General features: G+C 38.8%; 46 protein-coding genes and 1 rRNA gene (1 of these 47 running past the window's edge). 18 read left to right on the top strand and 29 right to left on the bottom strand.

From position 1 onward, the window contains the following. Both ACP6L2_RS00235 and ACP6L2_RS00230 read right to left on the bottom strand, forming a co-directional pair. Window positions 1–443: the 5' end (the start) of a 3-keto-disaccharide hydrolase gene (locus tag ACP6L2_RS00235; RefSeq protein WP_440507267.1), read on the bottom strand. The gene continues 556 nt to the left of window position 1, outside the view; the window shows 443 of its 999 coding nt (coding positions 1–443); the start codon lies at window positions 441–443; its stop codon lies beyond the left edge, outside the window. Window positions 444–466: 23 nt separating this feature from the next. Further along, the gene (locus ACP6L2_RS00230; RefSeq protein WP_440507265.1) at window positions 467–1,882 is read right to left on the bottom strand and encodes a Gfo/Idh/MocA family oxidoreductase; all 1,416 of its coding nucleotides are present in this window, start codon (window positions 1,880–1,882) and stop codon (window positions 467–469) included. Between the two features lie 116 nt (window positions 1,883–1,998). Between ACP6L2_RS00230 and ACP6L2_RS00225 the strand changes: the two genes are divergently transcribed. Continuing rightward, window positions 1,999–3,399 (top strand): 3-keto-disaccharide hydrolase, encoded by a 1,401-nt coding sequence (locus tag ACP6L2_RS00225; RefSeq protein ID WP_440507263.1) that lies wholly within the window; start codon window positions 1,999–2,001, stop codon window positions 3,397–3,399. Between the two features lie 57 nt (window positions 3,400–3,456). Here the strand turns inward: ACP6L2_RS00225 and ACP6L2_RS00220 are convergent, their stop codons facing one another. The 5 genes from ACP6L2_RS00220 to alaS all read right to left on the bottom strand — a co-directional run bounded on the left by ACP6L2_RS00220 (window position 3,457) and on the right by alaS (window position 12,113). Beyond that, the gene (locus tag ACP6L2_RS00220; RefSeq protein ID WP_440507261.1) at window positions 3,457–5,610 is read right to left on the bottom strand and encodes a DUF4954 family protein; all 2,154 of its coding nucleotides are present in this window, start codon (window positions 5,608–5,610) and stop codon (window positions 3,457–3,459) included. Window positions 5,611–5,617: 7 nt separating this feature from the next. After that, a complete protein-coding gene (gene glmS / locus ACP6L2_RS00215) occupies window positions 5,618–7,459 on the bottom strand; it encodes a glutamine--fructose-6-phosphate transaminase (isomerizing) (protein WP_440507259.1) in 1,842 nt (613 codons plus the stop codon). A gap of 130 nt (window positions 7,460–7,589) precedes the next feature. Beyond that, the gene (locus ACP6L2_RS00210; RefSeq protein WP_344674508.1) at window positions 7,590–8,282 is read right to left on the bottom strand and encodes a response regulator transcription factor; all 693 of its coding nucleotides are present in this window, start codon (window positions 8,280–8,282) and stop codon (window positions 7,590–7,592) included. Window positions 8,283–8,388: 106 nt separating this feature from the next. Next, window positions 8,389–9,492 carry a redoxin domain-containing protein gene (locus tag ACP6L2_RS00205; protein ID WP_440507257.1) on the bottom strand — a complete coding sequence of 368 codons (1,104 nt, stop codon included), beginning with the start codon at window positions 9,490–9,492 and terminating at the stop codon, window positions 8,389–8,391. A gap of 5 nt (window positions 9,493–9,497) precedes the next feature. Next, entirely contained in the window at window positions 9,498–12,113 is a 2,616-nt protein-coding gene (alaS, locus tag ACP6L2_RS00200) for an alanine--tRNA ligase (RefSeq protein ID WP_440507255.1), read from the bottom strand. Window positions 12,114–12,403: 290 nt separating this feature from the next. Here alaS and ACP6L2_RS00195 point away from each other — a divergent pair, with 290 nt between their 5' ends. From ACP6L2_RS00195 to ACP6L2_RS00185, 3 genes are all read left to right on the top strand, one after another. After that, complete coding sequence (locus ACP6L2_RS00195) at window positions 12,404–13,243, top strand: universal stress protein (protein ID WP_440507253.1); 840 nt, start codon at window positions 12,404–12,406, stop codon at window positions 13,241–13,243. Between the two features lie 14 nt (window positions 13,244–13,257). Further along, window positions 13,258–14,118: a universal stress protein gene (locus tag ACP6L2_RS00190; protein WP_344674512.1), complete on the top strand. Its 861-nt coding sequence runs from the start codon at window positions 13,258–13,260 to the stop codon at window positions 14,116–14,118. Window positions 14,119–14,214: 96 nt separating this feature from the next. Continuing rightward, the gene (locus ACP6L2_RS00185) at window positions 14,215–15,543 is read left to right on the top strand and encodes an OmpA family protein (protein WP_440507250.1); all 1,329 of its coding nucleotides are present in this window, start codon (window positions 14,215–14,217) and stop codon (window positions 15,541–15,543) included. A 77-nt stretch (window positions 15,544–15,620) separates the two neighbouring features. On the opposite strand, the gene ACP6L2_RS00180 is transcribed toward ACP6L2_RS00185, so the two are convergent. The 3 genes from ACP6L2_RS00180 to ACP6L2_RS00170 all read right to left on the bottom strand — a co-directional run bounded on the left by ACP6L2_RS00180 (window position 15,621) and on the right by ACP6L2_RS00170 (window position 17,785). Continuing rightward, window positions 15,621–15,992, bottom strand: coding sequence for a VOC family protein (locus ACP6L2_RS00180; protein WP_440507248.1), 372 nt, complete (start codon window positions 15,990–15,992; stop codon window positions 15,621–15,623). 3 nt (window positions 15,993–15,995) lie between these two features. Beyond that, window positions 15,996–16,181: an RNA-binding protein gene (locus ACP6L2_RS00175; RefSeq protein ID WP_440507246.1), complete on the bottom strand. Its 186-nt coding sequence runs from the start codon at window positions 16,179–16,181 to the stop codon at window positions 15,996–15,998. Window positions 16,182–16,297: 116 nt separating this feature from the next. Beyond that, entirely contained in the window at window positions 16,298–17,785 is a 1,488-nt protein-coding gene (locus ACP6L2_RS00170) for an amino acid permease (RefSeq protein ID WP_440507244.1), read from the bottom strand. 484 nt (window positions 17,786–18,269) lie between these two features. Here ACP6L2_RS00170 and ACP6L2_RS00165 point away from each other — a divergent pair, with 484 nt between their 5' ends. Beyond that, window positions 18,270–20,066 (top strand): DEAD/DEAH box helicase, encoded by a 1,797-nt coding sequence (locus tag ACP6L2_RS00165; protein ID WP_440507242.1) that lies wholly within the window; start codon window positions 18,270–18,272, stop codon window positions 20,064–20,066. Window positions 20,067–20,189: 123 nt separating this feature from the next. Here ACP6L2_RS00165 and ACP6L2_RS00160 read toward each other — a convergent pair whose 3' ends face one another. The 6 genes from ACP6L2_RS00160 to ACP6L2_RS00135 form a co-directional block, all read right to left on the bottom strand. Next, on the bottom strand, window positions 20,190–20,747 hold the full coding sequence (locus tag ACP6L2_RS00160; protein WP_440507240.1) for an HPP family protein: 558 nt from the start codon (window positions 20,745–20,747) through the stop codon (window positions 20,190–20,192). Between the two features lie 58 nt (window positions 20,748–20,805). Further along, the gene (gene rlmB, locus ACP6L2_RS00155) at window positions 20,806–21,594 is read right to left on the bottom strand and encodes a 23S rRNA (guanosine(2251)-2'-O)-methyltransferase RlmB (RefSeq protein WP_344674519.1); all 789 of its coding nucleotides are present in this window, start codon (window positions 21,592–21,594) and stop codon (window positions 20,806–20,808) included. A gap of 80 nt (window positions 21,595–21,674) precedes the next feature. After that, complete coding sequence (locus tag ACP6L2_RS00150; RefSeq protein WP_440507237.1) at window positions 21,675–23,510, bottom strand: DNA polymerase III subunit gamma/tau; 1,836 nt, start codon at window positions 23,508–23,510, stop codon at window positions 21,675–21,677. Between the two features lie 140 nt (window positions 23,511–23,650). Continuing rightward, window positions 23,651–24,379 (bottom strand): aquaporin Z, encoded by a 729-nt coding sequence (aqpZ, locus tag ACP6L2_RS00145; RefSeq protein ID WP_440507236.1) that lies wholly within the window; start codon window positions 24,377–24,379, stop codon window positions 23,651–23,653. A gap of 584 nt (window positions 24,380–24,963) precedes the next feature. Then, the gene (locus ACP6L2_RS00140; protein ID WP_440507234.1) at window positions 24,964–25,464 is read right to left on the bottom strand and encodes a hypothetical protein; all 501 of its coding nucleotides are present in this window, start codon (window positions 25,462–25,464) and stop codon (window positions 24,964–24,966) included. 136 nt (window positions 25,465–25,600) lie between these two features. Next, window positions 25,601–26,248, bottom strand: coding sequence for a C40 family peptidase (locus tag ACP6L2_RS00135; RefSeq protein WP_440507232.1), 648 nt, complete (start codon window positions 26,246–26,248; stop codon window positions 25,601–25,603). Window positions 26,249–26,421: 173 nt separating this feature from the next. On the opposite strand from ACP6L2_RS00135, the gene ACP6L2_RS00130 reads away from it, so the two are divergent. The 3 genes from ACP6L2_RS00130 (at window position 26,422) to ACP6L2_RS00120 (ending at window position 30,806) form a co-directional block, all read left to right on the top strand. Further along, entirely contained in the window at window positions 26,422–27,318 is an 897-nt protein-coding gene (locus ACP6L2_RS00130; protein WP_440507230.1) for an EamA family transporter, read from the top strand. A gap of 98 nt (window positions 27,319–27,416) precedes the next feature. Next, entirely contained in the window at window positions 27,417–29,681 is a 2,265-nt protein-coding gene (locus ACP6L2_RS00125) for an inorganic phosphate transporter (RefSeq protein ID WP_440507228.1), read from the top strand. 732 nt (window positions 29,682–30,413) lie between these two features. Further along, window positions 30,414–30,806: a VOC family protein gene (locus ACP6L2_RS00120; RefSeq protein WP_440507226.1), complete on the top strand. Its 393-nt coding sequence runs from the start codon at window positions 30,414–30,416 to the stop codon at window positions 30,804–30,806. Window positions 30,807–30,810: 4 nt separating this feature from the next. Here the strand turns inward: ACP6L2_RS00120 and mtaB are convergent, their stop codons facing one another. Further along, on the bottom strand, window positions 30,811–32,130 hold the full coding sequence (gene mtaB, locus ACP6L2_RS00115; RefSeq protein ID WP_440507224.1) for a tRNA (N(6)-L-threonylcarbamoyladenosine(37)-C(2))-methylthiotransferase MtaB: 1,320 nt from the start codon (window positions 32,128–32,130) through the stop codon (window positions 30,811–30,813). Window positions 32,131–32,246: 116 nt separating this feature from the next. On the opposite strand from mtaB, the gene ACP6L2_RS00110 reads away from it, so the two are divergent. From ACP6L2_RS00110 to ACP6L2_RS00100, 3 genes are read left to right on the top strand one after another with little or no spacing between them, the layout of a single operon-like run. Continuing rightward, window positions 32,247–33,068: a thymidylate synthase gene (locus tag ACP6L2_RS00110; RefSeq protein WP_440507222.1), complete on the top strand. Its 822-nt coding sequence runs from the start codon at window positions 32,247–32,249 to the stop codon at window positions 33,066–33,068. Between the two features lie 29 nt (window positions 33,069–33,097). Next, on the top strand, window positions 33,098–33,601 hold the full coding sequence (locus ACP6L2_RS00105) for a dihydrofolate reductase (RefSeq protein ID WP_440507220.1): 504 nt from the start codon (window positions 33,098–33,100) through the stop codon (window positions 33,599–33,601). Window positions 33,602–33,653: 52 nt separating this feature from the next. After that, window positions 33,654–35,396: a M61 family metallopeptidase gene (locus ACP6L2_RS00100; protein ID WP_440507218.1), complete on the top strand. Its 1,743-nt coding sequence runs from the start codon at window positions 33,654–33,656 to the stop codon at window positions 35,394–35,396. A gap of 77 nt (window positions 35,397–35,473) precedes the next feature. On the opposite strand, the gene ACP6L2_RS00095 is transcribed toward ACP6L2_RS00100, so the two are convergent. Next, window positions 35,474–35,980: a hypothetical protein gene (locus ACP6L2_RS00095; protein ID WP_440507216.1), complete on the bottom strand. Its 507-nt coding sequence runs from the start codon at window positions 35,978–35,980 to the stop codon at window positions 35,474–35,476. A 181-nt stretch (window positions 35,981–36,161) separates the two neighbouring features. On the opposite strand from ACP6L2_RS00095, the gene ACP6L2_RS00090 reads away from it, so the two are divergent. The 3 genes from ACP6L2_RS00090 to ACP6L2_RS00080 are packed head-to-tail and all read left to right on the top strand — an operon-like array spanning window position 36,162 to window position 39,744. Continuing rightward, window positions 36,162–37,922: an AMP-dependent synthetase/ligase gene (locus tag ACP6L2_RS00090; protein ID WP_440507214.1), complete on the top strand. Its 1,761-nt coding sequence runs from the start codon at window positions 36,162–36,164 to the stop codon at window positions 37,920–37,922. Further along, window positions 37,922–38,905, top strand: a complete 984-nt coding sequence (locus ACP6L2_RS00085) for a YihY/virulence factor BrkB family protein (RefSeq protein WP_440507212.1) — start codon at window positions 37,922–37,924, stop codon at window positions 38,903–38,905. The genes ACP6L2_RS00090 and ACP6L2_RS00085 overlap by 1 nt, the downstream gene beginning before the upstream one ends. After that, a complete protein-coding gene (locus tag ACP6L2_RS00080) occupies window positions 38,905–39,744 on the top strand; it encodes a DMT family transporter (RefSeq protein WP_440507210.1) in 840 nt (279 codons plus the stop codon). The genes ACP6L2_RS00085 and ACP6L2_RS00080 overlap by 1 nt, the downstream gene beginning before the upstream one ends. Window positions 39,745–40,072: 328 nt before the next feature. Here the strand turns inward: ACP6L2_RS00080 and ACP6L2_RS00075 are convergent, their stop codons facing one another. The 8 genes from ACP6L2_RS00075 to ccoN form a co-directional block, all read right to left on the bottom strand. Beyond that, on the bottom strand, window positions 40,073–42,781 hold the full coding sequence (locus tag ACP6L2_RS00075) for a carboxypeptidase-like regulatory domain-containing protein (RefSeq protein ID WP_440507208.1): 2,709 nt from the start codon (window positions 42,779–42,781) through the stop codon (window positions 40,073–40,075). Between the two features lie 84 nt (window positions 42,782–42,865). Further along, window positions 42,866–44,335 carry a cardiolipin synthase gene (gene cls, locus ACP6L2_RS00070; protein WP_440507206.1) on the bottom strand — a complete coding sequence of 490 codons (1,470 nt, stop codon included), beginning with the start codon at window positions 44,333–44,335 and terminating at the stop codon, window positions 42,866–42,868. Window positions 44,336–44,440: 105 nt separating this feature from the next. Beyond that, the gene (locus ACP6L2_RS00065) at window positions 44,441–45,136 is read right to left on the bottom strand and encodes a sulfite exporter TauE/SafE family protein (RefSeq protein ID WP_440507205.1); all 696 of its coding nucleotides are present in this window, start codon (window positions 45,134–45,136) and stop codon (window positions 44,441–44,443) included. A 1-nt stretch (window position 45,137) separates the two neighbouring features. Then, a complete protein-coding gene (locus ACP6L2_RS00060; protein WP_440507203.1) occupies window positions 45,138–45,563 on the bottom strand; it encodes a FixH family protein in 426 nt (141 codons plus the stop codon). A gap of 5 nt (window positions 45,564–45,568) precedes the next feature. Continuing rightward, a complete protein-coding gene (ccoG, locus tag ACP6L2_RS00055) occupies window positions 45,569–46,966 on the bottom strand; it encodes a cytochrome c oxidase accessory protein CcoG (protein WP_440507201.1) in 1,398 nt (465 codons plus the stop codon). A 26-nt stretch (window positions 46,967–46,992) separates the two neighbouring features. Next, a complete protein-coding gene (locus ACP6L2_RS00050) occupies window positions 46,993–47,901 on the bottom strand; it encodes a cbb3-type cytochrome c oxidase N-terminal domain-containing protein (protein ID WP_440507199.1) in 909 nt (302 codons plus the stop codon). A gap of 2 nt (window positions 47,902–47,903) precedes the next feature. Then, a complete protein-coding gene (locus tag ACP6L2_RS00045; protein ID WP_344674541.1) occupies window positions 47,904–48,095 on the bottom strand; it encodes a hypothetical protein in 192 nt (63 codons plus the stop codon). Between the two features lie 22 nt (window positions 48,096–48,117). Further along, window positions 48,118–50,262, bottom strand: a complete 2,145-nt coding sequence (ccoN, locus tag ACP6L2_RS00040) for a cytochrome-c oxidase, cbb3-type subunit I (protein WP_440507198.1) — start codon at window positions 50,260–50,262, stop codon at window positions 48,118–48,120. A gap of 469 nt (window positions 50,263–50,731) precedes the next feature. Between ccoN and ACP6L2_RS00035 the strand changes: the two genes are divergently transcribed. Next, on the top strand, window positions 50,732–52,336 hold the full coding sequence (locus tag ACP6L2_RS00035; protein WP_440507196.1) for a glycoside hydrolase family 31 protein: 1,605 nt from the start codon (window positions 50,732–50,734) through the stop codon (window positions 52,334–52,336). 136 nt (window positions 52,337–52,472) lie between these two features. Here the strand turns inward: ACP6L2_RS00035 and ACP6L2_RS00030 are convergent, their stop codons facing one another. Beyond that, complete coding sequence (locus ACP6L2_RS00030; protein ID WP_440507194.1) at window positions 52,473–53,087, bottom strand: lytic transglycosylase domain-containing protein; 615 nt, start codon at window positions 53,085–53,087, stop codon at window positions 52,473–52,475. A 365-nt stretch (window positions 53,088–53,452) separates the two neighbouring features. Here ACP6L2_RS00030 and ACP6L2_RS00025 point away from each other — a divergent pair, with 365 nt between their 5' ends. The 3 genes from ACP6L2_RS00025 (at window position 53,453) to ACP6L2_RS00015 (ending at window position 56,206) form a co-directional block, all read left to right on the top strand. Continuing rightward, complete coding sequence (locus tag ACP6L2_RS00025) at window positions 53,453–54,958, top strand: pseudouridine synthase (RefSeq protein ID WP_440507193.1); 1,506 nt, start codon at window positions 53,453–53,455, stop codon at window positions 54,956–54,958. A 71-nt stretch (window positions 54,959–55,029) separates the two neighbouring features. Then, the gene (locus ACP6L2_RS00020; protein ID WP_440507191.1) at window positions 55,030–55,497 is read left to right on the top strand and encodes a hypothetical protein; all 468 of its coding nucleotides are present in this window, start codon (window positions 55,030–55,032) and stop codon (window positions 55,495–55,497) included. A 94-nt stretch (window positions 55,498–55,591) separates the two neighbouring features. After that, window positions 55,592–56,206 carry an FMN-binding negative transcriptional regulator gene (locus ACP6L2_RS00015; protein WP_440507189.1) on the top strand — a complete coding sequence of 205 codons (615 nt, stop codon included), beginning with the start codon at window positions 55,592–55,594 and terminating at the stop codon, window positions 56,204–56,206. Between the two features lie 20 nt (window positions 56,207–56,226). Here ACP6L2_RS00015 and ACP6L2_RS00010 read toward each other — a convergent pair whose 3' ends face one another. Next, window positions 56,227–57,186 (bottom strand): TIGR01212 family radical SAM protein, encoded by a 960-nt coding sequence (locus ACP6L2_RS00010; RefSeq protein ID WP_440507187.1) that lies wholly within the window; start codon window positions 57,184–57,186, stop codon window positions 56,227–56,229. 382 nt (window positions 57,187–57,568) lie between these two features. Then, window positions 57,569–57,671, bottom strand: a 5S ribosomal RNA gene (gene rrf / locus ACP6L2_RS00005); the annotation flags it as partial.

The following is a 57,671-nucleotide window of genomic DNA, read 5'->3' as shown; positions in this document are numbered from 1 at the left end:
GGTGCTTTTACACCTGTGAAGCTGTATTTCTCACCATTGTTTGACGTGATCGTTCCTTTTAAATCAGCACCTGCCAATTCACCTTCGATCACAAAATCGCCATCTCCACCTTCCCATTGCGGAGGGATGGCAAAAGAGAATTTTCCATTCACTAGTTTGATATGGGAAATCGGGCGGCTACTACCACTATCCCCTACCCAGTAACCAACTAAAGTGGAGAAACCCGATAATTTAATTTCAATCCAAGATGGAACTTGTGCTCCTCCCTTATCAACCGTTAAATCCCAACGGCCTAAGAGATCCTTCGATTCTTCTGGGATAGTTTGGGATGCCGGATTGTGTTCTACTTCATCTTTCTTTTCTTGCGTGCCTGAGGTACAAGAAGTCAGGGTCATCCCTAACAATCCTGTAAATGCTAAGCCATAAGCAAATTGTTTAATCATTTTTCTTTTTTATTGAGGGTTATTTAAACTACATAATATTGTTCCCAGCCTTTTTTAGGTGGTGGCCCCATCAAGAGGGCATTGGCAAATTTATCATTGACAATCTCCTTCCTTTGTGGATCAAATTGAAACTTGGTATTCATGCGCTGCGCAATAACGCCGAGACAGAAGACTTGGCTTAAAGGTCCAGCAATATGGAATGGAGAACGTGTTTTTTCCTGCCCCATACAAGCTTTTAAGAAGTTAGCAAAGTGATTGGAGCTGGATTTAGGGATTTCCGGCAATTTATTAGCCATATCCTTTGCTTTCTCTTCTGGAATGATACTGAGGGTGCTTCCATGCGATCCACCTTTAAAGGTCATATCCTTTCCATAAATGATCTTTCCAGGATTCAATTTAGCAGGCTCTAAGGCACCCGTACTTGGTGGCGGTATATTCGGATCCAATCCTGAAATGCCGTAGCCAGGAGGGATCGGAGGCAGGTTATCCAGGCCGTCATACCACATGATATCTACAGCAGGCATTCGTTTCCGTTTCGGGAAGCTAAAACGCAAGGTACTTGACATCGGAAAGAAGAAGGAGTTATGCCCTATTAATTTCTCTGCGGATACTTCGGTAGGCAATCCCAATTCTAAGAATTCATGCGCCGTATCGAGGATATGAGCTCCCCAATCGCCTAAAGCTCCCATTCCGAAATCATACCAACAGCGCCATTGCCCATTGATGAAATCTTTATTATAATTATGACCTAAAGTCTGCATTTGCCATAAATCCCAATCGAGGGTATTAGGAATATTTTCAGCAACAGGAAAATTCTTCATGTTGATATCCCAACCATGCCAGCGTCTCGGCATATTCATGTGACCAACTATCTGCGTGACATCCTTAATGATGCCGGCATCCTTCCATACTTTAAATTGGAAATAGTTGGCCTCAGAATGCCCTTGATTTCCCATTTGGGTAGCGAGTTTAGGATTTTTCTTTGCCTTAGCCATCATCAATTCAATTTCTTGAAATGTTCTCGCCATAGGTTTTTCTACATAAACATGTTTACCTAAATCCATCGCCATCATACAGATTGGGAAATGCGAAAAATCCGGAACCCCGACAGATACTGCGTCAATCTGATTACCCATTTTGTCGAACATGACACGGAAGTCTTGAAAACGCGGTACATCTGGAAACTTTTCCAAAATAGCTAGCGTATGCTTAGCTCCCATATCGACATCGCAGAGGGCAACAATATTGCAGAGTCCGGTTTTATGAAATTCCAAGAGAATCTCTGCAGCCCGATTTCCTATTCCAACAGCCGCCAAATTCACTCGCTCATTAGGCTTTGCCATCAAGATGCTTCCAAAGCTGCTATTGGCTAAGCTGATAGCTCCACCAGCAAGAACGGATTTCTTGATAAAACTGCGTCGAGAGAAATGATGATTCATGGCAAGGATTGTAAAGGTTTATGTTAAATCATTTGATTATCTCTTAAAATTAAAAAAAAATCCTAATTTAAGGCAGCAATTGACAACTTTGTCCATAAACCTGTTACATTAACATCATGTTCAAAATAACCAAGAGACGTAATTTCCTGAAGCGATCAGCCTTATTTCTGGCACTTTCCAGTATAGCACTTAGCAGTCATGCGCAATCTGAGACAGCATCTACTATGGAATTTCCATTTAACGGAAAAGACCTAAGTGGATGGAAAACTGTAGGCGGGAATGCACCATTTTATATCGAAGAAAACAGTATTGTTGGCGTCATGACCAAGAATACAGCCAATACCTTTTTGGTTACCGAAAAGGAATACGGCGACTTTATTTTGCAACTAGAGGTTAAGCTAGATGGCACAACGACCAATTCCGGCATACAAACTCGCAGCCATATTGATCCGAAAGGAAATAATGGAAAAGGAAGGGTCTATGGTAGGCAAGTGGATATTGATCCTACCCCACGAGCTTGGACTGGTGGGATCTATGATGAAGGCCGTAGAGAATGGCTTTACCCCTTAGATTTAAACCCGGCTGCTAAGACAGCATATAAACCCGGAGAATTTAACGATATCATAATTCAAGTTATTGGTAATGAAACCCGAACTTGGGTGAATGGAATCCCTACTTCCTATGTTATTGACAGTTTAGACAAGACTGGATTCATTGCACTACAAGTTCATAGTATACCAGATAGTCTAGATGGGAAAAGGGTGTTTTTTAGGAACCTTTCGATTAGTACTAATCCCAAATTCCCAAGGGACTTCCCTAAGGATATCTACATTGTCAACACCAATGCGAACGATCTATCGAAGGCTGAAAAAGCCGCAGGATATTCTCTTTTATTCAATGGAAAAGATACGAAAGGCTGGCGGAGTGCACGTGGCAAGAAGTTTCCTGAGAAAGGTTGGAGTATTCAAAATGGCATGTTCTCTGTTCAGAAATCCGATGGTGGAGAGTCGACCAATGGCGGTGATATCGTCACCAAAAAACAATATAAGGCATTTGACCTCTCTTTTGAATTTAAATTGAGCCCTGGTGCTAACTCCGGTGTGAAATACTTTGTCACCTTAGATGAAAAAACAAAAGGTTCAGCTATTGGACCGGAATACCAAATACTAGACGATGCTTTGCACCCGGATGCTAAGCTTGGTAAGGATGGAAACCGAACGTTGGCTTCCCTATATGATTTGATTACTTCTGACAGAAATCCTAGACCGCGCAGACCAATTGGACAATGGAATCGTGGTAGAATTGTTGTCGAGCCAAATAATAAGGTAACTTATTACTTGAATGGATTTAAGATGTTGGAATTTGTAAGGGGATCGGAGGAATTCCGCAAACTAGTGGCAGGAAGTAAGTATAAGGATTGGAAAAATTTTGGAGAGGCAAAACAAGGCCATATTCTATTGCAAGATCACGGCGATGCTGTTTCCTTTCGAAGCATAAAGATTAAGGAATTAAAATAAGCGAAAATAAAAAACGGGCTGCCCACATTATGGACAGCCCGTTTTCTTTGTTAGTTCTTATAGAACGGCTTTGATTTCGTCTACCGCCTTTTTGAATTTCTCCAATTCAGAAGCCTGTAAGTTGATAAAGCTATTATCCTCTAGCCTACCTACTACTTCATCCATTTCAGCACGGTTTTCATAAACCATCATTCGGAAAGGATTTTCATAATCCTTGCTTCTGGTTTTATAAATCTCTTGACAGATCCATTCTTTGGTTTCCAATGCCTCGTTCAAGATATCCATCCAAAAACCCTTATGCCATGCTGATGCAGAAACACCAGTAATCTCCACTAAGGAAGCTAATGCATGGTTTGTTTTATCTTGCAGATACCCTGCACTAATGCCATGATAACGCTGATGTATGCTGGACCAGGAATAAAGTTTTTTGGATTTAATATCATCAAGTAACTGATTCACTTGTGTTTTAGGAACTAATTGGGATCCAATATTTTCAAATTCTTCTCGACCTACCTGATTTGAAGCAAATGCATCTATAGTTTCTTTCAATTTATCCGCAGGAATATGCTCTAGTACTTGACAGGCAGCGTAATAGCGAATTAATTTACGGAACAAACTGTGGGCCTCTCGAGCTTTTGTCAAGATGACTTTTCGTTTGGAAAACTCCGTATTCAAAAGCGTAATCTCCATATCCGCTGCACCTTTACCATTAAGCCATTCTAAGGCATCACCTCCAGATAATGCTCTGGAAACTGCCTCTTCAATCTCTTGAAGTGAATAAAAAAGCTCATTCACAGTATCAGGAGCTAAGATATCGTATTCAAAATATTGGTTTTTGAAGCTACGCTTATCCCGACTGATGAATTTATTGGTATTGCGCATCAAGGCGTACATATTGTACATGAACCAATAGCCTGGAACAATGACTACCTGATTGTTCGCCACATCGTTACTGACAAGGGAGAAAGGGATCCTAACATCCAACTCATGGAGGAAGTCACCTTTTACGATCAAGGTATAGGATGCAAAACGAGAGTTATGTTTCAAGCTGACACATAAGCCTGGCCAGAATCCGCGACCTGCAATAATTTCTCCGTCTGCAGCACGTGAGTTATGATTAGACCCAACAGTCGCACCAGCAGCCATATTGCTTTGCCCTTTGATCAAAGAAGCACATAAAAATGAGTTATTATGATGTTGCTCATGGGCTGGGAATATCAAAGAGTTCAAGACTTCACAGCAGGAAATGGTGGAGTTATCCCCTAAAAAGGAGTTGATTAATCGTGCTCCATATTTCAATTGAGAATAGGATGATAAAATAAAACGTACTGCTTTAACCCCGTAAAATACTCGACAGCCATAGCCAATAATTCCGTTTACCAATTCACAACCTTCCCCAATTTGGGTGTAAGCTTCAGAAGTAGAATTGATGGTTAAATTCTTAAGTTTGCTGATCCCTTTGATATAGGCATCTGAACCAATCTTAACGTTCTTGAATATCTGGGAATTTTTAATGACCGTTCGATCACCAATTTCACTATAGTATCCGCGTGTGGTACTGAACCCGGCATTGGTAATATCCCAAAAGCGTTGTTGAAGCTCCTTATCCTGTCTATTTCTTGTCCACAAGTACACATCAGCAGCCTGCATGCCATCAAATGGCAATACCGATCTACCTCCATTTTCATTACATAATTCCAGATAGATGCGGCTATAGTCCTGATCACCTTCCTTTAGGATTCCATTTCCAAATTTCGCATTGGAACTGGTCTCCATTTCATTCACATTCAGTAAAATAACCTCATTGCCTACGATAAAGTGTGCAATGTAGCGGACTTGATGCAAGGCCACACAATCGCCTAAATCGCAGGAAATAATTTGTGAATTATAAATACCTACTGGTAGACGTATATCTCTGTACTCGAGGTAAACTTCTTCCATGTCGCCAATACGCACTAAGCCAAAGAATTTATTGCGCTTGATCTGCTTGGGTAAGAATTTGTCGGTAACTAATACATCTTGCCAATTACTCGACTCATTACCATTCATTTCCAAGATTCTGATTTCCTCCTTCGTCAGGTTTCGGTAATCCTTCTTATTTTTTTGTTGCTCAAAACGCAAGTAGTACTCGTCCTTACCTTCCGGTAAAAATTCTTTGGGGATAAAGTCGTATCCAATACGGCTTAATGGAACTTTATTAATATAACCCATAGTCCCCCTATTCCACGGTAACCGATTTTGCCAAATTCCTAGGCTTATCTACATCCAAACCACGGTAAACACCGATATAGTAGGATAGCAATTGTAATGGAACCACAGTCAATAATGGTGCGATTACCTCATCAACATTAGGCACACGCATAACATCATTCGATATACTAGGGGTAATTTCATCACCTTCAGAAACAACAGAAATAACCATACCTTTTCTGGCTTTGATTTCCTGAATATTGCTGACGATTTTTTCATGGTAGGCATCTTTACTAGCAATGAATACCACTGGCAATTGATCATCAACCAATGCAATCGGTCCATGCTTCATCTCAGCTGCTGGATATCCTTCGGCATGGATGTAAGAGATTTCCTTTAATTTTAAGGCACCTTCTAAGGCCGTAGGGAAATTATATCCACGACCAAGGAACAACATATCATGTGCATCCTTATACTTGTATGCAATGGCTTTGATGTTGTCCACTTCATTATCCAAAACCCATTGTACTTTCTCTGGGATCTGATTCAGTTCATGGCATAGATTCACAAATCTTTCTTCGGAAATCGTGCCTTTTTCTTTAGCTACTTTCAACGCTATCATCATCAATACAGCCAATTGTGCTGTATAAGCTTTGGTACTTGCCACACCAATTTCAGGACCTGCATGGGTATAACATCCAGCATGTGAAATACGTGCGATAGAAGAACCTACTACATTGACAATACCGAAAATAGTTGCTCCTTGTTCCTTAGCGCGCTCTAATGCCACTAGGGTATCGGCAGTTTCACCACTTTGAGAAATCGCAAAAATGACATCATCGGAGTCAATGATTGGATTACGGTATCTGAATTCTGAAGCGTATTCCACTTCCACATTAATTCGGCAAAGCTCTTCAATAACATATTCAGCCACAAGACCTGCATGCCAGCTGGTTCCACAAGCCACAATAATAACTCGGCGAGCAGCCATTAATTTATCCTTTATATCGTCTATTCCACTTAGGATAATCTGTGCTTCATTGGCCATAAGGCGACCACGTAAGGAGTCGGCAATGGTAATAGGCTGTTCGAAGATTTCCTTCAACATGAAATGGTCATAGCCTCCCTTTTCAATAGCAGCCAATTCTAAGTCAAGTTTTTGAACGAAAGGAGTCAATTGCTCATTACCCAGGTTTTTCAAGATTAATTGATCTGGTGTAACTATAGCAAGTTCATAGTCATTAATATAAACGACCTCTTTGGTATAAGCCAACATAGGTGAAGCATCAGAACCCAAGAAATGTTCGTTGTTTCCAATACCAATAACCAATGGACTACCCTTTCTAGCAGCGATGATCATATCGGGTTGATCGGCATGAACGAGCAAAATGACGTAGGCACCCGTAACACGTTTCAGTGCAATACGAATAGCTTCTTCGAGCGAGCAATCGTTATTAAATTGAATATCTTCAATAAAGTTTAGTAGGACTTCGGAGTCGGTATCTGAATGGAATTCATAACCATCTTTTAGTAATTCATTTTTAAGTTGGGCGTAGTTCTCAATGATTCCATTATGGATCATGGCTAATTTTCCAGATTTGGAAACATGGGGGTGTGCATTTCGATCAGATGGTTCTCCGTGGGTTGCCCAACGCGTGTGACCAATTCCAGTGGTGCCAGCCGTGGATTGATCTCCGATAAATTCTTCTAGTGCGGCTACTTTTCCAGCCTTCTTATACACCTTTACCGCATCGCCTGTTTGCAGAGCAACGCCTGCGCTATCGTATCCGCGGTATTCTAATTTTTTTAAGCCATCAATTACAATTGGATAAGCTTGCCGTGTTCCGGTATAACCGACGATTCCACACATAATTTTCTCGTTTAAATTTAAGTTTTATATATAATTCGTGTCAAAGATATAAAAATTTTACACGCAATCGTTTGCGGCAATAGCAAAAGAAAAACCGAACTGGGTTCGGTTTCCTTTAACATAATAAATATTAATCAAGTTCAAACTTGTAACCAACACCTTTTACGGTGGCTACATAGCCATCTCCTATCTTTTCTCGAAGTTTACGGATGTGTACATCGATAGTGCGATTCGTCACGACTACAGAGTCTTCCCAAATAGCTTTGAGGATCTGCTCACGTGTAAATACCTTATTCGGTTTTGAAGCCAATAAATAAAGTAATTCAAATTCTTTCTTGGCCAATACATGTCTTTCTTGACCGCGGAATACTAAAAATGAATCTCTGTCAATTACTAAATCAGAGATTTCTAATTTGTCTACTACATGCTCATCAATAGCTTCACCTGCATTTCTACGCAAGATGGCATTGATACGGCTCATTAAAGCACGTGGCTTAATAGGCTTAGCGATATAATCATCTGCCCCAACATGGAAACCTGCAATCTCCGAATACTCTTCGCTTCTTGCCGTTAAAAACACCATGAAAGTTTGTTTGAATTCTGGTAAGGAACGCATGATTCTACATGCTTCTATGCCATCCATCTCCGGCATCATGACATCAAGGATAATTAAATCTGGATAAACCTCTTTTGCAATCCGAACGCCTTCTTTCCCATTGGAGGCCGTAAATACCTGATAGCCTTCTTTTGTAAGGTTGTAGGAAATGAGTTCAACGATGTCCGATTCATCATCCACTACCAGGATTTTCTGCTTATTAGCCATATAACACTAACTTTTTTTGCTAAGATATGTACTTAATCATAAAATAAAGTTAACCAAATGTTATGAAATTGTTAAGCCTTAAAATAAACTTAACAATTCGCTCTTATTAATTTAAGGTTTTTGTCAAAAATTCTTCTAATGACTTTCCTCTTAAATTCTTGGCAATAATATTTCCTTGAGCATCAACTATATAGGAAGCAGGAATACCTTTAATGGAGTAATCAATGATCAATGGGGAGCTCCAAGCCTTCAGGTCGGAGATGTTAGTCCATGTTAATTTATCGTCTTCAATGGCACGCATCCAAGACCCTGGGTTATCATCCAAGGACACGCCTAACACGGTGAAATTCTTGTCTTTAAATGCTGCAAATTGCTTCACAATGTTCGGGTTCTCCTCTCTACAAGGCATACACCATGATGCCCAAAAGTCGACTAAAACAATCTTGCCTTTATAATCGGATAATTTCACTGTTTTATTATCGGGCGTGTAACCAATGATTTCAGGTGCCGGTTGCCCAACAGCTAGTTTCTTCAGTTTATCTACCTCAACACGGAAATCATTTACATAACGGTTATCAGGGAATTGATCTTTGATCTTATCGGAATAAGCAATCAACTGCGCTTCAGCCATCTCTGGATCTAAAGTAGTCATAGCATAAAACCCGGAAAGATCATTGTTCTTGTTCGCAAATGCGACAGCCTTATGCGTATAATCTTTGAAATATGGTTCAAACTGCATTAACATGGCTGAACGAAGATTTTGAACATCATTTGTACCCATGTCAGCGGTAGCTTTCGTAAAGACCTGTTGTAGGGAGTCACGCACGAAATCTATTCTGGATTTCAGGGGAGCAAATTCTTTTAGTTTTTGAGTAAGCTCGGAACCTTCAACTACATAATTGTCGGGATTTTGCAAATCCACATTAAAAATCAATTCCTTACCAGGTTCGAGAATAATCGGGTAACGATTATTCCCGACCTGTAAAGTTAAAAGACGTTCCTGTGTAGTAGGACGCTCAAATTTAAAACGATTACCATCGGCTATAAAAGTTGAATCTAATTTACGGTCACCCTCGTAAAAGCTTACCACTTTTACATTTCCTGGATTTTGGATTTCACCACTGACACGGATAGTATCGTTATTGGAACAGCTCCATAAGCTCAGGAGCAAGGCTCCGAATAAACTACTTTTTACAGCAAACTTCATCATGATTCTTATTTTAAAAATTCTTTGGCTCTAGATACAGCTTTGTCTAATCCTTGTACATCTTTTCCACCAGCTGTGGCGAAGAAAGGTTGACCACCTCCCCCACCTTGGATGTCCTTAGCAAGATCGCGAACGATATTGCCGGCATGGTAGCCACGCTCTTTCGCCAAATCATCGGAGATCATTACGGTTAAGCTTGGTTTTCCGTCAATATTAGCCCCTAATACTAAAAACAAGTTATTCACAGCGCCCTTTAAAGCATAGGCTAAAGTTTTTACAGCATCTGCGTTAGGTAGATCTACTGTCGTGGCAAGGAAGTGAATATCGCCTATTTTTTCCATCTTGGATTCCAAATCAGCCATTAAGCCTTTGGATTTCTCCTTAATGTAATTTTCAATTTCTTTTTTCAAGGATTGATTTTCATCGATAACCTTCGTCAATGCAGAGACAAAGTCTTTAGGGTTATTTAACAGATCCTTGAAGTTATTCATCAACTCAAAATATTCACGGATAACCTGTGCAGCACGAGTACCGGTAATGGCTTCAATACGACGAACACCTGCAGCAACTGCTGACTCTGACATGATTTTGAAGAATCCAATCTCGCCTGTACCACTTACGTGTGTACCACCACATAATTCCTTTGAATAGTTATCATCAAAAGTAATCACACGTACATGATCACCATATTTTTCGCCAAATAATGCGGTCACACCCGATTCAATCGCCTTTTGATATGGAACATTTCGCTCCTCTTTTAAAGCAATGTTTTCACGAATCTTCGCATTAACGATATCCTCAATTTGCTTGATCTCTTCATAAGTCAATTTAGCGAAGTGTGAAAAGTCAAAACGTAAGACATCAGCTGAAACTAAAGATCCTTTTTGATTGACATGATCACCCAATACCTGCTTCAAAGCAGCATGTAAAAGGTGTGTCGCCGAGTGATTAGCTTCCGTATCTTTACGCTTAGCCACATTAACAACAGCTTCAAACTCGCCGTCTAAGGTCGTTGGTAATTGATTCGTAAAGTGAATAAATAATCCATTCTCTTTCTTGGTATCCACGATACTGATCTTCTCATTGGAATCTAACGAACGGATATAACCTGTATCTCCGACTTGACCTCCACCTTCAGCATAGAAAGGAGTTTCTGCCAATACCAATTGGTATTGTTCTTTTCCTTTAGCAGCAACCTTACGGTATTTTAAAATGCTTGTCTGTGCTGTTAATTGATCATAACCTACAAATTGGCTTTCCTCATCCGCATTAACCACAACCCAGTCTCCCGTATCAATAGCAGTAGCGGCGCGAGATCTTTCCTTTTGAGCCAATAAAGCATTCTGGAACCCATCCATATCCACAACTAAACCTTTTTCTCGAGCAAGCAATTCTGTCAAGTCGATTGGGAATCCAAATGTATCGAACAATTCAAAAGCAAAATTTCCATCAATAGCTGTATTCTGTTCGATGTAGTTTTCGAATCGTTGAATACCAGCAGTCAATGTTCTTAAGAAAGAAACTTCTTCCTCTAAGATTACTTTCTCTACGAAATCTTGTTGTTGGTAAAGTTCATCAAAAACACCTTTGAATTGTTCCGCTAAAACAGGAACAAGCTCATGAATAAATGGGTTTTTGAAGTTTAAGAAGGTGTAAGCATAACGAACCGCACGTCTTAAGATACGACGAATTACATAACCTGCTTTATTATTAGATGGCAATTGACCATCGGCAATAGCAAAGCTTACTGCACGGATATGATCCGATAAAACGCGCATAGCGATATCGGTTTTCTCGTCTGCACCATAAGCGATACCCGATTTCTCTGAAATAAATTGAATTAAAGGTTGGAAAACATCTGTATCGTAATTGGATGTTTTATGCTGAATACAACGCACCAAACGTTCAAATCCCATTCCCGTATCGACATGTTTTGCCGGTAGTGGTTTTAAGCTACCATCTTTTAGACGGTTAAACTGCATAAATACCAAGTTCCAGATTTCGATAACCTGCGGATCATCAGCATTCACTAATTGAGCACCAGACACCTGAGCACGCTCTGCATCGGGACGCATATCGTAATGGATCTCTGAACAAGGACCACAAGGACCTGTATCACCCATTTCCCAGAAATTATCTTTCTTATTACCTAGTAGAATTCGATCTTCAGCAATCCACTCTTTCCAAAAGTCGAAAGCTTCAGTATCCTTCGCTAGACCCTCAGACTCATCACCTTCAAAGATGGTCACATATAAACGATCTTTATCTAATTTATATACCTCTGTTAAAAGCTCCCAGGCCCATTGAATAGCTTCTTTCTTAAAATAATCGCCAAAAGACCAGTTCCCCAACATCTCAAATAAGGTGTGGTGGTAGGTATCAATCCCTACTTCTTCCAAGTCGTTATGCTTTCCAGAAACTCTTAAACAACGTTGTGTATCGGCAATTCTAGGAAATTTAATCGGGGCTTCGCCTAAAAATAAGTCTTTGAATTGATTCATCCCTGCATTGGTAAACATGAGGGTAGGGTCGTTTTTCACAACTACTGGTGCAGAAGGAACGATTTGATGTCCCTTACTTTGAAAATATTCTAAAAAAGCCTGACGAATTTCTCTACTGGTCATTGATGTGCTGTATAAATTTGAACGCAAAACTACTTAAAAATCATTAATTATATAAATCTGACGCCTCAATTCAGGGCATCTGTGCCTATTTCGGCTTAATTTCCTAAAATTTGACTTCCAATTGATCGTGTAAGGAATAATTAAGGCATTCCATCAGCACATTTTTATTGGAAATAAAGGAACAAAGTTTCATTAATATAGTAGCGATAGCGAAGCATATTCCCCTTTCCTACTCTTTTCATCAAATAATTTAGTAAATTTAAACACGGAAAAACATACACTTGCAATACATGAAAATGACCATCATAGTTCCTACGGACTTCTCACTCAACGCTAGATATGCTGCTGAATATGCTTGTGAATTGGCAAACGCCAAAGACTATAGCATTCACTTATTGCATTGTTATACTTCTGCTTCCGTTTTAGATGATGACGATCAAGAGCCAGTAGAACCTACATTAAAGGCAGATGAGCTTATCCAAGAGCTTAAAGATGAGCTTATGGATTTATTTCCAAACTTATCGATTACCCTGGAATGTTCTCGAAGTCTTATCGTAGAAAAATTAACGGAATTGTCCCACAATAACGATTATGGAATCATCATCATGGGTGCTTCTGGCGAGAGCCAACATAAATCATTGTATTATGGTAGCACAACCTTAGCCGTCGCTTCAAAATCGGAGATCCCAGTTTTGGTTATCCCTAATGAACCAACAAAGGCAACAGCAAAACAAATTGCTTTATTGACGAATTTCAAGCCTGAGGAACTTGATACCCTTAAGGCCTATATGAAATGGATTGGGGAAGTAGATTCCTTGACTTTAATCCATGTTTTTAAGGATGGACAGAAGCAGCAGAACGTGGAAGACACCTTAAATACCTGGTCTTTCAATATTCGGGAGATGTCTTCTATCGGAGAAGTACACAGCATCGCTGAACAAATCCATGTTGAAGACGATAACCTAGACACAGTACCTGAAGTGGTTTACAATGTTATTAGCAAAGTAAACCCGGATATGATTTTAGTTACCCCAAGTCGCAAGACTTTCTTTGAGCGCTTATTTAAACCTTCGGTTTCCAAAGCCATTGCCTTGGAATTAAGTAAGCCAGCATTTTTTGAAAAAGTTTAAATTTATCATAACACATGAGCAAATTATTAATTCCTATAGATTTTTCTGAGTATTCTGAATCCGCATTAAACTATGCTTGCGAATTGGCAAAGGATTCTGGACAAAGCTTAGATTTGGTACACGTATTTTCTGAACATTCCAATACTTATGCTAACATCAAAGATGAAACGCCATTGGTAGACCCACGTGTTCCAGAAGCCCAATCCAAAATGAAAGAGCTAGTGGAGCAAACTCAACAGAAATTCCCTAACCTTAAAATTGAAGGAATTTTCAGAGAAGGAAACTTATACGATGAGATTAAAGCATTAACTAGTGCAACGGCATACGACGCAGTGGTAATGGGAACTCAAGGAGCATCTGGTTTAGAAGCAGTATTTATTGGTAGCAACACTTATGATACCATCATGAATACAACGACACCAGTTTTAGCTGTTCCTCAAAATGCTTCTCACTATAAAAAGGATAAGATAGGCTTACTTTGTAATTTCAAAGAAGCTGAACTAACCGCATTAGCACAAGCTATTCCTTTATTTAAGGTGAACTTCCAATTGATGCTTATTCACATCAATACGTCTGAAAGAGCAATCAAAGACATCGATGCGGACTTTAAAGTATGGATAGACCGTATTGAAAAGGAATTGCATATCACTGATATTTCTTACATCATTAAGCCTCAAACCTTATTTATGGGAAGAAAAGAAAGTGTTGCTCAAGGAATCACCTCTGTATTAATCGATGAACAAGTTGACATTCTATTACTTACCAAAAGTAAAAAGAGTGTTTTCCGTCAGTGGACAGAAAGCAATGTGATCAAAAAACTTGCTTTCAACCTTCAAATACCTACCTTTTTTGCTCGCGTTCTCATAGCAAAATAGCTACAAACATGCATAGATTTTAAACATTGTTGCCAAAGCGAAAACTTTGGCAACAATTTTGTCATGCAGACTTCATAATAAATTAACATATATAATATGAAAACACTTTACTTTAAAAAAGCTAGCATGTTAGCTGTTGCGGGTTTACTTGCAACAACTTCTTTTGCTCAAACAAACAAAACATCAGTTGAAGGCACTACTCCACTAGGTCCAAACTCAGAATACAGAACTTGGTCTTTCGGAATCAATGCTGGTGTATTAAACCAATCAAATATCTTTGGTTTCAACAGAGACGGATTCGATAAATTAAAACACAACGTAGGTTACTCAGCTTACATCAAAAAACAAATCTCTCCATCTTTCGGAATTAAAGCACAATACATGGGTGGTAAAGTTGCAGGTATCAACGAAAATGCTGCTGCAACTCAAGTTTCTGAATTTGAAACTAAAATGCCTTGGTCTGCTGCTTTATCAGGAGAGTTCACGATGGCTAACACCAACTGGAGATTCTTCAACAGCATTATCAAACCTTACTTCGCAGTGGGTGTTGGTGCTTTAAACTTCGAGACTACCACTACTACAGATGGTACAGCAACTACTGCTGATTCTCAAACTAAGCTTTATGTACCAGTTGATGCAGGTTTCAAATTTGCAGTAGCAAAAGGAATCAACATTGACTTAGGATACCAATTGAACTGGGCTAACCAAGATTTCGATGGTAAAGCTGGTGGTCAATACAAAAACGACTTATTCTCTTATGCACATGCAGGTTTAGAGATTGCTTTAGGCGATAGCCGCAAGCCATACTTAGGTAACAGCAACCCAGTTGGTACTTTAGTAGCAAAATACGATGAGTTGAAAGCTGAGCGTGATGCTTTAGTTGCTGCTAACGAACAATTGAAATCTGATATCTCTACGATCAATAACGATCTTAAAGATGATGATGGTGACGGTGTTGCTAACAAATTCGATAAATGTCCTAACACTCCTACTGGAACTAAGGTAGATGGTTCAGGATGTCCTCTTCCAGAAATGAAACACGAAACTAAAGTAGTTGAGAAAATCGTTGTTACTGAAGAAGACAAAAAAGTAGTTGATGAAGCGATCAAAAACCTTGAGTTTGATCTTGGAAAAGCTACTATTCGCCCTACATCCTATGAATCCTTAAATCGCGTTGCTGCATTATTAATTGAGAAAAACTTCAGCTTGAAACTTGCTGGTCACACAGACAACACAGGTTCTATGCAAACTAACTTACGTTTGTCTAAAGAACGTGCTGAGTCAGTAAAAGCTTACTTAGTATCTAAAGGTGCTAACGCTTCTCGCATCGAAGCTACAGGTTATGGTCCTAACCAACCTATCGCTACAAATGCTACTGCAGAAGGTCGTCAGCAAAACAGACGTGTAGAATTTACGCTTTATTAATAGTAATTATATACAAGCAAAAAAGGCTTGGGTTCTTTCAAAGAATCCAAGCCTTTTGTTTTATATATAGATTATAATTAATTCACCATTTCTCCAAATTGGAGAACATATCCATTCAAATCGTAGACTGCAAATTCGCGCATTCCCCAAGGAAATTCTTCTAAAGCATAAACTACTTCTAATTGATCTTTCAACTCCATCCAGATCACTTCTACCGCTTCACATGTGATATAAAGACTACCTGTAAACTTGGATCCATCGAAGGGTTTATTGCCCACTGGCCTTGACAACATAATTTCCACCATCCCGCAGCCTAAACTTGCCCATCCCCAATCGGCATTATATTCATTAAGCTCAAAGCCTAATACATCACGATAAAATTGAATGGACTCCTCCAGTCTATCGGTATACAAGATAGGTCTTATCCCATGTAATACTGCTCCTTCCATAGCTTATTGCTTTATGATTTCTACATTTCTTCCCAAGGTTTTAAAGCGATTGGAATCCTCCATGCATACAGTAATCGTAATATGTCCAGTTTTACTGTGCTTCAAATCTTGAATAATTCCCTTTTTCCCTCGATGAACCCCTGCCACAACTTGACAGAAATCGCCGTTTTTAATTGAAAGTTCTTCCATCATCAATGGCTTGAAATAGTTTATATAAATGTACTATTAAATGCTTGGAATGAATGGGAATCACATAAAAAAAGCCCTTGACTTAGAGTCAAGGGCTATATATTTATAAAATTATATTAATCTTTCTTATTAGCTTCTGCTTCGCGCTCCTTGCGCAATACACTCTTTCTATGTCCATAAAGGAAATAAACAGCTACACCAATAGCCATCCAAATACCTAGACGCTCCCAGCTCACCAAAGGCAATGAAGCCATCATGGCAATACATACCAAGATTCCTAATATTGGCACCAATGGCACCAAAGGAGTCTTAAATGGACGTTTAAGTTCCGGATTAGTCTTTCTTAATACCAATACTCCGATACAAACTAAGGTAAAGGCAAATAAAGTACCGATACTCACCATATGCCCTAAGTCAGATACAGGCACAAAACCAGCGAAAATACTCACGAATACCATGAAGATTAAATTGGTTTTCCAAGGTGTTTGTCTTTTCGAAAGATCAGAGAATAACTTAGGTAATAAACCATCTTTACTCATGGAATAGAACACACGGCTTTGTCCCAATAGCATCACCAAAATAACGGAAGTATAACCGGCAATAATCGTTACGATCATGGCTGTATTCAAGAAATGGTAACCTGTTTTCTCGAAAGCTGTTGCAACAGGCTTAGCGTCTCCACTGAAAGCAGTATATGGAGCTAAACCAGTCATAACATAAGAGAATAAAACGTAAAGAATGGTACAGATAATCAGTGATCCAATAATACCGATTGGCATGCCCTTTTTAGGATTCTTAGCCTCTTGAGCCGCTGTACTTACTGCATCAAATCCGATGAAAGCGAAGAATACAACTGCCGAAGCACGGAAAATGCCTGATATACCATAATGACCGAAATAATCACCACTAAAGAACTCACCAAATCCAATCTTTCCTTGTTTTAACAACTCTTCTCCTTCATTCGCTGGAATAAAAGGTGTATGATTCGCTGGATTGATAAACTGCCATCCTAAAGCAATAAAAAGGATAACAACACTTACCTTAAGAATAACCAATACATTGTTTACAAAAGATGACTCCTGCGTTCCCCGCATTAACAGAAGCGATAGTAAACAGACGATGACAATAGCCGGAAGATTAATCACACCACCTTCCCAAGGTCCTGATAATAGCTCCGGAGGGAGATGTATACCGAGTATGACCATAAATTCATTGAAATACTGCGACCAACTCACAGCCACAGTTGCCCCCGCTAGGGCATATTCCAGTACCAAGTCCCAACCGATAATCCATGCCATAAACTCGCCCATGGTTGCATAGGAATATGTATAGGCACTTCCTGCAACTGGAATCATCGAGGCAAATTCTGCATAACATAAGCCGGCAAAAGCACAGCCAACAGCAGCAACAATAAAGGATAACATCACGGCAGGGCCTGCATGGTCAGCTGCAGCAATACCTGTTAATGAAAAAAGACCGGCACCAATGATAGCTCCGATCCCTAAAGCAATTAGTCCTGAACTGGAAAGCGTACGCTTCAATGTACCCTCACCACTCTGCTCAGCTTCTGAAACTAACTTTGCGATTGATTTTTTATACCACATAATTTAGATTAGTTATTATCAGTCTCAAACCTACGAAAAAATTAAAAAACCTTACAGTTTTTTGACAGATTATCAGCCTAAGCTCAAAATACTTAGCGTTTCAGTATTTCCAAATCAGTCGCGCACAATTATTATTCTTACAAAATATTTATTTTTAGAATCATATTTTTTTATAATCAGAAATCAACAAATAATATTTCAAAAATAAGACTCAAAAAATGTTACAATTAACTATCCTGAAGCAGTAACAAAGTGATTACTTGCACATTACAAGTGAACAACAGAGCGAATAAGTCTATCATTTTTAAAAATAGAATGATATTAGCGTGGCGGCATACAGCTACAAGCAAAAGCAGATTCAGCTACAAAAATATTGAGATTCAGGCATTTCTAAAACGTAAAGCATTGAAATGTAGGATAAATCAAATATTGTTCTTATCTTTGCACCGCCTTAGGCAATTGTGCCTATTGTATATTTTATTTCATGAACCCATTTTTAGAACTGGGAATCCGTCATGAGATTGTTAATGCCATCTCAGAGTTAGGTTTCGAAAAACCTTCTCCCATCCAGGAAAAAGCCATTCCTGTATTACTGACTGGTAACGACGATTTTGTCGGATTAGCCCAAACAGGTACAGGGAAGACTGCGGCATTTGGTCTTCCTCTTTTAGAACAACTAGACTTTTCGGTAAAACAACCACAAGCATTGGTCCTATGTCCAACGCGTGAGCTGTGTTTGCAAATTGCAAGAGACCTAGAGAAATTTGCCAAACACTTAGACAATGTGCACGTGGTTGCCGTATATGGCGGTGCAAACATCAGCGATCAATTGAGACAAATCCGTCGCGGTGTACAGATCGTTGTTGCTACCCCAGGTCGTATGCTTGATATCATCGGCCGTAACGCTATCGACTTCTCTAACGTACGTTATGTCGTATTAGATGAAGCTGATGAAATGTTAAACATGGGATTCCAAGAGGACATCAACAATATCCTTTCGGAAACTCCTGATGACAAAAAAACTTGGTTGTTCTCTGCAACCATGCCTAAAGAAGTACGTCGTATTGCTCAAAACTACATGACCAACCCATTCGAGTTGACAGTAGGTACTAAAAACACTGGTAATACGAACATCGAACACCATTATTACATGATTAAGGCTAAAGACAAATACGCTGCGTTTAAACGTATCGTTGACTTTTATCCTGAAATCTTTGGTATTGTGTTCTGTCGTACTAAAATCGAAACACAAGAGATTGCTGAGGCTCTTATCAAAGACGGTTATAACGCTGACTCTTTACACGGAGACCTATCGCAACAACAACGTGATAAAGTGATGAAACGCTATCGCGAGCGTAACTTACAATTGTTGATCGCAACAGATGTAGCTGCTCGTGGTATTGATGTAAACGATGTTACCCACGTAATCAACTATTCTTTACCTGACGAAACAGAAAACTATACGCACCGTTCTGGTCGTACAGCTCGTGCTGGTAAAACTGGTATCTCTATTTCTTTAGTTAATGTTAAAGAAATGAGCAAGATTCGTCACATCGAAAAAATCATTGGTAAAGAATTTGTGCGCAAGCAAGTTCCTCAAGGAACAGAAGTTTGTGAGAAACAATTGTTCGCTATCATTGACAAGGTACATAATGTAGAAGTACATGAAGACCGCATCAACACATTCTTACCTCAAATCTTAGAAAGTCTTCAAGACCTAAGCAAAGAGGAAATCGTAAAACGTTTTGCTTCATTAGAATTCAATAGATTCTTGAACTACTATGAAGAAGCTCCTGACTTGAACATCGAAGCTCGTGATACTGACCGCGGTCGTGACCGTGAGCGTAACGGTCGTCGTGAAAGCTCTAAAGGGTATACTCGCTTATTCATTAACTTAGGATCTGTGGATGAATTCAGCCGCGGAGATATGTTAAGCTTTATCTGTAACAAAAGTAAGATCTCTGGAAAATCAATCGGTAAGATTGACTTGAAAGGTGTATTCACTTTCTTCGAAGTACAAGATGAAGAAGTAAACAATGTATTCCAAGGATTCAAGGATGTTGATTTCAACGGAAGAAATGTACGTATTGAAGTTTCTGGTGAAGGTCGTTCAAATGACCGTGGCGGAAGTGGAAACGGAAGACGTCGTTCTAACGAACGTGGTGGTGGAGAAAGAAATGGTTCATCTCGTAACGGTAGTGGTCGTAGAGATCGCAACGGTAATGGTGGTGGATTCCGTGACTTCTCTGGTAAACGTAGAGAATCTAAAAGTAGATACTAAGCCCTAGTGGTTTTCCATAAAAAAGGTTAGAAGCAATTGCTTCTAACCTTTTTCTTTTTTAGCATACGCTCCTAAAAAATTACAATCTATATTGACTACCCTTTAGGATCTGTATTTTATAAACTATCGATTTGAAAATCTTTTCTTGATCTGCAGTCTTCTGGATTTCCTCAAACGAGATCCGCGAACCGGATAATGTCTTTTCTTGGTGATATTATTAAACAATAGTGCCACAAGAAGTAAAATCATGGTACCAGAAAACACAGGCGTAAGGACATAGAGATAGCTCAAACTACTGATATTAGCTCCCCCACTCACAGCGATCAGCGCAGTTGCACCTCCTGGAGGATGCAAGCAACGCGTTATCTGCATGGCAACAATAGATGAAGCCACAGCTAAGGGTGCTGTAATCCAAATAATATCCGGCAGTAATTGAGCAACCGTAACTCCGACAATAGCCGATACTACATGTCCTCCAACTAAATTACGAGGTTGGGCCAATGGACTTTGTATAGCACCATAGACTAATACAGCAGAGGCTCCAAAGGAGCCAATCAGGAATACATTTTCTAAATATGCAAATTGATGTGATTGAATAAAGGCTATTAGGCCAATTCCAATAAACGCACCTACAAAAGACCAAAAGTGCTCCCTAAAATCGACTAGTGTCTCTCGATACATGACGTATCGGTAGACTCGAAATTGCCTGTGAACAGATTGCCTAAGCTTATCTACCAATTTAAGCGTTTATTTGACGTTGACGGATTGCCTCGTAAATAACGACAGCGGCAGAAACAGATACATTTAAGGATTCAATTTCTCCAAACATCGGAATCTTCGCCAATTTATCGGAAATACGAATTAAATCATCGGATACACCTACATCCTCTGCACCCATAATGATACAAGAAGGAACAGTATAATCCACATCATAAATGGAATCTTGTGTTTTCTCTGTGCTTACGACCAATTGTACACCAGACTCGATTAGGAATTTAGCTGTCTTGGATAAGGAATCCTGACGACATACTGGAATTTTATACAATGCTCCAGCAGATGTCTTAATGGCATCCGGATTAATCTCTGCAGACCCACGCTTAGGAACGATGATCGCATGTACACCAGCACATTCTGCTGTTCTGGCTATAGCACCCATATTACGGACATCCGTTACACCATCCAACATCAAGAATAAAGGCGTTTCACCCTTCTCATAGATTTCTGGAAGGATCTCTTCGATATTCTGATAAACAATTGGAGATATAATAGCGATGACACCTTGGTGGTTCTTACGCGTAATGCGGTTTAATTTCTCAATAGGAACTTGTTGAAAAGCGACCTCATATTCTTTCACCAATGCTTTAAATTCAGCGAACAATGGTCCTGAAAGACCACGTTGAACAAATAGGGATTCAATTTCTTTACCACTATCGATGGCTTCCATAACGGCACGAATACCGAAAACCATTTGATTACTTTCTTTTTTCTCTCTTCTATCCCCACCCTCTCTACGCTGATATTGTTGCATGTGCTGTTGAATTATAATAATACGATTGCCATTCAAAAACAACCTCGTTCTTGAATCCTACAAAAGTAGCAATTTATTACTTAGCTAAGCCCCAAATCGAAGGTTTTTCGTAATTGATCTAATGCCGGGTTTTTAGCAACCATAGCTTGGTATTTTTCCTGAGAAGTATAAGGTTTTCTCTCGCGGGTGGTTTCCACCATGACACCTTCAACATCCAAAGCAAAATTGCGTAAGGCTGGACGTAAATAATTGAGGATATCAATTTTACCCTTTTTTAGTTCATCCATCATCACCATGTTCTCCACCTCGATACGGATCTTCGTCCCTTCAAGAGTTGGAGTATTGCTCCTCATGACGGTGAATAGTGTAATTCTGTTTTCTGCTTTAATGCGTTCAGCAAAACTATTCCATTGGCTTAAGAAGGCATTTGTTGTTACCTCGAAGTAATCATTACCCTGAACTAATTCCTCTTCTTCTTCCTCTGTCTTTTTATCAGCAGTCAATATCTTTTTCAAATCTGGAACAACTACCGAAGGTTTAATTGCCCCCCATGAACGTCCTGTACCGCTTGTATTCGTGCTTTGTGGGACATCGGATTTAGTAGTAGATACCGGTGGAACTGTAGTATTAGAAGATGGGCTAACCTCTTTTGGAGGAGTAGGCACAGGCGTACTAGGTTTTATCTGCCCCGTAACTCCTGCATTGAATTCTGTGGAAGTACCAGTAGGTTTAGGACTTGGCGCAGCTTGTTTTACCCCTGAGTCAGGGAGTTTTTTTTTTAGATCAGCATTTGCTAATGAACCGTTGTTGGCCATTTGAATTGCACTGGAAAGATGACACATCTTTAGTAAGGCCAATTCTACTTGAAGGCGTTGATTCTTACTTACTCGATAGTTTACCTCACATTGATTCGCAATGTTCAATGCAGACAACATCAAGCCACTACTAATCTGTTGTGACTGCTCCAAGTAACGCTTTTTCACATTCTCACTCGTCTCCAACAACTTCAATGTTGAAGGATCTTTGGTAACCAATAAATTGCGAATATGACTGGATAAACCAGAAATAAAGTGCCCTCCATCAAAGCCCTTATTCAGGATCTGATCAAAAAGCAACAATACCTGTGCGGAGTTTTCTGAATTTACAGCATCTAATAGCTGAAAGTAATAATCGTAATCTAGAATATTAAGATTATCAATGACTGCTTTATAGGTTAGGTTTTTGTTGGAGAAGCTAACAATTTGATCAAACATGGACAAGGCATCACGCAGTCCACCATCAGCTTTTTGTGCAATGACATGCAGACCATCAGCCTCAAAAGAAACCTCTTCTTTGTTGGCAATATTTGCCAAATGATTTGCCATATCCTCTACCTTGATTCGATTAAAATCAAAGATTTGACATCTGGAGAGAATGGTTGGCAATATCTTATGTTTTTCTGTTGTAGCTAAAATAAAAATAGCATAGGAAGGTGGTTCCTCTAACGTTTTCAGGAAAGCATTGAATGCTTGCTGAGAAAGCATGTGCACCTCATCAATGATGTATATTTTGTACTTGCCTGTTTGAGGCGGTATGCGCACTTGCTCGATTAAGGAACGAATATCCTCTACGGAGTTATTGGATGCAGCATCTAACTCATGAATACTGAAAGAATTACCATTTTGAAAAGCTTTGCAGGAATCACATTCCCCACAAGCCTCTGCATTTTCACTGATATTCTCACAATTTATTGTCTTTGCTAGGATACGGGCACAAGTCGTTTTACCCACACCACGAGGACCACAAAACAAAAATGCTTGCGCTAATTGCTGATTATGAATCGCATTTTTTAAGGTCCCGGTAATGTGCTGCTGGCCTACAACCGAGTCAAAAGTAACCGGTCTATATTTCCGAGCAGAAACAATAAAATTATCCATACACGAAGATAAACATTTTAAGGTTCTAGCGCAAGTAAGAGAACCATCAGCACCAGTAAAAAATGAGAATACAAAGCATATAAAAAAAGGAGTCACCCAAAAGGCAACTCCCTATATTGAACTAATTCACAAAAGCCAATTTAAGCAGCAACTTTATTTTCAGAATAGGTCACTCGCCATAACACAGAACCTACAACTCCACCTACAATTGGCGCCACTAGGAACAACCATAACTGCGATATAGCCTCTCCTCCAGCAAATATTGCAGGACCTAGACTTCTTGCAGGGTTTACTGAAGTCCCGGTAATAGGGATAGCAACCATGTGGATCAACACGAGCGTTAAACCAATAGCCAAACCGGCCATGGTACCATTTCCAACTTTAGAAGTCGTAGCAAGGATAACAAATAAGAATACTGCAGTCAGAACAGCTTCAGTAATAAAAGCAGACATCATGTTGTACTCATTTTGATAGCCTTTACCCCATCCGTTGGAACCAAATGCCCATTCTCCAGCATGAAAACCATTCGTTTGCCCGGTTAAGATTGTCTTCAACACGAATGCACCTAATATCGCGCCTATTACTTGAGCAGCAATATAAACAATCGCATCGCGAGCTGAAATCCTTCCAGCAGCTAATACACCAATGGTTACTGCAGGATTAATATGACAACCAGAAATTCCGCCAATAGCGTAAGCAAATACGACTACGGATAAACCGAATGCCAGAGAAATACCCAATAAACCCAAGCCTGATGTTTGGGCCAGCGTATCACCGCCAGCAATGGCAGCAGCCCCACAGCCAAACAATACTAAACCGAATGTTCCAATCAGTTCAGCAATGAATTTTGATGAAATTTTTGTTTCCATAATTTAATATTTTGGAACAAGTTAATGATTATTATAGCTTTTTCACATTCAAATAACCCCATCGTAGAAAATAAACCACAATGTAATTTACCATAATCAATATTTATTAAATAGTCAGAAATAAATATAGACGTGATTTATAAGATAAAATTTTCGCTAAAGTTTTATTAATTCTAGACCATTTAATAAAATTTCATATTGAGAATCAATATATTTTATTTTATGATTTCAATCATAATTTCTTTAACTAATGCAGATTTAAATGGAACATTAATTTTATTTCCACTTGAAGATCGATTGTGGAAAAATAATTACGAATCGAAGGTTCTTTTGTAATGAAACTACGATCAAACAGAAAAATTAACAGCAGTCATGAAAAAGGATGGAATATTATTGGCTATAAATCCACAACATCACATGGAATGATGCTATAAAATTAAAAAGAGGTCGATATCACATCGACCTCTTTTCTTGTTTACCTAATAACCTTTTAATCACCAAACAATTTATTGAAACAAATTACTTGACCCAAAGGTATGGCTATATCATAAAGTTACCGTTAAGAGAAAATTAAATAATAAATATTATCGAGTCTTCGCGCTTGCTAACATGCGCATCACCTCATCAACGGTAGTTCTTGCTGCTTCAAACATCTTAGGATTGCCTGCATAATCAGCATCCATCGTAACGGACTTCGTCTTCTCCTTGTATTTAAAGGTCAAAGTATATCGAGGAACTCTCGCTAATTCCTTCTTATCTGCTGCTGAAGTCGTCATATCATCTTGCACATTCCAAAAACCCAATTCTTGAGCTTTACGGTGTAGATACAACAAATCATCATTACGCAATCTTAACGTATCCTTGATTAATTGACCATCCTTAGTTAAGTATTCGTAATCCGCAGTTTTGGAATTAAAATGATTCAACATGGAATCCGGAAAACCATAGCGAATATCTACAGATTCGAAATCCGTAAAACGATATGGAGCATTCTTAATCATATTGGAATAGTAATAAACACAATAGATCAAAAATGGAACGACTATACTAAGTGCTAAGAATATCTTTTTGCTTTTATCAGACATGACTGTTCTTCAAATTGTGCACAAAAATAAAGATTTATAGCTAATAATTGCGCTTTATTTAGGAATACTGAGCTTCTTACATTAGGATTACAATGTATATAACTAAAGCAGTTCGTTTTGGTCTGATGGAAAGGACTTAAATATTTGGTGTACCGCAGCGGGTAAAGTATTTGGAATACCAAGCATCTTTGAGGTTGGAGATAATAACACCCTTTCTTGTGGACACATGTACGAACTTCCCATTGTGCAAGTAAATTCCTACATGATCTATGTTTCGGCCTCCGAAAGAAAAGAATACCAAATCACCTTCTTTTAATTGATCATCATATTTCCTTTTCACTTTTTCTGCCATATCCCTGGATGTTCTAGGCAGATCTTTCCCATAAACTTTCTGATAGAGCATACCCACAAAGCCGGAGCAATCCACCCCTCCTTTGTCTAGTCCACCCATACGATGCGGAGTACCCATCCAATCGTCAATCATGTAATAAAGACTTTTACTATCCAGATCTTTGGTTTTTACACCTAACAGGTGCGCATAGTTCTCCAATTTATTATTGCTGAACTCCATCCCACGCGCGTCGGACGCATCAGAAATTGGCGCATTTTTATTTGGCTTTACGGCTCCAGCTGTTGGACGCCCCATAGTCTTCTTCCTCGCTCCACAGGAACTTAGAAATAAAATTGCCGATAATAGAATAATCCAACTGTAGCTGATACGCATAAAACCTCCTCTCCAAAAATAAACCTTAATCAAATCTTCCTCCAATCGCTTTTTTTCCACAGATGTGATTTACTTTATCTTGCCACATGCATACTAAACTAGGAATCCCATCTTTGCCAGGCAAGAATATAGCCGATATTTTACGCTAGTACGAGTCAGAAAGGGCATAAAGGACTTCAATATGACAATTCTATTGAAAGTACTATGGTATAATTTCCGTTATTTTGCAGGCTATGAAAAAGACCCAAGGTGCCATTGCTGTTTTTATAGGCGCCGCAAGCTTTGGAATTTTATCCACTTTTGTAAAGAAGGCTTATGAGCAAGGCTATAACCTCGGCGAAGTAACCGGAATTCAGGCCCTTTTAGGTGCCAGCATACTTTGGCTCCTATGGTTTATTTGGCTCGCCTTCGGTAAGAAATCTACAACATCCCCTCCAAAACCAAAATCCCCAGCATGGAAAATCCTCTTAAGTGGGGTTAGTACCGGTGCAGTGAGTATCCTCTACTATAAATGTGTTCAATTGGTCCCAGCCTCTTTGGCGATCGTCCTCTTGATGCAATACATCTGGATCGGTCAGCTCATAGAATTTATCTTTTTCAAAGCCAGACCAGATTTAAAACAAATTCTAGTCATTGTACTGATACTTCTAGGAACTTTGTTTGCCACTGGAATGATTGAGGAGCCTTTATCCAGTTTTTCGAATGAAGGTCTTATTTACGGTCTCTTAGCAGCCACGGCCTATTCCATCTTTATGATTGTTAATGGACGTGTCGGAAACGATTACTCGGCAGTACACAAATCAGCCATTATGATCACCGGTGCCTGCGCCTTAATCTTCATTACCTTACAACCATTTACCCTTTTCAATTTAGAAATCCTGAACGGCATTTTGCCTTACGGAATATTGCTCGCATTATTTGGGACGGTTATACCACCTTTTCTTTTCGCTTATGGTCTACCTAAAACAGGCTATTCACTAGGCTCAGTATTGAGCGCTGTAGAATTACCGGTTGCTGTCTGCACGTCCTATTTAGTTTTGCAGGAATCCGTTAGTTTTTTAAAATGGGTGGGTGTATTCTTTATATTGGGCGTGATTATTTGGAAGAATTTGGTTAAATCAAATGCCTGATTTGATGTAATTTTGCCTAAACTTGTACATTCTAAACTTTCCGAACACAAAAATGTTAATCACAGAGCTATTCAAAAAGCAAATAACATAAACTTCACATGGAAAATTATCTTTACCTAGTCCTGATTACCTTAGCCGTACTTGCGGTCATCGATTTGATGGTTGGGGTCAGTAACGATGCTGTCAACTTTTTAAACTCAGCAATCGGCTCTAAAGCAATTCCTTTTAAAAGCATCATGATCATCGCCAGCTTAGGGATCCTATTTGGCTCCGTATTCTCCTCTGGAATGATGGAAATTGCCCGATCTGGAATCTATGTCCCCAGTAAATTTACATTCGATGATGTCATAACCATATTCCTTGCCGTCATGATCACGGATATTATCCTCTTGGATGTATTCAATTATTTCGGCTTACCAACCTCTACCACTGTTTCCATTGTGTTTGAGCTCCTAGGAGCTGCTATCTGTTTGGCTTTGTACAAGATCGCTACTACCGATGGCAACTTTGCTACATTAGCATCTTATATCAACACACAGAAGGCATCCGAAATTGTCTATAGCATATTACTTTCCGTCATTATATCTTTCTCGGTCGGAATGATTGTACAATATATTTCACGTGTACTTTTCACTTTCCAATTCGAGAAAAAACTAAAAACCATTGGTGTAATCTTTGGCGGTATCGCTATGGCATCCATCTCCTACTTCATTCTGATCAAAGGGATGAAAGAGGTAAGCTTCTTAAGTAGCGATATAAAAGAATGGGTAAAAACACATGACCTAACCTTGTTAGGTGGTAGTTTTGTTCTATTTACAATTGTCAGTTACATCATCAATCTGTTAGGCTATAACATCTTAAAGGTCATCATTGGTATTGGAACATTTGCTTTAGCATTATCCTTTGCTGGGAATGACTTGGTGAACTTTATTGGTGTACCGGTTGCAGCCATGCAATCTGTAGAAATCTTCCAAAGTGTCCCTATGGCCAATCCTGATGGTTATACCATGGATGCCCTAGCCTCTTCAGAAATAGTAGCTCCACTTTGGGCTTTGGTGATTGCCGGATTGATTATGGTCATTACCCTATGGACTTCCAAGAAAGCTAAAACTGTAATCGAAACAGAAATGAGTCTTTCCAACCAAGGTGATGGTAATGAGAAGTTCAAATCTAATATGCTTTCTAGAAGCATTGTACGTGGATTTATACGCATTGGCTCCGTATTGACCTATGTCATGCCACGCACCATGCAAGCAAGTCTAGACAAGAAATTCGAGCATCCTATGATTGCTCAGGAAAAGAAGAAAAAGAGTAAAGACGAACCTATGTTCGATATGATTCGTGCATCGGTAAACCTAATGGTAGCAAGTAGCTTGATCGCTTTGGGAACCTCCATGAAGCTTCCATTATCCACTACCTACGTCACGTTTATGGTGGCTATGGGTACTGCATTTGCTGACCGTGCTTGGGGTCGTGAGAGCGCTGTATATCGCGTATCAGGTGTTTTCCATGTAATAGGTGGCTGGTTTGTTACTGCTGGCTGTGCCTTCCTAGGAGCCTTCATATTCGCTTATTTCCTTAAAATCGGAGGAATTGTAACCTTCGTAATTTCCCTAGTCGTATTGGCTTTATTATTATATAGAAATGCAAAGAGCCACGATAAGAAAATCAAAGCAAAAGCATTGCAGGAATTAAACTTAGAAAAAGCAGATATCATTGGTTTACAACAGGTAATTGAAACCAGTGCACAACAAATCAGTGAGACTTTCTCTAAAACCAATATTTTCTACAAGGAATCTATTGACTCCCTCATTAAAGAAGACCTGGTCGCTCTTACCATGAATAAAAAATTGGTTAAGAAACTAATTGCCGATTTGAACTCGACCAATAATTCCATGTATGAGTTTATCCGAAACCTAGATGATAGCTCGGTAAAAGGAAGTCGTTACTATATCATTTCCCTAGGCTACCTTCAAGATATGGTGGAGAATGTGGCTGTTATTAATTCCAATGCTCTTTCGCATGTGGACAACAACCACAAACACCTGCGCATTAGTCAGGCTAAAGACTTAAAATATGTTGTAGAACAGATCGGTAATTGGTTCTCGGAAATCCACATGACCTATAAACGTCTAGATTTCTCCAAAATTGATGAGCTGATCAAAGAACGTGAAAACATTCAAGACTATATCAATAACCTTTTGGACAAGCAAATCGATCGTATCAGAACATCAGAGAACAGTCCGAAAAACTCACGCTTATACTTCTCTATCCTATTAGAAACAAATGAACTTATCAGTTCAACCTTCAAACTCCTTCGCTTACACAAGGAATTTGAAAGCTTTAGGATTAGAAATAAATAGCCCTGCGGGCAGTATTTAGTCGATAGTAATTAGTATAAAGACCTATTGGCGGGATATTAGGATCGTCATTTACAACTCAGAGCGAAGCGAAGAGTCTCTGTTTCCCACCCACAGATCTCGTCATCGAGAATCGAAGATGATCGAACTTTAAACTATATAGAAAAGGCAACTGATTTTCAAATTCTGTTGCCTTTTTTTATGGGCTTTCTATAACTGTTTTTACAGTTAATATAAAATCAATGCGGTCGAAGCATGCTTCGACCCTACAGTTATCGGTAATAGGGTTAATAATTTCACGATTGTTTGTAGGGTCGATGCAGGCATCGACCGCCTATATATTAAACTATATATTCAAAGGGACAGACCTGAAATTCTGTTGTCTTTTGTCTGGTGTCTAAACGTCTCTCACAAGGGTTTGCTCCGCCACTTCTTCGGATCTCCTTCGGAACTTGTTCGGAACTCCTTCGGATCTCGTTCGGTTAGAAGCGAACGAGATCCGAACAAGATCCATTCTATATCCTTAAAAAATCCGCAAGAGTCACGGAGCAAATAACTGCAATTACAAATTTATACACGGAGAAAATCCAATTCACACTTCATTGTTCTAAAAAGAATCTACCCAACATTAAAGCCTTTACAACTTTTTACAACAATTATACGTTTAATTAACTATGAGGTAATGATTAGGTTACATTGCTGTTTTAATTTAGGATATTACTTAAAGCAGAAGATATGGAAGAGTTTGTTAAAGTTCCCAAGGTGTATTTCGAGATTCCGGTTTATGATTTATCTCGTGCAGCAGCATTCTACACGCAAGTCTTCGGGTTTGAATTTGAGAAAGAGTTAGTCGAGCGAAATGGCATTGAACAACTAAGTTTTCAGGAAGAAAATCTAGGTATCTGTGGCGCCTTAGCAAAAGGTGACATGTACCGACCCAATAGTAATCAGGTAGCATTTTATTACAAGACCTATGATATCGACGCCGTATTGAGCAATGTCCTTAAAGCAGGTGGTACGGTTATCCTTCCGAAAAAAATCGAGGATAATTTACGGTATATTGTTGCAGAATTTGGTGATTGCGAAGGCAATAGAATTGCCTTGCATCAGATTTATCCTTCGAAATAAACGACTAGTGGGTTAATACCTCAGGGATTTCTTCAATATCGACATCACCTGATTCTGAAATGCTCAAGAATTTGACAGGAACGACTTCATTTACCAATAATGGATCATACTCCGTACGTACCTTCACATAATTCTTGGAGAAACCATGCATATAGCCGTCCTTGATATCGCCTTCGAATAGAACTAAATCCTCTGCTCCCAATTGCGATTCATAGAATGCTCGACGTTTCTTTTCTGAAAGGATGTGTAGCATCTTGCTTCGATCACTACGTTGTGCACCAGGTACTGCACCTTCCATTTGGGCAGCGATGGTATTCTCTCTTTCTGAGTAGGTAAATACATGGAGATAGGAAATATCCATGTCGTTTAAGAAGTTGTAGGTATCGATAAAGTCTTCACGTGTTTCTCCAGGGAATCCAACAATCACATCGACACCGATACAGCAGTTCGGCATCAAGGATTTTATTTTAGCAACACGTTCTGCATAAAGTTCACGTTTATAGCGACGGCGCATTTTGGCTAATACCTGATTATTTCCAGATTGAAGAGGCATGTGGAAATGCGGCACAAAGCGTTTCGACTCAGCCACAAATTCAATAATCTCATTGGTCAATAAGTTTGGCTCAATACTGGAAATACGAATTCGGTCAATCCCTTCTACTTCATCAAAGGCTTTCACCAAATCAACAAAACGGTCCTGACGTTTTCCATCACGAACACCGAAATCACCAATATTCACACCTGTCAACACGATTTCCTTCACTCCAGATGCAGCAATCTCTTCGGCTTGTTTTACGATATCCTCAATCTTGCCTGAACGGCTAGCTCCCCTTGCTAAAGGAATGGTACAGAAAGTACAAGAATAATCACAACCATCCTGAACTTTTAGAAAGGTTCTAGTACGATCACCAATAGAAAAAGCGGAAACAAATTGATGGGTTTCATCGATTGGTGCATTGTGCACAACTGCTTTCTCATTTTTGGTCAAGTCATTGATATGCTCCAGGATATTGAATTTCTCGGCAGCACCAAGCACCATATCCACCCCGGGGATTTCAGAAATCTCCTTAGGTTTTAGCTGTGCATAACAACCTACGATGGTAATGTAGGCATTTGGGGAATGTTTAAGCGCTTCTTTCACCACCTTACGACACTTTCGGTCAGCATGATCGGTCACCGAACAGGTGTTAATAACATACACATCAGCCGCACTATTGAAAGGCGTCGTTTCGTAACCGGCATCTTTAAAGATTCGGCCTATAGAGGATGTTTCTGAAAAGTTCAGTTTACAACCCAAGGTATAGAAAGCAACTTTTTTTCCCATGATATTTTGCAAAAATACACAAAAAGCTTCAAATTGTTAGTTGTTGAAAAATTGTGATATTCTGATGATCTAAAAAAAGGTATCTTCGTAGCTAAGTCAAAAAAGGAAAAAACGCTATGCAGCAGTATTTGGATCTATTGAAACATGTGTATACCACAGGAGTTGAAAAAACTGACCGTACCGGAACAGGAACAAAAAGTGTATTTGGGTATCAAATGCGCTTTAACCTGAAGGAAGGTTTTCCATTGGTTACGACAAAGAAACTGCATTTACGTTCTATTATCCACGAATTAATTTGGTTTTTACGTGGCGAGACCAATATTCAATACTTGAAAGAGAATGGTGTTAGTATTTGGGATGAGTGGGCAGATGCGGAAGGAAATCTAGGACCTGTTTATGGTTCTCAATGGCGTTCATGGCCAACCCCAGATGGTAGACATATCGATCAGATCAGCCAAGTCATCAAGCAGCTTAAAACCTCACCAGATTCCCGTAGAATAATTGTCTCCGCATGGAATGTAGGCGAGATTGAGCATATGGCTTTACCTCCATGTCATGCTTTCTTTCAGTTCTATGTGGCACCGGCAGATCCAGAGAACGGAATCTTAAAACAACAATTGTCTTGTCAGCTATACCAACGTAGCGCTGATATTTTTCTTGGTGTTCCGTTCAATATCGCTTCTTATGCCCTATTGACGATGATGGTGGCACAAGTTTGTGATATGGAAGCAGCAGAATTTGTTCATACATTAGGCGATGCACATATTTACAGTAATCACTTTGAACAAACGGAATTGCAATTATCGCGTGAGCCGAAAGCATTACCGACGATGAAGATCAATCCTGAGGTAAAAGATATTTTCGACTTTAAATTTGAAGATTTCGAGTTAGTAAATTATGAAAGTCACCCACATATCAAGGCTCCAGTAGCTGTATAGTGCGGTAATTAGTAAACATAAAATTAAAGATGATCAATACCCCTACTGTCACATTAATTGTGGCTGCAGCAGAAAATAACGCGATTGGAAAAGGCAATCAAATGCCTTGGCATTTACCGAATGATTTCAAATTCTTTAAAAAAGAAACGATGGATCATTCCATTGTTATGGGAAGAAAGACATTCGAATCCATTGGCAAGCCACTTCCTGGACGTAGAAATATTGTTGTTTCACGTTCGGCGACATTCATTCATGAAGATGTCGATGTAGCAAACAGCTTGCACGAGGTGATGACTTATTGCCGGGATGAAAATGAAATCTTCATCATTGGTGGGGCTCAAATTTATAAGCAAGCATTGCCTATGGCAGAAAAAGTCTTATTAACTAGAGTACATACTACCATAGAAGATGCCGATGCATTCTTTCCAGAATTACCTGCGCAAGAATGGGAATTGCAAAGCTCGGAGGCGCATGAAAAAGATGAGAAGCATCAATTTGCCTATACATTCGAGACTTATACAAGAAAAAAATAAGGAAACAAGGGAAGCCGATTATGGGTTCCCTTTTTACGTTTAACAAAAAACTATGAGTACAAGCAGCATTCACTTTCAACTTTCGTTTCTAGAACCTCAGGCACATTATGTGGAGGTCAGTATGTTTATTGAAGGATTTGGTCAGGACCACATCGACTTAAAGATGCCTGTCTGGACGCCTGGTTCTTATTTGATTCGGGAGTTTTCCAAGAACGTAGAGCATGTCAATGCTGTCAGCAGCTCGGGAGATGCCCTTTTCGTAGAAAAAACGAATAAAAATACTTGGCGGGTTAATTCTTTCGGACAGGACTTTGCCTTTTCTTATCGGGTATATTCTTTTGAAAAATCCGTAAGAACAAACTTTGTGGATGCTACTCATGCCTTTATTAGTCCGGCAGGAACATTCTTTTACATTGATGGGCAGTTGGACCATCCGAGCACAGTACAAGTCATCCTGCCAACGCAATGGACTAAAATCTCCACCGGTTTAGAAGAAGAACCTACCGTGGAGAACTTATTTAAGTCGCCAAACTTTGACATCTTGTTTGACTCTCCTTTGGAAATTGGAAATCAAGAAACTTGGACCTTTGATGCCGCAGGTATTCCACATGAATTTGCGATGGTAGGACCAGCAAATTACAACCAAGAATTACTGACTCAGGATATTCAGAAAATCGTAGCGGAGGAAACACGCATTTGGGGTTCTAATCCTAACGATCGTTATGTATTTATTACCCATAATTATCAGAGTGCACATGGTGGATTAGAACACTTAAATTCAACCGTTTTAGCTGCATCGAGGAATGCCTACATCAACAGATTAGGTTATAATAATTTTCTGAGTTTAGTGGCGCATGAATATTTCCACTTATGGAATGTAAAACGCCTAAGACCTAGAAATCTTGGTCCATTCAATTATGAGGAGGAAAATTACACCCCATTGCTTTGGATCTTTGAAGGGTTTACCGCTTATTACGACAACTTAATTACACGTCGTTGTGGTTTCAGGGATGAACAAGAATATCTAACGGAATTAGTATCCGAATTCAATCTGGTATTAAATCGTCCTGGCCATCGGGTTCAATCCGTTGGTTTATCCAGTTTCGACACTTGGATCAAGCAATATCGTCCTGATGAGAATTCGATCAATGTAAGTATCTCCTACTATAATAAGGGGGCTATGCTAGCCTGTATGATTGACCTTAAAATCATTGCGCAAAGCCAAGGAAAGCATTGTTTAGATGATGTGTTAAAAGCGGCTTATGAACAGTTCTATTTGATTGAAAATCGAGGTATTGATGAAAAGGAATTCCAAGATTTAGCAGAACGCGTAACAGGAGTATCCTTGGAAGAAATTTTCGAGGCTGTTTATCAAACAGAGGATATCGATTACAATGCTTATTTCAACTTGGTAGGTTATCAATTTATTGATCAGAACAGAGATACACAAACAGCAAGTTTGGGAATTAAGGTTTCCCATACCGATGGCCGTACAATCATTAAGGCAGTGGATCGTGATTCTGCAGCTTGGGTGGATGGATTAAATGTAGATGATGAAATCGTGGCAGTTAATGGGAATCGATTGGATATACAAGGTCGAGAATTAGACCAGGCGATGTTGTATAGCCAAATAGGCGATGAAGTAACTTTATTGGTAGCACGTGAAGGACTAATGTTGGAAATTCCGGTGCGTTTAAAAGCAAGCGACAAAGTATCGTATTACATTGAACGCAATCCAAATAGCACAGAAGAACAACGCCGTTTAGGCGATATTTGGTTATCTTTAAACCAATAGTATATTTAGCTAATTCAGCTAATAAAAAAGGGAGTTGTTCGATTGAACAACTCCCTTTTTTATTTTCTTTGTTCCTCTTAGAACATGTATCTAACCGAGAATCCAAGTCCGTTTACAATATTGAAACCGGATTCTTGTAAGAAGTCAAAGTAAGGTTTTGCGTCTAATGAAATCGCTAAAGGAGCAGAAGGTATTTTATACTCTAATCCAACAATACCATCTACACTTAATGCCAATTCGGAATACTTATCAAAGCGTTTTCCTTCATCAGTGGTATATGCTTTACCTGTGTAAGAGCCAACACTACCACCGAAACCCCAATACCATGAAATATTATCGACCAATGGTTTGTGGTATTGGTATAGTCCAACCAAGCGGAAGCGGCTATAAGTCGAATTGCTCTGAACACTAAGAATACCTTCGATAGCACGGTCAGGGTTAAGGGTATAGCGGTAGGTGATACCAGTTGCCGACCCGAAACGAGCACCTATGGCGTGTTGTGATGACAATTGAGCTTGCGCAGATGGCGCAAAGGCCAAGAAGGTTAAGGCAAAAATAAAGGTGAATTGTAAAAATTTGTTCATTTCTTAAAAGTATAATCAATCAAAAATAGCATTTATTTCTAAACGGAAAAAACGCATATTATGTATAAGTTCAGTCAAAAAATTATTCTGCAAGCATAGTTTTTACCTAAAAAATGATATATTAGTCCTACCTAAGTATCAGTAACCAATTGATCAGTATTATTAAGGAAGGGATTAAGCTATGAGTAATTTTAAGAAGTTGTACGACTTGATCGACAACTATAATAAAGAATACAAAAAAGACATTATGGTTGCCGGCCGTTCAAAGGATGGTTGGAAAACCTATTCTACCGATGATTTCATCGAAATAGTAGATAATATAAGTAAAGGTCTTTTAGCCAAAGGGATTGAAAAAGGAGACCGAGTGGCTATCATGTCTGGTAATCGACCGGAATGGAACTTTATTGACTTTGCTTGTAATCAACTTGGTATAGCTACTGTACCGCTTTACCCTACCCTTTCTAATCAGGATCTTATTTATATTCTGAATGATGCTGGAGCAAAAATGCTCTTTGTCAGCAATGAGGAGTTATCTAAGAAAGCTGATCACGCTTTAAAAGAGAACAATCAAGATTTACCGCTTTATACCTTTGATGATATTGATGGTAGAGCCTCTTATAAAGAGGTATTGGAATTAGGAAAGCAACAGCAGACTGACCTTCAGCCTTTGCGTGATGCCGTACAATTTGAGGATTTATTGACCTTGATTTATACTTCAGGTACTACAGGTAAACCTAAAGGGGTATTCCTAACACACAAAAACCTGATAAGTAATGTGGAAGCCTGCTTTCACTTAGTGACACCAGAATATAAAAAGGCATTAAGTTTCCTACCGCTTTGCCATATTTTCGAAAGAATGGTGGTTTACCTTTATTTTTCTAAAGGTGTACAGATTTATTATGCGGAGAACCTAGATAATATTGTTGTTGACATCAATGATGTTAAACCAGATTTGTTCACAACTGTACCACGTGTATTGGAGAAGGTTTATGACAAGGTGGTTGAAAAGGGTAAAAATCTAACTGGTATTAAGAAATCTTTATTCTTCTGGGCTTTAAATTTAGGTTTAAGATATCAGGAGCCTAAGAAAAACTCTGGATTCTATAACTTCCAATTAGGTATTGCCCGTAAGTTGATCTTTTCAAAATGGAAAGATGCATTAGGAGGAAACATCAAATTGATTATTTCAGGAGGTGCGGCATTGCAAGAAAGATTAGCTCGTGTATTCTGGGCTGCAGATATCAAGGTTTTGGAGGGATACGGACTGACAGAGACTTCACCAGTAATTGCTGTAAATTCTTGGAAAGAGGAAGATGTGAAGTTTGGAACTGTTGGTCGTGTATTGAATAATTTGGACGTGAAGATTGCCAAAGATGGAGAGATCTTGGTAAAAGGTCCAAGTGTTACTTCAGGGTATTACAAGAACGATGAGGCCACAAAAGAAACCATTGATACCGGCGGGTATCTTCACACTGGAGATATCGGTGAATTAACTTCTGATGGATTCTTACGTATTACGGACCGCAAAAAAGAAATGTTCAAAACAGCTGGAGGTAAATATGTAGCTCCACAAGTTTTAGAGAATAAATTAATGGAATCGACTTTGATTGCTCAAGTAATGGTTATTGGAGAGAATCAACGTTTTCCAGCTGCGCTGATAGTACCAGCCTTTGAGGAATTGGAAAAATATTGCAATCACAAAGGCATTCCATATGGCTCCAAAGAGGAAGCGATCAAGCAACCGGAGGTTTTATCAAAATATGAGCAAATTATTTCGCAATCAATGTCTAACTTTGGCCATTGGGAGCAGGTGAAAAAGTTTAAGTTACTGTCCAAAGAATGGACCATTGATGCTGGTGAATTGACACCTAAATTAAGTCTTAAACGAAAAGTCATCATGCAACGAAATGAAGACACGATAAAGCAAATCTATACGGAATAATGTTGAATACCATTTGGACGAAGGTTAAGGATTTCTGGAGACTATTAATCAATGCAGGTAATGGCTTTGCTGAAGACAACTGCATGAAACTGAGTGCATCGCTCGCCTATTACACGGTTTTTTCCATTGGCCCTCTCCTATTGATATTGACCTGGACCTTAGGTTTCTTTTACGGATCTGCCTTAGATGGTAGTGAAGGTGCTAGGGAACAGGTCTTGAGTGAATTAAACGAGATTTTCGGTAAAGAAATAGCCAGTCTACTTGAATCTACGGTTCATAACCTGTCACTTGACAGCAAGTCTAACATCGGGATTATCATCGGTGTCGGTACATTGATGTTTACTTCGACTACTATTTTCGTAGATATACAAAATTCCATCAATTCCATTTGGAAAGTAAAACCAAAACCTAAAAAAGGTTGGTTGAAAATGATCATTAACCGTTTGATTTCCTTCTCCATGATATTGGGATTAGTATTCCTTTTGATGGCATCCCTTATTATTTCGAGTGTAATCGGCATTATGACCGATTACTTTAATCAGTTTATGGAGAACTGGGATATCAGTTTGATCGATTGGATTAATACTGCAATTACCTTCTTGGTTATCTCATCTTTATTCGGAATTATTTATGCTTTCTTACCGGATGCCAGGGTTCGTTTCAAGGATATTCTAGGAGGTGCCTTATTTACAGCCCTGCTTTTCATGTTCGGAAAGTTCTTAATCTCCTTATACCTATCTACAAATGCAACTGCAAGCTCCTATGGCGCTGCAGGATCCATTATTATCCTTTTGGCCTGGGTATATTACTCTGCTGCGATTTTGTACTTTGGAGCGGAGTTTACAAAGGAATACGCTATTAAATATGGTAAAGGTATCCAACCTACTTCCTACGCTGTATTGGTAAAACAAACCGAGTTGGAAATCGACCCAGAAACAGGTATACGAGAAGTTGTCAAAAAACACAATGACCCAATACAATAGTGGAGGAAAGAAAAAGTATAATATATATGCTTCTTGCGGGCGTATTCTTTGCCCTAATGAATGTATGTGTAAAACAAGTTTCACATCTCCCTACTTTGGAAGTGGTCTTCTTCCGATCTCTTTTTAGTTTTGTCGCCAGTTATCTAATTCTGAAAAAGGATAATATTCCTTTGTTCGGCAACAATAAAAAATTATTAATATTTCGCGGAGTTGCAGGATGCTTGGGTTTGATTGGTTCATTCTACACCTTACAACATTTACCATTAGCATCTGCTGTAACCATAAATTATCTGGCGCCCTTCTTCACAGCCCTTTTAGGAATTTTCATTGTCAAGCAACCCGTACGTCCAATACAGTTTCTGTATTTTGGGCTGGCAATATTGGGTGTAATTCTCTTGAAAGGTTTTGATAATCGGATATCCACATTAGGATTACTTATTGGATTGTCTGCTGCTATATTCGCTGCTATCGCTTATAATATTATTGCCAAGTTAAAGACTTCGGAACATCCCCTGGTAATAATTTTCTATTTTCCATTGGTTACTCTTCCATTTGTTGGAGTTTACACGATTTTTAATTGGGTCACACCAATCGGTTGGGATTGGCTGCTACTTTTACTGATTGGAATCTTTACACAATTAGCGCAGTATTACATGACGCTTTCTTACCAAAGAGCTAACCTTTCCAAAGTGGCAAGTTTGAATTATTTGGGTGTTTTATATGCCTTGATATTTGGATTTCTCTTCTTTGATGAGACTTATACACAATGGTCCTTGCTGGGTATTGTTTTGATTTTGTTGGCCGTCATAATGAATGTTAGGATGAGAGCGCTGCGCTAGGAGGAGACCGCTTCGCTAGTAGATATGAGATGTGAGATTTGAGAAAGGGGGATATTACTTAACGGTCGAAGCATGCTTCGACCCTACAGTTAGGGTTGATTATGCTTAATATTTCACGAATGTTTGTAGGGTCGATGCATGCATCGACCGCAGCCTATAAATTCATTATATCAAATTATTTCGGGCGGACATTCCGTTCGTTTTCGTCGGGGATTAATCCCCTTCCCTCAAACTCACTCAGTACCGCCCCTACCTAACGTGCTATCTAGATGGCTCGCCAATAGGTCTCAATACTAAATACTTTCTACTAAATACTACCCCAAGCGGTCTACTTCACGTCATAATAATACACTTGTCGGCCTACATTACCTCCTAGGTCATTTCCTTCAACCACTACTTTGTATTTTCCAGTTCCGTCAGCGTTGTAGAATTCTAAGTTGATTTCTCCGGATTTTTCGATGCGGATATCTGGATTCCAGTACACCGTAGTACGGTAATCGCTGGTTTGTTTACTTTCTGCAGTGCTGTATTTTGGGGTATAGAATTTACGTTCTTTGATGTATCCCAAAGGATAGAAGTCAATAACATTCGATTTCGGTAACATGGCTTCAATTTGTGCCAATGTCATACGTGGTTGTTTCTTTTCCTTTTTAGTAATGATGGAAACAACACCATCATTTTGATACAGGTTGCGAACAGTTCCTAAATCATCACGTAAGAAGATCTCTACGGATTCAATCTCCGGTACTTGGATAGCATTTAACGATGGTTCATCGATCGGCATACCATTTAAGAAGAATTGTACTGGAACTCGACTTCCTTGGTTATAATTCCGAGTGATGTAGTATTTCAATGTGTTGGTGTCATAAGTTATACCTGTCAACATGGTATTTAAACACATGGATAGTACATTACATCCTGCGAAACGACTTCCGTCAATTCTATGCTCCGGCATGGATAGACCAGAAAGTGCAGAGAAGTCTTTACTTGTTTGTTTGTTTTCTACACGCTTGGTTACTACAACTTCCTCAATAAGATTGGATGTTCTAAATTCCTTCTTGCTGTTATCTAAATATGCTTGTAAGTTCTGATCGATGTTCTGAACAAAGGAGCTCTTATATGGATTTTCTTCGTCTATTTTTGGAAATTCAGTAGGATCCATGGTAATTACCAATGAGCGATAGTTCGCATTGCTACGCGCATTGACAGTTGCTTTCAAGGAATCTGCAAATACAAGCTTGTCAAAAGCAAAGCGACCTTGTGCATCGGTATAGGCATCCTTTTTAATAGCACCTCCTGGAATGGTTAATAATAATCCTGCTCCGGTTTGTAATTTCCCAACGTTATCTCTTAGGATACCGGAGATTACAATTCCTTCTTCAGGCATATAACGAACCATTGGAAGCTTGCCTTTAATCAAGTCAGCATATTCAAATCTTCGGAAACCTTGAGTCAATAGAAGTGCATCTAAAGCTTCTGTTCTATTCTCGTTTTTACTGTTGAAGTAATAGTTCGGTTTTTCTACATAACCTTTCAAGTCAGAGGTTAGAAGCATGTTACTAACAATACCACGATCATCATCGTCATTGTAAGGAACTTTCTTCTCATCAACTACAGATACAGAGAATGTTCCTGGAAGACTATCAATATAATTGTTCAAGTTCAATTTTAACTTTACCAAGTCCTTACGAGCATAGCTAGGTTTATCTGATGAAACCTTAATATCGATTAACTGTTGGGGTTGTATAAACACCAGGCGTTCTGAGATAGGCTGTCCATCCGGCGTTATTAAGGTCAATTGAACTATACCATTTGGCAATTCTTTTTTAGGGATCTTAATCGCAACTACGGAACTCTTGATAGAAACTTGCGCAGCATAAACTAAGTGTCCATTCAATTGTCCAAAAATATAATACGGTTTACCTTCTACCTTTTTAAAATAATCCTCATTGGTTACTAAGCCTAAGTTGATAAATTCTGCATCTTGCGTAGTAAATACCACATTTATCTTATCAGATACAACAGCTGGTAAATCAAAAGATCTTTCAGTACCATTATCAAAGCTTACAATAGCCTTATATGTTTCGCCTAAAACAGGTAACATGGAAAATGTTCCCATACCTAATCCTAAGTCTTCAAATGTTGCTACTTCCTTCTTCTTACTGTCTATGATTTTACCTTTGATACGGATTCCTTTACCATTAGAGGCAACAGCCTTAAAAGCTACCTTCTTGGCTAATCCAGCAATAAGATCACCACCCTCTGGAAAGAATTGAACATCGGCATTAAAAAGTGCATTAGCTAAAGGATAATTGCCTACTAATGTTTCAGCGTCTTCAACCTTAACAACAATTCTCCCTTTCTTAAATTTATCGCTTTCTTTATTGGATAGATTAACCGTTAGTCGGCCTAATTCATCCGTTTCTCCTTTACCTTTATCAAAGGCATCCCAACCATCGTTAGCTTCCCAAGTCAATTTCTTTTTCACTAATAATTGCCCATCACGACCACGGAATTGCAAGGTTGCTTTCGTACGGCTACCATCAGGTGTAAAGGTAATTTCTGCGCCTAATTTCTTATTGATGGCATCCCCTACAGTTACCACTTTATTAAAGTAGTATCCCATATCGAAGTTCATCATCCATTTGGTATAGGCACGGAAACGGTAGTTGTCTTGTGCATAGAATTGTGGATCTAAAATCAATTGACCATTACCAGCACCTTCTTTCAATGGAATACGCATGGTCTGTATTAATGAATCTCGTCCATTCAATACTTCCACATAAGCAATCTTACTTGGACTGTAATTGAAAAGATTAGTATTCAAATATGTTTTAAACCAAAGAGTATCTCCTACGGCATAATAAGGCTTATCGAAATGCATGTGAACTTTCTCAACAGGGTAAACGGAGAAATACTTCTGTACATTTTCAACAGCTGTATTAATAGGAATAGCTGGTTTCTCTTGTGATTTTGCGTATGGAATAGTTACGATAAAGGCAATAATTGCGAATACGATACGGTTAACTTTACTCATCAAATATTCAATTTTGGAAAAAGCTAAATATATTGAATTTTTAATGAAGATGTACCCTAATTAGGGAAATTTAACAGCTTAGGCCTAAAGAAGAGGTGCTAAAAGACGGCATAAGGAGTCCATAGCACGGAGCCAAGGCTTGCGTTTCTTCCAATCTCTTATACTGATTTGGGAACAATTCTGCTTGTCAATTTCAAACTGATCTTCCATTTGCTTGCAGAATTCTTTATTCGAAATAACGGCCGCAACTTCATAATTGATATAGAAGCTCCGGAAATCGAGATTAACCGTACCTACATAAGCTATTTTTCCATCAATAATAGCTGTTTTAGCATGTAAAAATCCTTTATCATAGAAATACACATGCACTCCTCGCTCTAACAGGGGTTTCAGAAAAGAAAGGCTAGCGTGCTGTACAAACCAATTGTCACCTTTCGAAGGTATCATCAATTCTACCTTGACACCAGAGGCAGCTGCTGACTTCAAAGAAGTAGCTAATTCTTCTGTTGGAATGTAATATGGGGTACAGAGTTGAACACTTTCACTGGCTTCACCAATACTAATCAAAAGGGCTTCCATATTGAAAGGACCGATAGAACCAGGGTCTGAGGATGCCAGAGCGACAGCAGATAATTCATCTGTTACTGCAGGGGTTTCATGGAAATAACCTTCATCTAGATTAAAAGGCTCACCATCGGTTTGATTCCATTGATTCCAAAAACTAATTTGAAACATAGAGGCTGCATTCCCAACAATCTTTACAGAGGTATCTCGCCAATATAAATCGAAATTATTAGGATTGATATACCGATCTGAAATATTAATACCACCGATATAGGCTGTAAATCCATCAATGACTGCAATCTTCCTGTGATTACGGTAATTACTGTTTGCCAAAGAAGTGAAAGTTACAGGAAGGAAAGGTTGAAACTCAATTTTAGAATCCTTCTTTTTACGCATGTGTCTAACAAGCTTAGGAGATCCAAAACTATCAACTATTAAACGAACTTTGACCCCTTCGGACGCTTTCTTTTCTAATAGATTCAGAACTTGTGTTCCTATTCCATCTACATCAAAAATGTAATATTCCATATGAATGGAATGCTTTGCCTCAGCCAAAGAAGCCAAGAATAAAGGAAACTTTTGTTCACCATTTATCAATAAGGTGACATTGTTGTTGAGGGTTGGTGTAGAAAGTTTTTCGTTCTTTAAATAAGAATACACGCGTGAGAGATCCCCTATTTTGCTGTGTATATTTCGAATGGACCATAACATCAACGGTTCCAATCGTTGAAACTCCTTCTTTAACCGCAGGGTCTGTTCTTGGTTAATACGTTTCAATTTCTTGACCTTGGAGAATTTCTGTCCAAAGAGATAATACAGGATCAAACCAGCAAATGGTATAAATACAATGACTAAGACCCAGGAAATGGTTTTGGTGGGATTTCTATTTTCAATAAGTATAGTGATGGTAACACCGACATACACGATTAACATGGGAATCCATCCCCATTGTTCTAAAAATAATATGACAGCATCAAAATGTTCCTTCATTGCAGGTATATACTTATCATTAACCCCATATAGTCTGTATTGTTAGACAATAAGGAATTATAAGCTTACAATATAGCAAAAAAAGAGAATGGAAAGATTCTTTCCTTAGAATGCGCAGTTCATAGCACCGTCTACATGGATGAGCGGACTGAGATAAGGGATATCTAAATTGGCGCCACGTAATATAAACCATACCCCCATAAGAATAAACAAAATGGGCAATACGGTACTGAATCCCTTTTTGAAGATTCTTTTTGGGAAATTACCAGCAAAGGAGAATACCAATAATAAAGGCAAGGTCCCTAAACCAAAGAGCAGCATGAAATAGAAACTATTCCAGATGGAATCGGCATTGACTGCTGAAGCTAATGCCATATAAACCATTCCACAAGGTAGAATACCATTCAATACCCCGGCAACAAAACTACCTCCTGGTCTGTATAACCATTTACCCATAAACTTAGCAAATGGCTGAATAGCTTTCGTTTGAATGGCAGCTAATTTACTGGATGACTTGCCAAACATATAAAATAATCCAATGGCGAATAAAAGGATTCCAGTAACAAGACTAAATCCTTGTTGCCAACCTTGCAGGCTAGCCACATTTCCTAACAATCCAAGAAATAGACCAATCAGTCCATAGGTTAGGATTCGTCCAAATTGATAGAGTAACTTATTAAATGTTGTTTTCCATGAAATGCCCTGCCCTGCCTGTACGGCCAAAAGAAGTGGACCGCACATGACCGCACAGTGGATACTTCCAAGAAGTCCCATAAAAAACGCTAAATAATGATAAGTCATGTTATTGAATAAAAACAGCGTGGTCTGAGATGTATTCCACGTTGCTATGTTTCCAATCGATTGCTAAGTTCCAATTACCTTTCTCAAAACTGGATAAAGGAAGTTTAAACTCATTTGAACTGGTAGAAAAAGGCAAGGTCTTATCAAACTTGCCATTGTCTGGACGCTTAAAAATCAAATTTCCTTGATTACCTACTTCCACAAAGCTTATCAATAAAGTATCCTTTAAGATCTGAATCTTTGGTTTTGCATGATCCTTTAAGAGATTCTCCTTTTTATGATAAGTAACATCATAATTCAAACTGTTCTCATAGTAATCAGGATCCACCAAGGAATCGGAATCATGTGTTACCATATAAATTCCAGCACCTATGATAAATAGCATGAATGCTCCTAAACCAAATACAATTTTATATCCCCAATTCATGTCAACTATTTTGCTGGTGGAGCAATAAAGGTTGTTTTCATTTCCTCTATTACCTTATCCCCAGAAATGATATTTACTTTAATATCGGATTTATATTTCTTAATATCCTTTTGATCTAAAATCAAGAACAAACTCAATTTAGCACTACCTTCTCGTGCCAAGTGCGATATAGGATTTACGATTTGAATTCGTACGCCTTTATCTGGACTTTCTAATTTGAAATCTAATTCCTTACTGGTCTTATTGAGGACTTCTAAGGTATAAAGATTGGCTACTGTTCCGTCATCTTTTAGCTGATAAGTACTTCCCTTTGCGCGTAATAACCTACCATCCACATCGGAACGGCTAAAGATCATAAATCCAAAAATACTCATTAAAACCACCAAAACAATGGAGTAAACGATGGCACGTGTATTTTTCTTTTTACCTTTCTCAATGCTCTCTTTACCTTCCGCCTGAGCTAAGGTATAGAATCCGATCAATCGTCTTGGCTTATTGATTTTATCCATAACAGCATCGCAGGCATCTATACAAGCTGTACAGGACACACATTCCAATTGTGTTCCTTTGCGGATGTCAATTCCTGTTGGGCAAACATGCACGCAGAGATTACAGTCTATACAGTCACCTTTAGGCGAATCATCACCTTTACGGATTTTACCACGAGGTTCTCCTCTGGCGGTATCATAGGCTACTGTTACGGAGTTGTCATCCAATAAAACGCCCTGTAACCTACCGTAAGGACAAATTCGCGTACATACAATCTCACGCACATAGGCAAATACAAAGTAGAATACCAAGGTAAACACAATGATGGAAAGGAATCCAACAATATGCTGATCAATTGGATCGGTTGCTATTTTAATTAAGGCATCAATTCCTATGATATAAGCCAAAAAGAGGTTGGAAATAATAAAGGAAATAAGCAGAAAGATACTGTGTTTAAGGACTTTTTTCCAAGCTTTAGCATCGGTATCTGGTCCTTCATTTAATTTCTTCTGCTGCATCCAGTCACCTTCAATCAGGTATTCGATTCTTCGGAAGATGAGTTCCATGAAGATGGTTTGTGGACAGGTCCAGCCGCACCATACCCTACCATAAACTGCCGTAAAGAGTACAATACAGACCATCACGATCAACATCCCAAAGAGGAAGATATGGAAATCCTGAGGGTAAAATAGGTTTCCAAAGATGGAGAACTTCCTTTCCACAATGTTAAACATGAGGAAAGGGTTTCCATTAATTTTTAGGATAGGTCCTAAGAAAAAGAATAGTAGTAAACCATACCCGACAATCTGTCGATAATTAAATAGCTTCCCACCAGGTTTCTTAGCGTAGACCCATTTTCTTTTCGATTTATCAGATTGGTTTGAATTTCCGGTTTCATTTACTACTATTCCCATGATATTGTTAATACAAAGATATTACATTAATTAGCTGCTGTAGCTGTACTATCAGGTGCTGCTGCAGCATCTCCTGCTCCGCCTTCGTTTTCATATTTAATGACTTCAGAACCTTCAGCTCCTTTTGGATTTGCTGGTTTGGTATCACGAAGTGTTAAGATGAAATTACTTACTTCAGCGATCTGTGCAGGGGTTAAAGTTTGTTCCCAAGGCACCATACCTTTATCTGGAACACCATATTTAACGGTTTTAAAGATGTCCTTAATCTCTCCACCATGTATCCAGAAGCGGTCAGCAAGGTTAGGTCCAATACCACCTTCTCCATTTCCACCGTGACAAGCCACACAGTTCGTTGCGAAGATCGCTTTACCATTTGCTGCCAAGGTGCCTGATGCATCCACCTCAATGGTATTTTCATCAAAGGAGTTTGCCGATTGTGCCAAGAATTCTTTCTTAGCTTCTTCCGCTTTGGCCATCTCTCTTTCGTACTCCTGATCCTGGTTAAGACCAATACCGAATACTTGATAAACCAATAAGTAACCTACAGCGAATACACAGGTAGAGTAAAACAAGGCGTTAAACCAAACAGGAATGGGATTATCCAATTCTTGGATTCCATCATACTCATGGTCGATAACCAAGTCTTTTTCTTGCTCGATAGGTTTTAAGCCCATGAAGTAATTCCAAGCTTTCACCCAATAGCCTTTACGAGCTACTTTACGTTCAGCGGCAAGACGGTTCTCTTCTTTCACCACCTCTGGCATGGTCACTTTTAGCATGGCTTTCAGTGCTCGGTTGATAGCTACTGCTGCTACAAGTACAGCAATCAGCACTAAGAATACAACCAAGTAGAAGATATCGTTGTACATATTGCCGGTCCCAAACGTTACATCCGTTGTGGGAGCCGCATTTGCCAATATTATTAAAAAATTCATATTTATTTCGATTCAGGTAAGTTCTCTAATTCGTTTTCAGATTCCTCAAAGGGCAAACCTTTCATGTAATCTACGAAGCTCTTTTTCATGCGAACCAACATAATAGTCACCGCGATGAAGAATGTTAAGAAGATTAACAAGGAGATTATCATATAAATCTCGTCCCCATGTAAATTTGTGATTTGCTTCCACATAGCTATTTCGTTTTATTTTACATTAATTAGATCCTGCAACTGGAGCTTCTTCTTTAGGAGCTGCCTGTGCTTTGATATCTGTTCCTAAACGCTGTAAGTAGGCAATGATCGCCACAATCTCTTTAGTAGGCTCTACCTGTACTTGATTTGCTGCCAAATCTTTAGCAATAGTTGCCGCCTGTGCTTGTGCATGTTCTAAGGCATTGTCCACTTCGTCATCAGAATAAGGAACACCTAGATTACGCATCGCTTTCATTTTCGCATTCAAGTATTTGTAGCTGATCTCTTGATCAATTAACCAAGGATATGGCGGCATGATACTTCCTGGAGAAGTAATCGTTGGATCCAACATATGGTCAAAGTGCCATTTATTCGGATACTTACCTCCAATACGGTGCAAGTCTGGTCCTGTACGTTTAGAACCCCATAAGAATGGATGGTCATATACGAATTCTCCAGCTTTGGAGTATTCTCCATAACGAGCCGTCTCTGAACGGAAAGGACGAATAGTCTGCGAGTGACAGTTAACACAGCCTTCACGGATATACAAGTCACGACCTGTTAACTCCAATGCTGTATAAGGTTTTACAGCCTCAATTTTCGGAATGTTATCCGATACGGTAAATGTAGGGATCATCTCTACCAAACCACCGATTAAAATAGCAATCAATGAAAGTACCATGAACAACATCGGCTTACGCTCAAGACGACGGTGTTGCGAACGCTCAGATACCGTAACTGGCTCCAATGCTGGTGCTTCAGCTGGTTCATTTGCTAATAATTTACCAGTTTTGATGGTTTTGATTAAGTTGTATGTCATTAAGATCACACCAGATAGGTATAAAGTACCACCTACTGCACGCATCATGTGCATTGGAAGGATCTCTAATGTTGTAGCTAAGAAGTTAGGGTATTTTAATACACCTTCTGGAGTGAAGTCTTTCCACATCAATCCTTGAACTACTGCTGCCCAGTACATAGGGATAGCGTAGAATAAGATACCTAATGTACCAATCCAAAAGTGGGTATTTGCTAATTTCTTAGAATATAATTGTGTTCTATAGATTCTTGGGATCAACCAGTATAGGATAGCAAAGGTCATGAAACCATTCCAACCTAATGCTCCAACGTGCACGTGGGCAACGATCCAGTCGGTAAAGTGTGCAATCGCGTTTACTTGTTTTAAAGATAACATCGGACCTTCAAACGTAGCCATACCATAACAGGTCAATGCTACAACCATGAATTTCAATGTTGGTTCTGTACGAACTTTATCCCAAGCACCACGTAAAGTCAATAAACCATTGATCATACCTCCCCAACTTGGTGCAATCAACATAATGGAGAATACGACTCCTAAAGACTGTACCCAACTAGGTAATGAAGTATATAATAAGTGGTGAGGTCCTGCCCAAATATAGATGAAGATTAAGGACCAGAAGTGTAGAATACTTAATTTATAAGAATAAACCGGACGATTAGCCATCTTTGGTAAGAAGTAATACATCATCCCTAAGAATGGCGTAGTTAAGAAGAAAGCTACGGCATTGTGTCCATACCACCATTGAACTAGGGCATCCTGAACACCGGAATAAACATAATAACTCTTAAAAAAGCTAATTGGCAATTGGATAGAATTGACAATGTGCAATACAGCCACCGTTACGAAAGTTGCGATGTAGAACCATACAGCTACATACATGTGACGCTCTCTACGTTTGATGATTGTTCCAAACATGTTAACACCAAACACCACCCAGATTATAGTAATGGCGATATCAATCGGCCATTCCATCTCTGCATACTCGTGTGAGGTGGTCAACCCTAAAGGAAGGGTAATTGCTGAGGCTACAATGATTAACTGCCAACCCCAAAAGTGGACTTTACTTAGAACGTCGCTAAACATTCTAGCTTTTAACACCCGCTGCATGGAGTAATATGCCCCCATGAAAATTGCATTTCCCACAAATGCAAAAATCACAGCATTGGTGTGCAATGGTCTGATACGACCAAATGTTGTAAACTGCGTATCGAAGTTCATGATCGGCCATACCAGCTGTAAGGCTGCTATTAAGCCGACGGTCATGCCGACAATCCCCCAGATTACAGTCGCGATTCCAAAATCTCTGACAATCTTGTTGTCATAATTAAATTGCTCTACCTGCATTATTCTTTATATTAAGTTAACTTGTTCAAAAGTAGCAGTATCACGATGACATTCTAATGATAATAGGAAGCAAGAAATAATGATATAAATCACATTTTATCGGAAGGTTAGTTTTATCGGCTTTTAAAGGTTTTCCATAATCAATAGGTGTTAGGTGACATTGTCCTGACAATAAATTTAAACAAATTCCATCATGAAAAACAATAAATTTAGTAAACAAAGTCTATAAAAACTCTTGGTTTTCAGCTAGATGAAAATATTTGTCACAAAAGCAAAATATGACTTTTCTATTCGCTATCATTAGAAATAACGATAAAATAATTTACCTAAAAACACGATAGAATAGTAAAAAACACAGTTTATACGATAAAAATATAGGCTTAGGGTAAAATTTACACTTTTAGAGTTATGATTTTAGGCTGTAAGCATTTAAGTTTGTAGGTAATTAATAAAATCAAAACTAGGGAAAATGTCAATTATCAAAAATCTAATAGTTTGTGCTGGCCTCGTCGGCCTAATCGGAAACGGACTTGCACAAGCTCAAGAAAAAAACACCTTAACAATAAATAAGGAAAAGAATGAATTTTGGTGGGGCGGTGCTGTAGCACTTGGCTCTTACATGCCTTATGTACAAGACATGAAAGAATTCAACCTTGAATTCCAAAACAACAATAACCAAGTTGTTCCTTTATTCATCTCGAACAAGGGTCGCTTTGTATGGGGCGACAAACCTTTTGCTTTTAAAGTTGAAAAAGATAATATTGATCTTTCCTCTAAGTATGAAAACTTAAAGGTTCAACAAGCAGGAACAACATTGCGTTCTGCTTATTTGAAAGCTAGTCAGGAATATTTCCCTGCAACTGGTAAACTCCCTGAGGAATTGTTTTTCTCTATGCCACAATACAACACTTGGATTGAATTGATGTATAATCAAAATCAAAACGACATTCTTAAATATGCGCAAGCCATTGTCGACAATGGATTCCCTAGTGGAGTATTGATGATTGATGATAATTGGCAGCGTTATTATGGAAACTTCGATTTCCGTGCAGAGAAATTTGAAGATCCTAAAGGAATGGTGAAGAAATTACATGACCTTGGCTTTAAAGTCATGCTTTGGGTTTGTCCATTCGTTAGTGCAGATTCTCCAGAATACCGCGATTTAGATGCTAAAGGTTATTTGATCAAAGAAAAGAATTCTAAAAGCCCAGCAATTATTTCTTGGTGGAATGGAAAGAGTGCTTGTTATGATTTGACGAATCCAAAAGCCAAAGCTCATTACATCGCTCAATTGAAACACATGCAAGAAGAGTACGGTATTGATGGGTTTAAATTTGATGCAGGAGATAATCAATTCTATAATCCAGCTCGTATAAGCAGCTTCGATCAATCGGCTATTTCGGTAGATCATACTAAAGCTTGGGCAGAAATAGGATTAGAATTCCCATTCAATGAATATCGCGCAGGATGGAAAATGGGAAATCAACCATTAGTACAACGCTTAGGCGATAAAGCCTACTCTTGGAAAGCGGTTCAAATGTTAGTGCCTGATATGATTGCAGCTGGTCTAATGGGCTATGGCTATACTTGTCCTGATATGATAGGTGGAGGTTCTTTTGCAGCATTCTTAAACATTAAGGATGATGAATTTGATCAGAAACTAATTGTACGTTCTGCTCAGGTACATGCTTTGATGCCAATGATGCAGTTCTCCGTTGCTCCATGGCGAATCTTAAGTAAAGAAAACTTAGAGATTGCTAAGAAAGCAGCTAAACTACACCAAGCATTTGGTCCTTACATTCTAGAACAGGCACATAAGACAGCTAAATCCGGTGAACCTATTGTTCGTCACATGGATTACTCCTTCCCTAATGAGGGTTTTGATACTTGTCAAGATCAATTTATGTTAGGTGAGAAATTCTTAGTAGCTCCAGTGATTACAAACGAGGATAAAAGATCTGTAAAATTACCAAAAGGCAGGTGGAAAGATGATTTAGGAAAGATTCATAAGGGTGGTAAAACCATTGAAATGGAAGTTCCATTAGCAAGATTACCTTATTTTGAGAAGATCTAATCATTAGATGAAACAGTAATTACAGCATAAAGAGCAGCCAACGGGTTGCTCTTTTTCTTTGATTATATAAAAAGAAAAAGGAAACCGAGTTGGTTTCCTTACCTGTATTGATACTTTCTTATTTCGCTAGAGTAGATTATCCTTTTTCTAAAATTGTCTTCATCGATATAATCTTGTAGACATAGGATCCAGTTTCGGCATTTAATCTTAGGTCATAATAATTATCCTTACGTTGTCTTTTCAAAGAATTTCGAAGACTACCACCACCTACGTTGTAAGCTGCAGCTACTAATGTCCAATCACCAAATTCCTTATATAAGGATTTTAGATAACGGGCAGCAGCATGTGTGGATTTTGTAAGGTCTAATCGATCATCAACACTTCCATTCACACGTAGTCCGTAAAGTCTAGCTGTTGCAGGCATGAACTGCCAGTAACCACCAGCGCCTTTATGCGAAGTAGTGCCCGGATTAAGACTGCTTTCAACTACTGCTACGTACTTGAAATCGTCAGGGATGCCATAACTTTTGAGGATTGCGGAAATACGAGGTAATAATTTGTCCGCCTTTTTGTGAATGTAATGCGATGAACGCTCAAGGTAAGAAAATTTGCGTAGATAGAGATCTAATTTACGCTTTACCTTCTCTTGTTCAAGAGGGATATTTTCTTCGGCAAATGAGAGATTTGCATAGAAATCATCCTCTGAATCTTTTTTCGATGCTTCCAATGTCGTTGCTACATTGTACATCATCGAGTGGTTTAACGCCTTTCTAAAAGGGTCTCCCACGACTTCTGGTTGGGGGTTCGAGTACAGTTTTGACAGCAACATAAAAGTCAAAAGTGCACTACAACATAATACTCTTTTTTTTATCATTCAATCCCTTACTGCTATCCTATCCACGCATTCGAAAAACCGATCAAAAGACAGCTTGGTAAAAATCAAGCTCCAAAGGTAACACATATTTTCTTATCTACCAAACAGTTAGCGTTTTTAACGCTTTTTAACAACTCCCTCCTACCCTTAAAAGCACAACCTAAGCCACTGAAATAAAAGAAAATAAATAATCATTAATATCATTATATTATGTATCTTTGTGGCTCAATTTTTTTGAAATTATGCCATTTAGTAGCAACAGGAACAGTCGAGACGACAACTCCAGAAGAAACAGAAGCAACTCAGAAAGCTTCGGAGATCGCAAAAGATCCGATAACAAAGGCTCTTTTAACTCTAATCGAGATTCAAATCGCAAATCAGACAAATTTCGTAACAATGACGGTGATTCAGGCTTCAAGAAGTTTGACCGTGATAGTAAATTCGGCCGTCCAGATAGAGAAGGCGGATTTAAGAAATTTGACCGCGATAACCGTGATGACAGATCAGGTCGTCCAGAGAGAGAAGGTGGATTTAAGAAATTCGATCGTGATAACCGTGATAACAGATCAGGTCGTCCAGAGAGAGAAGGTGGATTCAAGAAATTCGATCGCGATAACCGTGATAACAGATCAGGCCGTCCAGAGAGAGAAGGTGGATTCAAGAAGTTTGATCGCGATAGCCGTGATAACAGATCAGGCCGTCCGGATAGAGAAGGTGGATTTAAGAAGTTTGATCGTGATAACCGTGATAGCAGATCAGGTCGTCCAGATAGAGAAGGTGGATTTAAGAAATTCGATCGCGATAACCGTGATAACAGATCAGGTCGTCCAGATAGAGAAGGTGGATTTAAGAAATTCGATCGAGATAACCGTGATAGCCGCGGAAAAGACTTTGGAGACAGACGCAGAGATAGTCGTGGTTTCCAAGATCGTGACAATAGAAATGACAATGAAGATCGTGGAGAGAGAAAAACAACTTTCAGATCTCGTAAACCAGCATCAGAACGTACATATAAAGAGGCTGAAGATGACGGCTTAATCCGTTTGAATCGCTATATCGCCAATTCAGGTATTTGTTCTCGTCGTAAAGCCGATGAATTAATCGAAGCAGGTGTAATTTCAGTTAATGGTGAAGTAGTAACTGAATTAGGTACTAAAGTAGATCCAGCGAAAGACGAAATTAAATATAACGACGAACGTCTGAAAAGAGAGAAAATGGTTTATGTGCTTTTAAATAAACCAAAAGATTACATTACTACAACTGACGATCCACAAGAGCGTAAAACAGTAATGCAATTGGTTTCAAAAGCTACAAAAGAACGTATTTATCCGATTGGTCGTTTAGACAGAAATACTACCGGTTTATTACTATTAACCAATGATGGTAATCTTGCTGAAAAACTTTCTCATCCGAGAAATAACATCAGTAAAATCTACCAGGTAGAATTGGATAAGAGCTTAACCCAAGGAGATTTTAATAAGATCCAATTCGGTATTGAATTAGAGGATGGATTTATTAAACCAGATGATGTTAGCTACGTAATGGGTGCATCAAAACGTGAAATTGGAATCCAAATCCACTCTGGAAAGAACCGTGTTGTTCGTCGTATCTTCGAATCATTGGGATATGATGTGGTAAAACTTGATCGTGTTGTCTATGCCAACTTAACCAAGAAAGACCTTCCAAGAGGACGTTGGAGATTCTTGGACGATAAAGAAATCATACAGTTGAAACACTTAATGAAATAAAACGAAAGGCGCCTCAAGGTGCCTTTTTTTATTGCCCCATCTTTTGTATTTTTATCAAAATTAGAATGACTATGACAGACCCAAAATGTTTAACATCGGTAGCTGAATTTCATACCACTTTTCAACATCCGATATTAGAACAGCCTACCATCCCTTCTGAGAGCAGATGTAACCTAAGAGTAGCCTTGATAGCTGAAGAACTAAAAGAGTTGCAAGAAGCGATTGAAAACAAGGATATGGTAGAAATTGCGGATGCCCTATGTGACATCCAATATGTATTATCAGGTGCTATCTTGGAATTTGGCCTTAAAGATAAATTCAACGATTTATTTAATGAGGTTCAACGCTCCAATATGAGTAAAGCTTGCAAGACTGAAGAAGAAGCAATCGCTACACAAGAACATTATAAAGCAAAGGGTGTAGATTCCTATTATAAAGAGATCGATGGTAAGTTTTTAGTTTTCCGACAAGGAGATGATAAGACCCTAAAATCCATCTTCTATTCCCCAGCTGATTTAAAATCAATAGTTGAGAAATAAAATAAAGATCATAGAAAAAGGGAAAGACAATCTTTCCCTTTTTTTATGATTAAAAATAGAATTACCATCTTCGAACTATAAACCATAACCTCCAATGTACACTCCAAAAATCAATCAACTAAACGATATTCAGGACATATTAGCTTTTATCGATAGATTCAGCTTCGGCATTTTGATTAGTCTACAAGGGAATCGAATCATCGGAACACACCTACCCATAATTTCGAACAATAATCCCGAAGAATTATTTCTCTATACGCATATTGCTTTGGCTAATGAACAATGGAAGGAAATTGAGGGACAAGAAGTATTAATTATTTTCACTGAACCACACGCCTATATTTCTCCCAGTAATTACCTAAAAGAAGAAACAGTACCCACCTGGAATTACGTGGCAGTTCATATGTATGGCCAAGTTTCCATCATTCAGGATGAAAAAGAAATTAATGAATTGATGACCAAAACCATGATTAAGTATGAACCTGAATATTATGAGAAGTGGTTAATACTTTCAGAACCTTTCAAAGCAAATATGATGAAAGGAATTGTGCCATTTAAAATTGATGTTACAGGTATTGAAGGTAAAGCAAAGCTTAGCCAAAACAAAAATCATCAAGAAAAAGAAAACATCATTAAGTACCTGAATCAGAGTCAGGTTGTTACAGATTCCTTATTAGCTGAATATATGGAACGAGATATCCCCAAATAAAGCTAATCAAAAATCACCCTCTACTGCTCAACAATCTCTTGATAGGCTGAACCCTGCTTCACGCCACGATCCTCTAATCCTTTGTCAATTTTAGACTGAATACCAGATTTTGGAAATCCCCAATTTGGTGCAATTAATAATTCACGATCAGCAATTCCGAAAATTCGTTGTATAATGATGTCCGGTCTTAATAATGGAATAAATTTAGAAAGGAATTCTGTATAGCTTTCAATAGTGAATAATGGGAATGGTTCTCTTTTATATTTAACCCCCATTATACTTCCCTCTACAATATGTAGATGGTGGAGTTTTACAAATTTAATCTTAGGATGTTTGTTGATCTCCTCAGCATACTTTAACATCATTTCCTCTGTCTCCCATGGGAAACCAAAGATGGTGTGCACACAAAGCTCCAATGAGGTGTTTTCCAACATTTTCATGGTCTGAATAAACTCATCGTGCGAACAACCTCTGTTAATACGCTCTAGCGTATCATTGTAGATGGATTCCATTCCCATCTCAAGATCCACATCATAGCGATCGGTATAACTTTCTAAAAGAGCAATTTTCTCAAAATCCAAGCAATCAGGTCGAGTACCTACAGATAATCCCAATGTATGCTCCGGACAAATACTTAATGCCTCATCATACATCATTTTCAGTAAATGCGTAGGTGCATAGGTATTGGTATTCGGTTGGAAATAAATGATGAATTTCTCAGCACCGTAACTGTTCCTAGCACGTTCAATTCCATTCTCCACTTGTTCCCGGATAGAAGGAATCTTTCTTGCCGTATCCGGTGTAAAAGAGTCCACATTGCAATAGGTACAACCACCATATCCTTTGCTTCCATCTCTGTTCGGACAGGTAAAATTACCATCTACGATAACTTTAAAGACCTTTTGTCCATTGTATTTCTCTTTCAGATATGCACCATAATGGTTATATGGTTTAATACCGTTGTCTAATTGTGTACCCATTGTAAATGCAAAGATAAGGATTTTTAGTATTTAGTAGTTAGTATGTAGTAGTTAGACCTATTGGCGGGATAACAACACGCCGAACCCCATAGGAAGTAACCGACAGGCAATACCTTTCCGATCAAATTCCTCCGATAACCGTAGGGTCGATGCATGCATCGACCTCCAAACCGATACCGATCCAACCATCGATCAAATCCCTATTATGATCTGATAAAAAAAATAGATTAGATAGCGGTCGAAGCATGCTTCGACCCTACGGACAACCGCCGAATACATGGTTAGGATAGGGATTACCTCGACAAAATTATCCAACCGTAAAGAAAAAAACCATAAAAACAGAAAGGCCCGTCATCTAATCGATGACGGGCCTCCGTATAAAATTAGGCACCGACCTACTCTCCCACCTGTTACGGCAATACCATCGGCTCTGGCGGGCTTAACTTCTCTGTTCGGAATGGGAAGAGGTGGACACCGCCGATATA

The sequence above is a fragment of the Sphingobacterium lactis genome (assembly GCF_051951495.1).
In the GTDB taxonomy this organism is placed as follows: domain Bacteria; phylum Bacteroidota; class Bacteroidia; order Sphingobacteriales; family Sphingobacteriaceae; genus Sphingobacterium; species Sphingobacterium lactis_A.
This window is presented reverse-complemented; position numbering and strand designations above follow the sequence as displayed.

Excerpts from the sequence above, each read along its gene's own strand:
- ACP6L2_RS00230 (WP_440507265.1), bottom strand. The coding sequence starts at position 1,882 with ATGAATCATCATTTCTCTCGACGCAGTTTTATCAAGAAATCCGTTCTT.
- ACP6L2_RS00225 (WP_440507263.1), top strand. The coding sequence starts at position 1,999 with ATGTTCAAAATAACCAAGAGACGTAATTTCCTGAAGCGATCAGCCTTA.
- ACP6L2_RS00220 (WP_440507261.1), bottom strand. The coding sequence starts at position 5,610 with ATGGGTTATATTAATAAAGTTCCATTAAGCCGTATTGGATACGACTTT.
- glmS (WP_440507259.1), bottom strand. The coding sequence starts at position 7,459 with ATGTGTGGAATCGTCGGTTATACCGGAACACGGCAAGCTTATCCAATT.
- ACP6L2_RS00210 (WP_344674508.1), bottom strand. The coding sequence starts at position 8,282 with ATGGCTAATAAGCAGAAAATCCTGGTAGTGGATGATGAATCGGACATC.
- ACP6L2_RS00205 (WP_440507257.1), bottom strand. The coding sequence starts at position 9,492 with ATGATGAAGTTTGCTGTAAAAAGTAGTTTATTCGGAGCCTTGCTCCTG.
- alaS (WP_440507255.1), bottom strand. The coding sequence starts at position 12,113 with ATGACCAGTAGAGAAATTCGTCAGGCTTTTTTAGAATATTTTCAAAGT.
- ACP6L2_RS00195 (WP_440507253.1), top strand. The coding sequence starts at position 12,404 with ATGAAAATGACCATCATAGTTCCTACGGACTTCTCACTCAACGCTAGA.
- ACP6L2_RS00190 (WP_344674512.1), top strand. The coding sequence starts at position 13,258 with ATGAGCAAATTATTAATTCCTATAGATTTTTCTGAGTATTCTGAATCC.
- ACP6L2_RS00185 (WP_440507250.1), top strand. The coding sequence starts at position 14,215 with ATGAAAACACTTTACTTTAAAAAAGCTAGCATGTTAGCTGTTGCGGGT.
- ACP6L2_RS00180 (WP_440507248.1), bottom strand. The coding sequence starts at position 15,992 with ATGGAAGGAGCAGTATTACATGGGATAAGACCTATCTTGTATACCGAT.
- ACP6L2_RS00175 (WP_440507246.1), bottom strand. The coding sequence starts at position 16,181 with ATGGAAGAACTTTCAATTAAAAACGGCGATTTCTGTCAAGTTGTGGCA.
- ACP6L2_RS00170 (WP_440507244.1), bottom strand. The coding sequence starts at position 17,785 with ATGTGGTATAAAAAATCAATCGCAAAGTTAGTTTCAGAAGCTGAGCAG.
- ACP6L2_RS00165 (WP_440507242.1), top strand. The coding sequence starts at position 18,270 with ATGAACCCATTTTTAGAACTGGGAATCCGTCATGAGATTGTTAATGCC.
- ACP6L2_RS00160 (WP_440507240.1), bottom strand. The coding sequence starts at position 20,747 with ATGTATCGAGAGACACTAGTCGATTTTAGGGAGCACTTTTGGTCTTTT.
- rlmB (WP_344674519.1), bottom strand. The coding sequence starts at position 21,594 with ATGCAACAATATCAGCGTAGAGAGGGTGGGGATAGAAGAGAGAAAAAA.
- ACP6L2_RS00150 (WP_440507237.1), bottom strand. The coding sequence starts at position 23,510 with ATGGATAATTTTATTGTTTCTGCTCGGAAATATAGACCGGTTACTTTT.
- aqpZ (WP_440507236.1), bottom strand. The coding sequence starts at position 24,379 with ATGGAAACAAAAATTTCATCAAAATTCATTGCTGAACTGATTGGAACA.
- ACP6L2_RS00140 (WP_440507234.1), bottom strand. The coding sequence starts at position 25,464 with ATGTCTGATAAAAGCAAAAAGATATTCTTAGCACTTAGTATAGTCGTT.
- ACP6L2_RS00130 (WP_440507230.1), top strand. The coding sequence starts at position 26,422 with ATGAAAAAGACCCAAGGTGCCATTGCTGTTTTTATAGGCGCCGCAAGC.
- ACP6L2_RS00125 (WP_440507228.1), top strand. The coding sequence starts at position 27,417 with ATGGAAAATTATCTTTACCTAGTCCTGATTACCTTAGCCGTACTTGCG.
- ACP6L2_RS00120 (WP_440507226.1), top strand. The coding sequence starts at position 30,414 with ATGGAAGAGTTTGTTAAAGTTCCCAAGGTGTATTTCGAGATTCCGGTT.
- mtaB (WP_440507224.1), bottom strand. The coding sequence starts at position 32,130 with ATGGGAAAAAAAGTTGCTTTCTATACCTTGGGTTGTAAACTGAACTTT.
- ACP6L2_RS00110 (WP_440507222.1), top strand. The coding sequence starts at position 32,247 with ATGCAGCAGTATTTGGATCTATTGAAACATGTGTATACCACAGGAGTT.
- ACP6L2_RS00105 (WP_440507220.1), top strand. The coding sequence starts at position 33,098 with ATGATCAATACCCCTACTGTCACATTAATTGTGGCTGCAGCAGAAAAT.
- ACP6L2_RS00100 (WP_440507218.1), top strand. The coding sequence starts at position 33,654 with ATGAGTACAAGCAGCATTCACTTTCAACTTTCGTTTCTAGAACCTCAG.
- ACP6L2_RS00095 (WP_440507216.1), bottom strand. The coding sequence starts at position 35,980 with ATGAACAAATTTTTACAATTCACCTTTATTTTTGCCTTAACCTTCTTG.
- ACP6L2_RS00090 (WP_440507214.1), top strand. The coding sequence starts at position 36,162 with ATGAGTAATTTTAAGAAGTTGTACGACTTGATCGACAACTATAATAAA.
- ACP6L2_RS00085 (WP_440507212.1), top strand. The coding sequence starts at position 37,922 with ATGTTGAATACCATTTGGACGAAGGTTAAGGATTTCTGGAGACTATTA.
- ACP6L2_RS00075 (WP_440507208.1), bottom strand. The coding sequence starts at position 42,781 with ATGAGTAAAGTTAACCGTATCGTATTCGCAATTATTGCCTTTATCGTA.
- cls (WP_440507206.1), bottom strand. The coding sequence starts at position 44,335 with ATGAAGGAACATTTTGATGCTGTCATATTATTTTTAGAACAATGGGGA.
- ACP6L2_RS00065 (WP_440507205.1), bottom strand. The coding sequence starts at position 45,136 with ATGACTTATCATTATTTAGCGTTTTTTATGGGACTTCTTGGAAGTATC.
- ACP6L2_RS00060 (WP_440507203.1), bottom strand. The coding sequence starts at position 45,563 with ATGAATTGGGGATATAAAATTGTATTTGGTTTAGGAGCATTCATGCTA.
- ccoG (WP_440507201.1), bottom strand. The coding sequence starts at position 46,966 with ATGGGAATAGTAGTAAATGAAACCGGAAATTCAAACCAATCTGATAAA.
- ACP6L2_RS00050 (WP_440507199.1), bottom strand. The coding sequence starts at position 47,901 with ATGAATTTTTTAATAATATTGGCAAATGCGGCTCCCACAACGGATGTA.
- ACP6L2_RS00045 (WP_344674541.1), bottom strand. The coding sequence starts at position 48,095 with ATGTGGAAGCAAATCACAAATTTACATGGGGACGAGATTTATATGATA.
- ccoN (WP_440507198.1), bottom strand. The coding sequence starts at position 50,262 with ATGCAGGTAGAGCAATTTAATTATGACAACAAGATTGTCAGAGATTTT.
- ACP6L2_RS00035 (WP_440507196.1), top strand. The coding sequence starts at position 50,732 with ATGTCAATTATCAAAAATCTAATAGTTTGTGCTGGCCTCGTCGGCCTA.
- ACP6L2_RS00030 (WP_440507194.1), bottom strand. The coding sequence starts at position 53,087 with ATGATGTACAATGTAGCAACGACATTGGAAGCATCGAAAAAAGATTCA.
- ACP6L2_RS00025 (WP_440507193.1), top strand. The coding sequence starts at position 53,453 with ATGCCATTTAGTAGCAACAGGAACAGTCGAGACGACAACTCCAGAAGA.
- ACP6L2_RS00020 (WP_440507191.1), top strand. The coding sequence starts at position 55,030 with ATGACAGACCCAAAATGTTTAACATCGGTAGCTGAATTTCATACCACT.
- ACP6L2_RS00015 (WP_440507189.1), top strand. The coding sequence starts at position 55,592 with ATGTACACTCCAAAAATCAATCAACTAAACGATATTCAGGACATATTA.
- ACP6L2_RS00010 (WP_440507187.1), bottom strand. The coding sequence starts at position 57,186 with ATGGGTACACAATTAGACAACGGTATTAAACCATATAACCATTATGGT.